This is a genomic window from Cutibacterium porci (assembly GCF_009696315.1).
Classification (GTDB): domain Bacteria; phylum Actinomycetota; class Actinomycetes; order Propionibacteriales; family Propionibacteriaceae; genus Cutibacterium; species Cutibacterium porci.
Genome location: NZ_VUMG01000003.1, coordinates 111,831 through 168,883, shown reverse-complemented (window position 1 = coordinate 168,883; position 57,053 = coordinate 111,831). Strand labels below are relative to the sequence as shown.

51 protein-coding genes, 3 pseudogenes and 1 riboswitch (1 of these 55 only partly in view) are annotated in these 57,053 nt (G+C 60.2%); of the genes and pseudogenes, 36 read left to right on the top strand and 18 right to left on the bottom strand.

The window, feature by feature from the left end; translation table 11 throughout:
• Positions 1 to 94: 94 nt before the first annotated feature.
• A complete protein-coding gene (locus FYJ43_RS08220) occupies positions 95 to 775 on the top strand; it encodes a hypothetical protein (RefSeq protein WP_229771706.1) in 681 nt (226 codons plus the stop codon).
• 29 nt (positions 776 to 804) lie between these two features.
• On the opposite strand, the gene coaA is transcribed toward FYJ43_RS08220, so the two are convergent.
• Together coaA and FYJ43_RS08210 are read right to left on the bottom strand one after the other, a co-directional pair.
• Positions 805 to 1,788, bottom strand: a complete 984-nt coding sequence (gene coaA / locus FYJ43_RS08215) for a type I pantothenate kinase (RefSeq protein ID WP_154563846.1) — start codon at positions 1,786 to 1,788, stop codon at positions 805 to 807.
• A gap of 313 nt (positions 1,789 to 2,101) precedes the next feature.
• A complete protein-coding gene (locus tag FYJ43_RS08210) occupies positions 2,102 to 3,121 on the bottom strand; it encodes an esterase/lipase family protein (RefSeq protein ID WP_154563844.1) in 1,020 nt (339 codons plus the stop codon).
• A gap of 181 nt (positions 3,122 to 3,302) precedes the next feature.
• Between FYJ43_RS08210 and glmS the strand changes: the two genes are divergently transcribed.
• The 3 genes from glmS (at position 3,303) to FYJ43_RS08195 (ending at position 7,142) form a co-directional block, all read left to right on the top strand.
• Complete coding sequence (gene glmS, locus FYJ43_RS08205; protein ID WP_154563842.1) at positions 3,303 to 5,150, top strand: glutamine--fructose-6-phosphate transaminase (isomerizing); 1,848 nt, start codon at positions 3,303 to 3,305, stop codon at positions 5,148 to 5,150.
• Positions 5,151 to 5,259: 109 nt separating this feature from the next.
• Positions 5,260 to 5,607 (top strand): holo-ACP synthase, encoded by a 348-nt coding sequence (locus tag FYJ43_RS08200; RefSeq protein WP_154564415.1) that lies wholly within the window; start codon positions 5,260 to 5,262, stop codon positions 5,605 to 5,607.
• An 89-nt stretch (positions 5,608 to 5,696) separates the two neighbouring features.
• Positions 5,697 to 7,142 (top strand): NAD(P)H-hydrate epimerase, encoded by a 1,446-nt coding sequence (locus tag FYJ43_RS08195; protein WP_154563840.1) that lies wholly within the window; start codon positions 5,697 to 5,699, stop codon positions 7,140 to 7,142.
• Between the two features lie 29 nt (positions 7,143 to 7,171).
• Here the strand turns inward: FYJ43_RS08195 and FYJ43_RS08190 are convergent, their stop codons facing one another.
• Entirely contained in the window at positions 7,172 to 8,311 is a 1,140-nt protein-coding gene (locus tag FYJ43_RS08190) for a glycosyltransferase family 4 protein (RefSeq protein ID WP_326833486.1), read from the bottom strand.
• Between the two features lie 577 nt (positions 8,312 to 8,888).
• On the opposite strand from FYJ43_RS08190, the gene FYJ43_RS08185 reads away from it, so the two are divergent.
• Positions 8,889 to 10,994, top strand: coding sequence for a DEAD/DEAH box helicase (locus tag FYJ43_RS08185; RefSeq protein WP_407643733.1), 2,106 nt, complete (start codon positions 8,889 to 8,891; stop codon positions 10,992 to 10,994).
• Positions 10,995 to 11,006: 12 nt separating this feature from the next.
• Here the strand turns inward: FYJ43_RS08185 and FYJ43_RS08180 are convergent, their stop codons facing one another.
• On the bottom strand, positions 11,007 to 11,687 hold the full coding sequence (locus tag FYJ43_RS08180; protein ID WP_326833485.1) for an HNH endonuclease family protein: 681 nt from the start codon (positions 11,685 to 11,687) through the stop codon (positions 11,007 to 11,009).
• Positions 11,688 to 11,896: 209 nt separating this feature from the next.
• Between FYJ43_RS08180 and tsaE the strand changes: the two genes are divergently transcribed.
• The 8 genes and pseudogenes from tsaE to FYJ43_RS12605 form a co-directional block, all read left to right on the top strand.
• Positions 11,897 to 12,790 carry a tRNA (adenosine(37)-N6)-threonylcarbamoyltransferase complex ATPase subunit type 1 TsaE gene (tsaE, locus tag FYJ43_RS08175; RefSeq protein WP_326833484.1) on the top strand — a complete coding sequence of 298 codons (894 nt, stop codon included), beginning with the start codon at positions 11,897 to 11,899 and terminating at the stop codon, positions 12,788 to 12,790.
• Positions 12,790 to 13,446, top strand: coding sequence for a tRNA (adenosine(37)-N6)-threonylcarbamoyltransferase complex dimerization subunit type 1 TsaB (tsaB, locus tag FYJ43_RS08170; RefSeq protein ID WP_154563836.1), 657 nt, complete (start codon positions 12,790 to 12,792; stop codon positions 13,444 to 13,446). The genes tsaE and tsaB overlap by 1 nt, the downstream gene beginning before the upstream one ends.
• Positions 13,443 to 13,910, top strand: coding sequence for a GNAT family N-acetyltransferase (locus FYJ43_RS08165; protein WP_154563834.1), 468 nt, complete (start codon positions 13,443 to 13,445; stop codon positions 13,908 to 13,910). Before tsaB ends, FYJ43_RS08165 begins: the two co-directional genes overlap by 4 nt.
• Positions 13,903 to 14,946, top strand: a complete 1,044-nt coding sequence (gene tsaD / locus FYJ43_RS08160) for a tRNA (adenosine(37)-N6)-threonylcarbamoyltransferase complex transferase subunit TsaD (RefSeq protein WP_154563832.1) — start codon at positions 13,903 to 13,905, stop codon at positions 14,944 to 14,946. The genes FYJ43_RS08165 and tsaD overlap by 8 nt, the downstream gene beginning before the upstream one ends.
• 130 nt (positions 14,947 to 15,076) lie before the next feature.
• The gene (locus tag FYJ43_RS08155) at positions 15,077 to 16,411 is read left to right on the top strand and encodes a C1 family peptidase (RefSeq protein WP_154563830.1); all 1,335 of its coding nucleotides are present in this window, start codon (positions 15,077 to 15,079) and stop codon (positions 16,409 to 16,411) included.
• A 13-nt stretch (positions 16,412 to 16,424) separates the two neighbouring features.
• A complete protein-coding gene (locus tag FYJ43_RS12060) occupies positions 16,425 to 16,580 on the top strand; it encodes a hypothetical protein (RefSeq protein WP_195839941.1) in 156 nt (51 codons plus the stop codon).
• A gap of 62 nt (positions 16,581 to 16,642) precedes the next feature.
• Entirely contained in the window at positions 16,643 to 17,011 is a 369-nt protein-coding gene (locus tag FYJ43_RS08150; RefSeq protein WP_154563828.1) for a hypothetical protein, read from the top strand.
• Between the two features lie 137 nt (positions 17,012 to 17,148).
• Positions 17,149 to 17,970: pseudogene (locus tag FYJ43_RS12605) on the top strand (DDE-type integrase/transposase/recombinase); the annotation flags it as partial.
• Here the strand turns inward: FYJ43_RS12605 and FYJ43_RS08130 are convergent.
• The 3 genes from FYJ43_RS08130 to FYJ43_RS08120 all read right to left on the bottom strand — a co-directional run bounded on the left by FYJ43_RS08130 (position 17,937) and on the right by FYJ43_RS08120 (position 19,314).
• The gene (locus FYJ43_RS08130; protein ID WP_154563824.1) at positions 17,937 to 18,110 is read right to left on the bottom strand and encodes an ATP-binding cassette domain-containing protein; all 174 of its coding nucleotides are present in this window, start codon (positions 18,108 to 18,110) and stop codon (positions 17,937 to 17,939) included. The pseudogene FYJ43_RS12605 and the gene FYJ43_RS08130 sit on opposite strands and share 34 nt — an antisense overlap.
• An 83-nt stretch (positions 18,111 to 18,193) precedes the next feature.
• Entirely contained in the window at positions 18,194 to 18,718 is a 525-nt protein-coding gene (locus FYJ43_RS08125) for an EXLDI protein (RefSeq protein WP_154564407.1), read from the bottom strand.
• Between the two features lie 413 nt (positions 18,719 to 19,131).
• Positions 19,132 to 19,314 (bottom strand): hypothetical protein, encoded by a 183-nt coding sequence (locus FYJ43_RS08120; RefSeq protein WP_154564404.1) that lies wholly within the window; start codon positions 19,312 to 19,314, stop codon positions 19,132 to 19,134.
• Positions 19,315 to 19,771: 457 nt separating this feature from the next.
• Here FYJ43_RS08120 and FYJ43_RS08115 point away from each other — a divergent pair, with 457 nt between their 5' ends.
• Positions 19,772 to 20,263 carry an NUDIX hydrolase gene (locus FYJ43_RS08115; protein WP_154563822.1) on the top strand — a complete coding sequence of 164 codons (492 nt, stop codon included), beginning with the start codon at positions 19,772 to 19,774 and terminating at the stop codon, positions 20,261 to 20,263.
• A 42-nt stretch (positions 20,264 to 20,305) separates the two neighbouring features.
• On the opposite strand, the gene FYJ43_RS08110 is transcribed toward FYJ43_RS08115, so the two are convergent.
• Positions 20,306 to 20,731: a hypothetical protein gene (locus tag FYJ43_RS08110; RefSeq protein WP_154564402.1), complete on the bottom strand. Its 426-nt coding sequence runs from the start codon at positions 20,729 to 20,731 to the stop codon at positions 20,306 to 20,308.
• Between the two features lie 250 nt (positions 20,732 to 20,981).
• On the opposite strand from FYJ43_RS08110, the gene FYJ43_RS08105 reads away from it, so the two are divergent.
• The 5 genes from FYJ43_RS08105 to groL all read left to right on the top strand — a co-directional run bounded on the left by FYJ43_RS08105 (position 20,982) and on the right by groL (position 26,136).
• Positions 20,982 to 22,199, top strand: a complete 1,218-nt coding sequence (locus tag FYJ43_RS08105; protein WP_326833483.1) for a class I SAM-dependent methyltransferase — start codon at positions 20,982 to 20,984, stop codon at positions 22,197 to 22,199.
• Positions 22,193 to 22,954: an LppM family (lipo)protein gene (locus FYJ43_RS08100; RefSeq protein WP_154563820.1), complete on the top strand. Its 762-nt coding sequence runs from the start codon at positions 22,193 to 22,195 to the stop codon at positions 22,952 to 22,954. Before FYJ43_RS08105 ends, FYJ43_RS08100 begins: the two co-directional genes overlap by 7 nt.
• A gap of 48 nt (positions 22,955 to 23,002) precedes the next feature.
• Positions 23,003 to 24,025 (top strand): LppM family (lipo)protein, encoded by a 1,023-nt coding sequence (locus tag FYJ43_RS08095; RefSeq protein ID WP_326833482.1) that lies wholly within the window; start codon positions 23,003 to 23,005, stop codon positions 24,023 to 24,025.
• A gap of 207 nt (positions 24,026 to 24,232) precedes the next feature.
• Complete coding sequence (gene groES, locus FYJ43_RS08090; protein ID WP_326833481.1) at positions 24,233 to 24,529, top strand: co-chaperone GroES; 297 nt, start codon at positions 24,233 to 24,235, stop codon at positions 24,527 to 24,529.
• Between the two features lie 11 nt (positions 24,530 to 24,540).
• The gene (gene groL / locus FYJ43_RS08085; protein ID WP_154563816.1) at positions 24,541 to 26,136 is read left to right on the top strand and encodes a chaperonin GroEL; all 1,596 of its coding nucleotides are present in this window, start codon (positions 24,541 to 24,543) and stop codon (positions 26,134 to 26,136) included.
• A gap of 91 nt (positions 26,137 to 26,227) precedes the next feature.
• Here the strand turns inward: groL and FYJ43_RS08080 are convergent, their stop codons facing one another.
• On the bottom strand, positions 26,228 to 27,913 hold the full coding sequence (locus FYJ43_RS08080; RefSeq protein WP_229771681.1) for an alanine/glycine:cation symporter family protein: 1,686 nt from the start codon (positions 27,911 to 27,913) through the stop codon (positions 26,228 to 26,230).
• On the opposite strand from FYJ43_RS08080, the pseudogene FYJ43_RS12285 reads away from it, so the two are divergent.
• From FYJ43_RS12285 to FYJ43_RS08060, 5 genes and pseudogenes are all read left to right on the top strand, one after another.
• Positions 27,905 to 28,178, top strand: a pseudogene (locus tag FYJ43_RS12285) (hypothetical protein). The gene FYJ43_RS08080 and the pseudogene FYJ43_RS12285 overlap by 9 nt on opposite strands.
• A gap of 78 nt (positions 28,179 to 28,256) precedes the next feature.
• Complete coding sequence (mptB, locus tag FYJ43_RS08075) at positions 28,257 to 29,798, top strand: polyprenol phosphomannose-dependent alpha 1,6 mannosyltransferase MptB (protein ID WP_154563812.1); 1,542 nt, start codon at positions 28,257 to 28,259, stop codon at positions 29,796 to 29,798.
• 97 nt (positions 29,799 to 29,895) lie between these two features.
• Positions 29,896 to 31,410, top strand: coding sequence for an IMP dehydrogenase (gene guaB, locus FYJ43_RS08070; RefSeq protein ID WP_154563810.1), 1,515 nt, complete (start codon positions 29,896 to 29,898; stop codon positions 31,408 to 31,410).
• 33 nt (positions 31,411 to 31,443) lie between these two features.
• Positions 31,444 to 32,547 carry a GuaB3 family IMP dehydrogenase-related protein gene (locus FYJ43_RS08065; protein ID WP_154563808.1) on the top strand — a complete coding sequence of 368 codons (1,104 nt, stop codon included), beginning with the start codon at positions 31,444 to 31,446 and terminating at the stop codon, positions 32,545 to 32,547.
• A gap of 57 nt (positions 32,548 to 32,604) precedes the next feature.
• Positions 32,605 to 32,898: a chorismate mutase gene (locus FYJ43_RS08060; protein WP_154563806.1), complete on the top strand. Its 294-nt coding sequence runs from the start codon at positions 32,605 to 32,607 to the stop codon at positions 32,896 to 32,898.
• A 32-nt stretch (positions 32,899 to 32,930) separates the two neighbouring features.
• On the opposite strand, the gene cysE is transcribed toward FYJ43_RS08060, so the two are convergent.
• Positions 32,931 to 33,503 carry a serine O-acetyltransferase gene (cysE, locus tag FYJ43_RS08055; RefSeq protein ID WP_154563804.1) on the bottom strand — a complete coding sequence of 191 codons (573 nt, stop codon included), beginning with the start codon at positions 33,501 to 33,503 and terminating at the stop codon, positions 32,931 to 32,933.
• 190 nt (positions 33,504 to 33,693) lie between these two features.
• Here cysE and guaA point away from each other — a divergent pair, with 190 nt between their 5' ends.
• A complete protein-coding gene (gene guaA / locus FYJ43_RS08050; RefSeq protein WP_154563802.1) occupies positions 33,694 to 35,247 on the top strand; it encodes a glutamine-hydrolyzing GMP synthase in 1,554 nt (517 codons plus the stop codon).
• Between the two features lie 70 nt (positions 35,248 to 35,317).
• Here the strand turns inward: guaA and FYJ43_RS08045 are convergent, their stop codons facing one another.
• From FYJ43_RS08045 to FYJ43_RS08020, 6 genes are all read right to left on the bottom strand, one after another.
• Positions 35,318 to 35,614 (bottom strand): PspC domain-containing protein, encoded by a 297-nt coding sequence (locus FYJ43_RS08045; protein WP_154563800.1) that lies wholly within the window; start codon positions 35,612 to 35,614, stop codon positions 35,318 to 35,320.
• Positions 35,615 to 35,746: 132 nt separating this feature from the next.
• A complete protein-coding gene (locus FYJ43_RS08040) occupies positions 35,747 to 36,025 on the bottom strand; it encodes a GlsB/YeaQ/YmgE family stress response membrane protein (RefSeq protein WP_195839964.1) in 279 nt (92 codons plus the stop codon).
• Between the two features lie 132 nt (positions 36,026 to 36,157).
• On the bottom strand, positions 36,158 to 37,420 hold the full coding sequence (locus FYJ43_RS08035) for a phospholipase D-like domain-containing protein (RefSeq protein ID WP_154563796.1): 1,263 nt from the start codon (positions 37,418 to 37,420) through the stop codon (positions 36,158 to 36,160).
• Between the two features lie 106 nt (positions 37,421 to 37,526).
• Positions 37,527 to 38,180, bottom strand: coding sequence for a methionine ABC transporter permease (locus FYJ43_RS08030; protein WP_154563794.1), 654 nt, complete (start codon positions 38,178 to 38,180; stop codon positions 37,527 to 37,529).
• Positions 38,177 to 39,277 carry a methionine ABC transporter ATP-binding protein gene (locus tag FYJ43_RS08025; RefSeq protein WP_154563792.1) on the bottom strand — a complete coding sequence of 367 codons (1,101 nt, stop codon included), beginning with the start codon at positions 39,275 to 39,277 and terminating at the stop codon, positions 38,177 to 38,179. The genes FYJ43_RS08030 and FYJ43_RS08025 overlap by 4 nt, the downstream gene beginning before the upstream one ends.
• 31 nt (positions 39,278 to 39,308) lie before the next feature.
• Positions 39,309 to 40,268 (bottom strand): MetQ/NlpA family ABC transporter substrate-binding protein, encoded by a 960-nt coding sequence (locus tag FYJ43_RS08020; RefSeq protein WP_154563790.1) that lies wholly within the window; start codon positions 40,266 to 40,268, stop codon positions 39,309 to 39,311.
• Positions 40,269 to 40,720: 452 nt separating this feature from the next.
• Here FYJ43_RS08020 and pcrA point away from each other — a divergent pair, with 452 nt between their 5' ends.
• From pcrA to purH, 10 genes are all read left to right on the top strand, one after another.
• Positions 40,721 to 43,153 (top strand): DNA helicase PcrA, encoded by a 2,433-nt coding sequence (gene pcrA, locus FYJ43_RS08015; protein WP_154563788.1) that lies wholly within the window; start codon positions 40,721 to 40,723, stop codon positions 43,151 to 43,153.
• 208 nt (positions 43,154 to 43,361) lie between these two features.
• Positions 43,362 to 44,537: an ADP-forming succinate--CoA ligase subunit beta gene (gene sucC / locus FYJ43_RS08010; protein ID WP_326833549.1), complete on the top strand. Its 1,176-nt coding sequence runs from the start codon at positions 43,362 to 43,364 to the stop codon at positions 44,535 to 44,537.
• Between the two features lie 3 nt (positions 44,538 to 44,540).
• Entirely contained in the window at positions 44,541 to 45,434 is an 894-nt protein-coding gene (gene sucD / locus FYJ43_RS08005; RefSeq protein WP_154563786.1) for a succinate--CoA ligase subunit alpha, read from the top strand.
• A 241-nt stretch (positions 45,435 to 45,675) separates the two neighbouring features.
• Positions 45,676 to 47,175: a cell division protein PerM gene (locus FYJ43_RS08000; RefSeq protein ID WP_154563784.1), complete on the top strand. Its 1,500-nt coding sequence runs from the start codon at positions 45,676 to 45,678 to the stop codon at positions 47,173 to 47,175.
• 61 nt (positions 47,176 to 47,236) lie between these two features.
• Positions 47,237 to 47,371: riboswitch (FMN riboswitch) on the top strand.
• 74 nt (positions 47,372 to 47,445) lie between these two features.
• Positions 47,446 to 48,441, top strand: a complete 996-nt coding sequence (ribD, locus tag FYJ43_RS07995; RefSeq protein WP_154563782.1) for a bifunctional diaminohydroxyphosphoribosylaminopyrimidine deaminase/5-amino-6-(5-phosphoribosylamino)uracil reductase RibD — start codon at positions 47,446 to 47,448, stop codon at positions 48,439 to 48,441.
• Positions 48,442 to 48,448: 7 nt separating this feature from the next.
• Positions 48,449 to 49,048, top strand: coding sequence for a riboflavin synthase (locus FYJ43_RS07990; protein WP_154563780.1), 600 nt, complete (start codon positions 48,449 to 48,451; stop codon positions 49,046 to 49,048).
• Positions 49,042 to 50,349, top strand: a complete 1,308-nt coding sequence (ribB, locus tag FYJ43_RS07985; RefSeq protein ID WP_154563778.1) for a 3,4-dihydroxy-2-butanone-4-phosphate synthase — start codon at positions 49,042 to 49,044, stop codon at positions 50,347 to 50,349. The genes FYJ43_RS07990 and ribB overlap by 7 nt, the downstream gene beginning before the upstream one ends.
• Positions 50,346 to 50,861 (top strand): 6,7-dimethyl-8-ribityllumazine synthase, encoded by a 516-nt coding sequence (ribH, locus tag FYJ43_RS07980; RefSeq protein ID WP_154563776.1) that lies wholly within the window; start codon positions 50,346 to 50,348, stop codon positions 50,859 to 50,861. The genes ribB and ribH overlap by 4 nt, the downstream gene beginning before the upstream one ends.
• A gap of 9 nt (positions 50,862 to 50,870) precedes the next feature.
• Positions 50,871 to 51,488, top strand: coding sequence for a phosphoribosylglycinamide formyltransferase (gene purN, locus FYJ43_RS07975; RefSeq protein WP_326833480.1), 618 nt, complete (start codon positions 50,871 to 50,873; stop codon positions 51,486 to 51,488).
• Positions 51,485 to 53,035, top strand: a complete 1,551-nt coding sequence (purH, locus tag FYJ43_RS07970) for a bifunctional phosphoribosylaminoimidazolecarboxamide formyltransferase/IMP cyclohydrolase (RefSeq protein ID WP_326833479.1) — start codon at positions 51,485 to 51,487, stop codon at positions 53,033 to 53,035. Before purN ends, purH begins: the two co-directional genes overlap by 4 nt.
• 103 nt (positions 53,036 to 53,138) lie before the next feature.
• Here the strand turns inward: purH and FYJ43_RS12055 are convergent, their stop codons facing one another.
• Both FYJ43_RS12055 and FYJ43_RS07960 read right to left on the bottom strand, forming a co-directional pair.
• Complete coding sequence (locus tag FYJ43_RS12055; protein ID WP_195839963.1) at positions 53,139 to 53,459, bottom strand: hypothetical protein; 321 nt, start codon at positions 53,457 to 53,459, stop codon at positions 53,139 to 53,141.
• 307 nt (positions 53,460 to 53,766) lie between these two features.
• Positions 53,767 to 56,241: an alkaline phosphatase family protein gene (locus FYJ43_RS07960; RefSeq protein ID WP_154563770.1), complete on the bottom strand. Its 2,475-nt coding sequence runs from the start codon at positions 56,239 to 56,241 to the stop codon at positions 53,767 to 53,769.
• A 100-nt stretch (positions 56,242 to 56,341) separates the two neighbouring features.
• Between FYJ43_RS07960 and FYJ43_RS07955 the strand changes: the two are divergent.
• Positions 56,342 to 57,053, top strand: a pseudogene (locus FYJ43_RS07955) (hypothetical protein); its annotated part runs 241 nt beyond the window's last position; the annotation flags it as partial.

Below are 57,053 nucleotides of genomic sequence, written 5' to 3'. Positions count from 1 at the left end.
ATTCTTTCGCCGTCGCCCCGATGACGACCTTCCCGGTCTAGATACCGGGGCGGCGGATCGTCTACGCGCGATGGTTGAGGAGTCGCTGACGGCAATGGGCATCGACGCCGACGTCTCGGGCGATCACGCTGCGACGTCTGTTGGTGATATTCCGCTGGTTCCGATCGTTGAGGAGCTCGACGGTCATCACCGCGACGACTGGCGCATGGTTGTCGATGAGCTCGTCACAAGGATGGTGCGATCTCTCTTAGATGGCGCCACTCGACTGACTGACGCAACCCTCGCTGAGCATGTCGTCGTCAAGGTGGTGGGAGATCGGGAACGTGCCGGACGCAGTTTCGACTACGCGCGGCCTCTTGTGTCGACCGTTACTGGGAAACCTGTTCCTGGACTGGTTGTTGCTTTAGCGTGGTTTGACGGTGGGGTTGAGCTTCTCAATGACGCTGCCCTGGCTGAGGTTTCAGACCTTGATGCGGCCTACCGCCGTGGCACCGAAAACTTGGCGTCTGCCCTTGTCAATGGGCTTTCCTTGTCTCGCGATGGTGACATCGTTACCGTGACTGGTTCGTCGTGGCTCGTGTCGTCATGGCTGCTGGTGCCGCAGGCTGGAGGCCCTATCGCCGACGAGCTTGGTGACAGCGTCGTTGTTGGGATTGAGACGCCGGATCGCGTTGTGGTCGCGGCACAGGGGCACGAGAAGCAGATCGACGAAGCGTTGTCGGCGTCGCGCATTGCGGATCCGTTCCCCTGGCGGTTGACCGGGCAGAACGTCTGAGGGATCAGGCACGAGGAGACGACGCCGACTCAGACCTTCCTGATCCACACATTGCGAACCTCATGGTCGGGGCCCTTGTGCAGAATCGCGGTTGCCCGCCCGCGGGTGGGCAACACGTTTTGCACGAGGTTCGGGCCATTAATGGTGTCCCATATTTCCTTAGCGATGGTGATGGCCTCGTCGTCTGGCATTCGTGCATAGTCGCCGAAAAACGAGTCGGGATCGGTGAATGCGGTTTGGCGCAGGGAGAGGAATCGGTTAATGTACCACCGGATAATGTCGGTTTCCTCGGCATCAACATATACCGAGAAATCGAAGAAATCACTCAGGGCCAGTCCCATTGTTCCACTGCTGCGCCGCCGTGGTGGTTGCAGAACGTTAAGCCCCTCAATGATGAGAATATCCGGCTGTCGCACGACGAGCTGTTGGTCTGGCACAATGTCGTAGGTGACGTGAGAGTACACGGGGGCGGTGACCTCGGGCATCCCGGATTTGACGTCGACGACGAATTTTAGCAGTGCTTTACGGTCGTAGGATTCCGGGAATCCCTTGCGTGAAAGTAGGCCGCGTTCTTCGAGTATGTGGTTGGGGTAGAGGAATCCGTCAGTCGTGACAAGATCTACGATGGGACGGCGTGGTGACCTTCCCAAGAGTTCCTGCAGTAGACGGGCGACGGTCGACTTGCCAACTGCTACCGATCCGGCGATCCCGATGACGAACGGGGTGCGTTTCATGCCGTGACGGCTGAGTTGCAGAAAGCTATTTGAGGCGTCGAAGAGGGCGCCTGTATGCATGCAGTACAGGTGTATGAGCTGGGTCAGTGGGCGGTACACCTCGACGACGTCGCGGTGGCTGGTGGGGTCCCCGAGGCCTCGGATGCGGCCCAGCGTGGCCTCGTCGATGTCGATTTCGGTCGAGTCTGAAAGTGCGGCCCATGATTCTCGTGATAGTTCGATGAACGGCCCCGGTTCGGTGTTGTCGTCGTCGACGGGGGTGGTGGGGGTCAAGTTCATCGGGCGCCTCCGAATGGTCGGTCGTAGAGACTGTACTTCACAGTGACGTTGTCAGCATGGCTAATGCGGACAAGATGGGCACGCTTTCCATATTGCGGCTTTCTACATTGCGGCAACGTCGTGGAGTGCCTATCGCGCGGATCGGGTGTGAATGGACGCATGGCGCATGTGGCGTAGTAATCCGCCGGGATGACCGGGCGTGATGTCTGCGGGCGAGCTGGCGGACGCGGTGCTCATGAGGGCGATGGTCGTTTGTGATGCGCGAGGACGTGTGGGGCTGTGAGGGCCCCACACGTCGGGCGGCATCAGGCAATCAGCCTAGGAATGGCTGGAATACGCATGTGACTGGTTTCGCGTGATCGGGATCTAGCGCGTTGACGGCCATCTGGTACACGTTCGTGTCGTAGGTGAAGTTGATGTGGCTGGCGTGGTCGTCGCGGCAGGTGTTCTGAACAAGGATGTTCTTGACGCCTGGCTCGTGCAGGAAGGCATTGGTGAACGGCATCACGGTGTCGTCGTAGCGACCTTCGATAATCGTGTATGTGACGCCGGGGCGGGTTACTGGGCCGTTGCCATAGAGCTCCTTGTTGAAGCTGGAGGAGCCGAGCTGCTGTTCGTAGGCGGCGATGTGGGCTTGAGCAAAGGCGGACTCGATTTGTTCGTGCTCAGCCTCTGACATAGTTTGGTTAATGAACTTCGAAACGGCTTGCGACCCGACCCCGTGGTTCGACGGGGCGAGGGCTATGAGCTTGCCGACCTTCTTATCTCCGCCAAGTTTGGTGATGTAGTAATTCGGGAGCGGACCGCCACCCTGGGACCATCCAATGAGGTCGACCTTCTTGGCGCCGGTAGCGTCGAGGACCCGGTCGACGAATCCGGAGACGGCTTTCGCGGAGACACGAATATCGCCGGTGTAGGCGAAGTTTGGCAGCATCTTCAGGCCGTTAAAGTTGGGGGAGAAAACGCAGTAACCCAGCTTGGTGAGTTTCGGGGAGTACATCGACCATGATGCGTAGGCGTCAGAGTTGGTGCCGGGAAGTAAGACGACTGGGTTCTGCCCCTCGCGCGGTTTGCAGTTGAAGTTGTTGGCCCCTTGCGGGTTCGTCCCGGGGTGGGCGAGGGCGTACAGAGAGGCTGTGTAGGTAAGCAACTTTGTCGGGCCGTCGCCGGCAGACGGGATACCGTCCGGGCTGCCGGGCATGGTGATCTCTGGCGGAACTGAGGTGTCACCCTCAGCAGCGTGAGCGGGCGCTGCCGAGACGGTCGCGAACGCACTAGCGACGACCGTCGTCAGGGTGGTTAGGACTGCGGCGATCTTCTTTGATCTCTTCATGCTTTTCTCCATATCTTGCGTTGGTGCAGGATGCGGATCTGACGCTATGAGATGGTGGGATCACAAGGTGTTTCCTCGTAGCGAAAGCGAACATACGTGCAGAGATTAGTGCGAGGTTGTGTTCGGATGATCAGGCGTTTCAGGTCGCGGAAACGCTCATGATTCATGTACGTTTCTTGCCATGTGTGGAATTGTTGGTTACTGCGGCCATCGACAGGCCGAACGTGTCATCATCGACGGGCTCCGACGTCTCGAGTACCGAGGATATGACTCGGCTGGGCTGGCGGTCGTGGCGGACGGAAACTTGTACCGAGCCAAGAAGTCGGGCAAGCTGACCAATCTCGAGGAGGAACTGGCAGCTCATCCGCTTCCGGAATCCAACCAAGGTATTGGTCACACCCGGTGGGCCACCCACGGTGCACCGACTGACGAAAACGCCCACCCCCACCTTTCCTTCGACGGACGAGTCGCCGTCGTCCATAACGGAATTATTGAAAACTTCGCCGCGCTGCGCACCGAGCTTGAGGGCCAGGGCATTGCCTTCTCGTCGGAGACCGACACTGAGACTGCTGCTCACCTGCTCGCTGTGGAGATGCAGCACGGGTCTTCGCTGGCAGAGGCGATGGGCGCAGTGGCGTCACGACTCGAGGGGGCCTTTACGCTGGTCGCCGTCAGTTCAGATGCCCCTGACACGGTGGTGGCTGCTCGACGCAACTCTCCGCTCGTCGTCGGGCTGGGACAGGGGGAGAACTTCCTGGCCTCTGATGTTGCTGCGTTTATTGAGCACACCCGCGAGGCTCTCGAGTTGGGGCAAGATCAGGTCGTCGTGCTCACTCCCGACGACGTTACCGTCACCGACTTCGAGGGCAATCTCAGCCAAGCTCACCCGTACCACGTCGACTGGGATCTCTCCGCCGCTGAGAAACAGGGCCATGACTGGTTCATGCGTAAGGAGATTTTTGAACAGCCGCGCGCTGTGGCCGACACTCTGCTGGGTCGCTGGTCCGACCGGGGCGACTTGGTCCTCGACGAGGTGCACATTTCGCCGGAGGAGTTGCGTCGCATTAACAAGATCGTGGTCGTCGCGTGCGGGTCGGCGTATTACGCTGGCATGGTTGCCAAGTACGCCATTGAGCACTGGACGAGGGTTGCCTGCGAGGTTGATCTGGCTAGTGAGTTCCGCTACCGCGACCCGATCATCGACCCGACGACGCTCGTCGTGACTATCTCCCAGTCCGGTGAGACCGCCGATACTCTCATGGCCATCCGTCACGCCCGTGAGCAGCATGCCAAGGTCATCGCAATCTGTAACACCAATGGCGCGACGATCCCTCGCGAGTCGGATGCCGTCATCTACACCCATGCTGGCCCCGAGATTGGAGTCGCCTCCACCAAGGGATTCCTTACGCAGGTGGTTGCCTGCTACCTGCTGGGCCTCTACCTGGCCCAGGTTCGCGGCATGAAGTATGGCGACGAAATCCGCGCCGTCATGTCTGAGCTCGATCACATGCCTGGCAAGATCCAGGAGGTTCTCGATGAGATTGAGCCGGTTTACGAGCTGGCCCGTGTCATGGCGAAGGAGGAGGAAGCGGTCTTCTTCCTGGGACGCCACGTCGGCTACCCGGTCGCACTCGAGGGTGCCCTCAAGCTTAAGGAGATCGCTTACATGCATGCCGAAGGGTTTGCTGCGGGCGAGCTTAAACACGGGCCCATCGCCGTCATCGAGGAAGGCACACCAGTATTCGTTGTAGTGCCGCCGAAGGGGCGAGACCAGCTCCATGACAAGGTGGTCTCGAACATCCAGGAGATCCGCGCTCGCGGTGCTAGGACGATCGTGCTCGCAGAGCGAGGCGATGACGACGTCAAAGCGTATGCGGATACTTTCGTCGGACTGCCGGCCTGCTCGACACTACTTCAGCCGTTGGTCGCCGCAGTGCCGCTGCAGGCTTTCGCGTGTGAGCTGGCCACAGTCAAGGGCCATGACGTTGATCAACCGCGAAATCTGGCGAAGTCCGTCACGGTGGAGTGAGTTCGTTGAAGCTGGGTGCCCCGGGGATATTCCGGGGCACCTTTTATTGATGATGTGCTGCTTGCGCTACGGCGAGCATCGACGCGACCTGGCACCTAATCTTGACCCTATGATTATCGGAATTGGGGTCGACGTCTGCGACATATCTAGGTGGGAGGCTGCTATACAACGTCGCCCCGGGATAGCTCGCAAAGTACTTACGGATGCTGAGGCTGCGCTACCGGCGCACTCCCAGGCTGCCCGGTTCGCTGCCAAAGAGGCTCTGTATAAGGCGTTGAGCGGAGTAGGTGGGCTTTCCTGGCAGGACTGCGAGGTAGTCACCGATGGCACCGCTGTTAAGTTTGAGCTTCGTGGATCGCTGGCTCGGCGGGCCAAGGAGTTGGGTGTACGCACGGTTCATCTCTCATTGACTCATGACGCTGGTGTCGCCGTGGCCATGGTGGTGTGCGAAGGTTGAGTCGCGCCTGCCCGGCTCACCTCTTCCATCGTGGTTGAATGAATACCAATCCGCAGCGAGGGCCCCGCCGGGGGCTGAAGGGGATCGTCATGGCAATTGTCTGTACCGCTGAGGCCACTCGAGCGGCCGAGCAGAGGTGGTTCGATGCCCACCCCGGACGAGACCTTATGGACGTTGCCGCTCATGCTGTTGCGCGAAAAGCTCAAGAGCTTCTGCTGGGTGGCGTCGTCGATGAGGTCGTGCCTGATTGGGCTGCGTCCCAATGCGTTCTCGTTCTCGTCGGTGGGGGAAATAATGGCGGTGACGGACTGTTCGCGGCTGCAGCTTTGGCGCAGCGCGGGTGGCGGGTCGAGCTTGCTCAGGTTATGGGTCAACCGCACGAGGCTGGCATGGCTGCTGCGCTCGATGCTGGTTGCATCCGGGTCTCGCTGGGAGAGGTCACGAGGCACTCGTATGATCTCGCGATTGATGCTGTCCTCGGTATTGGGGGCCGTCCGGGTATCCCGCAGTCTCTAGAGCGAATCGACACGTGGTTGCGTGATCGCCGGATCCCAGTGCTTGCGGTCGATCTGCCATCGGGGCTAGACGCGAATTCTGGTGAGGTAGAATCCTGTGTTCACGCTGCTCACACCATTACTTTTTCCAGCCTCAAGTGGTGTCATATTGCTCATCCGGCCGCCCGCTATTGCGGAGAGTTGGAGGTTCATGACATCGGCCTCGACCTTGTCGATGATGACGGCGAGAGTCTCGACGGTGTCGACGAGTATTGCGATCTTACCGAGATGGCGTCGCTGTGGCCGGTTCCTGGCGCACTTGATGATAAGTATTCCCGCGGGGTCGTCGGCATCGACACTGGATCCGAGAGGTTCCCTGGGGCGGCGGTGCTCGGCGTCCTGGGGGCATTGAGAACTGGTCCCGGGATGGTGCGATTCTCCGGACCCAGCGCCATCATGGCCTTTATATTGAGCCGTGCTCCGTCTGTCGTCATTGGCGAGGGACGCGTTCAAGCTTGGGTCATCGGATCGGGTTGGGGCGCTCACGATGGCAATGCTGACCGATTTATTCAGCGGGCGTCTGAAGGTGTCCCGATGGTGATCGACGCCGATGCCCTGACTCTGTTGCCAGCTGAGTTGCCCAACGGCTGTCTGCTCACGCCTCATGCCGGGGAATTGGCTCGAATGCTGCGGGTAGAGCGCGGCCAGGTCGACGATGATCCACGCGGATGGGCTGTTCGAGCGGCCCAGCGGTTCGGTGCGACCGTCCTGCTGAAAGGGTCCATCCAATGGGTTGCTCGGCCTGATGGGGTTGTTCGTGCCGCTCTTCCTGGACCTGCATGGACAGCCCAGGCTGGTTCTGGTGACGTTTTGGCCGGGATGTGCGGCACCCTTATGGCTGCAGGGCTAGCTGCTGACGATGCGGCTCTCTGCGCTGCCGGGATGCAAGCTGCTACAGCTATGTCAATGCCTGGGCCCTACGCTCCAGACCAAATCGCGGAGTTGTTGCCCGGAACTGTCACAACGGTTCTGTCGCGCTGATCTATGGGTGTCTGGTCGAGAGGTCGGGGTCAGAGGGCTGCATGAGTTTTCGTCGAGCGGCCAGCTAGCCGAATAGCCTCTTTGTAGTGCTCGACGAGTTCAGCGCACAGGTTGTCCCAGGTGCGGTTCTCGATCGACGCTCGTGCTGCTATGCCCATAGCGCGGCGCTTGTAGTCGTCACCAACGAGATCGACGACTCGGGAGCGGAAATCGGCCATGTCGCCAGGCTCATAAAGCCACCCCGTCCGTGACGGATCAATGAGGTCGATCGGGCCGCCTTTGCGCGGGCTGACGACTGGGACGCCGCAGGCCTTGGCTTCTTGAACAGCCTGGCAGAAGGTCTCAAGTTCGCCTGTCGAGCAGAACACATCCATACTGGCGACGGCACGGGGGAGGTCCTCCCCGCCGAGACCGCCGGTGAAAATAGCATGGGGAAGCTGCTTTTCCACCTCGGCGCGAGCCGGACCATCTCCGACGATGACGAGCTTGGTATTGGGAATGTCGGCGAGGTTCGCCATATCGGCAACTCGCTTTTCGGCAGCCAACCGGCCCATGTATCCGACGACGACCTCGCCATTGGGGGCCCACTCGTCGTGTAGCTGCTGGGAGCGCTTCGACGGATGGAATCGTACCTTGTCGACGCCGCGCCCCCAGATACCCACCCGGGGGACGCCATGGTTGATGAGTTGGTCGCGCGAGAAGGTCGACGGCGCGTAGGTGGCCACGGCAAGGGAGTGGATCTGACGGACGCGGTACCAGCCGTAGAACTCGAGTTTTCCGAGTCCGTAACGACCGGCATAAGAAGGGATGTCAGTTTGATATATGGCCACGATGGGTATGCCGAGGGAGGCTGCCGCCATGGCACCCTTGTAGCCAATCATGAAGGGCCCAGCAAGGTGCACGACGTCAGGCTCAAACTCTGACAGGTAACGTTCCATCGTCCATTGCGGGCTAGTGGAGACACGGACGTCCTGGTAGCCCGGCCAGTGCAGCGAGGCTAACGGGATGACGGGGAAACCGGCGTACTCGTGCGGAGTCTGCGCATCGCCAGGGGCGAGGATAAGGGCATCGTGGCCGTTATCGCGCAGATGTTCCAGAATCCGCAGCACCGAGTTCGTCACTCCGTTGACCAGGGGGAGGAATGACTCAGTGATGATCGCAACACGCACAATTTCATGGTAACCGGCACGTGCGACGCCTTGGTAGGGCCGCGGTGTCGGGGCGGTGAACGTGGGGCAACGAGACTGCCCAAGAGCTGATATCTAACGGGCCTTATTCGCAGTTGACTCCACGGGCCGAGACGCGCGACTGTCTCAGAGACGACTCACTACCTGCGGCGCCTCGGACAGACACTGCGCCGGGTAGACGGTGTGACTTTCGTCGAGGGTGCCATGACGTGCGCCAGGAAATGCGGTCGATTTCGTCGATACGACCTTTGTGGGTAGAGTACTGACGTTGGCAACGGCCCGACTCGTTCGAGCCCATGATGCGTTTCAGTTGCTCGATGTGCCCTCAGGGCATGACGGAGCTACCGGCTCTGGTTTTATTGCATTCACCTGCGCAGCAGCTATTCGCCCAGCCATCGAGACAGACAGCCATCCAGGATTCCATGACCAAGACCCTATCTTGGGTCCGGTGTGTTGCGGTTAGGTTCCGCGATCCCATGCAGCGGTGCTGCGCCTTGTGTGCGCGGTGACGCCGGTCGCCCCTGGTCGAGGAATCCGCCGACCATGAGGGAACACCCCATTGAGCAACAAGAAACACAATCCCAAATCTTTTAAGGCTGACGGCACTCCGAAGCGCCGCTGGACCGCAGCTGAGCGGGCCGCTCGCGGGCACAAGCCACGCACCAGAGGCGGAGTTCGCAACGGTCACACCGATTCGCGTGGCCGCAACTTTGAGGCGTGGACCCCGCGAGATGAGGCACGCCGCGACGATGCCGGCAGTAAAGACCGCCGCTATTCCGAAGATCGACGCGGTCGTGGCCAGTGGTCTGATGGTCGTCGTGACCGTCGATATGATCGTCGTGACCGGGATCGTCGTGACGACCGCAGGTGGTCTGACGACGGCGAGTTCCGGTCCCATAAATCGCGTCGACCGGGCCACTACGCCAATCGTGATTGGAAGCGTGACGACCGTCGCGGATCCTCGTGGTCTCGCGACGAATGGCGCGAGGACCGACTCGGTCGTGACGATCACGGGGATCGCCGTCATGGCGGTCGTGGCTACGAGCGCAGAGGTTCCTGGGATCAACGCGAGGATCATTGGCGCGAGCGTCACGACAGACACGATGATCGTCGGGATGAGCGTTGGTCGGATCGTCGGGATCACCGTCGCGACGACGGGCCCCGCGAGGATCACGATGACGCCGACACAATGGATTGGAAGGCCACCGAGCTCACCGACCTCGACGTCACCGGCATTGACCACGAGGGCGGTTTCTCGGCCCTTGGCGTGCCCGACGAGATCGTCGCCGCTCTGGCCAAGACTGGCATTACTGATCCTTTCCGCATTCAGATTGCCGCCATCCCCGACGCCATCGCTGGGCGTGACGTGCTGGGTCGTGCCTCGACGGGTTCGGGCAAGACGTTGGCCTTTGGTGTCCCGCTGCTGTCGCGCCTGTCGGCCACCCCGCGCGAGGATAAGCGTCCGCGAGCTCTCATCCTTTCTCCTACGCGTGAACTGGCCATGCAGATCGCCGACGTGCTGTCCCCGTTGGCGTCATCAATGGGCCTATCGACCATCCTCATCGCGGGTGGTATGAGCTATGGCCCGCAGACCAAGGCTTTCAAGAAGGGGGTCGACCTTGTCGTCGCCACCCCCGGGCGTTTGGTCGACCTGCTGGAGACTGGTGACGCCGACCTTTCCGGTATCGCTGTAACCGTCCTTGACGAGGCCGATCATATGGCTGAGCTTGGATTCATGGAGGCCGTCGGTTCGATCCTCGATGCTGTTCCGGCAGACGGGCAGCGTTTGTTGTTCTCTGCCACTCTCGATGGTGCCGTCAACAAGTTAGTCAAGCGGTACATGCACGATCCAGTCACCCACGAGATCGACTCCGATAAGGGGTCTGTCTCGACGATGACCCATCACGCTTTCCAGATCAAGCCTCACGAGAAGGTCGGGCTGATGTGCGAGATCGTTAACCGTAGTGGTCACACCATCGTTTTCGCTCGAACTCAACGAGGTGCGTCCCGGATGGCCGAGCAGATCCGTGAGGCTGGTGTCATGGCTGGTGCGTTGCATGGTGGTCTTACGCAGGGCGCCCGTGCCCGTGTGTTGGCGGCATTCAAGGACGGCTCCCTGCCAGTTCTGGTCGCTACTGACGTCGCGGCCCGAGGAATTGACGTCGATGATGTCACTTTGGTGCTGCAGGTCGATCCGCCGATGAACTCCAAGGATTATTTGCACCGATCCGGTCGTACTGCCCGTGCCGGACACGACGGCGCCGTCGTCTCGCTTGTGCTGCCACATCAGCGCCGCACTATGGCACGCCTGTACCGTCAAGCCGGGGTGAAGCCGGTGGAGGCCCAGGTCATGGTGGGTGACGACTACGTCGCTGACGTGGCCGGTTGCAGCCCTGTCTCGGGCACTGCCATTGACGAGAAGGATTACGAAGCCCTCGTCGCTCCCAAACAGCAGCGTGGCAAGAAGTCTCGGGACGGCAAGCCTCGTCGTGGTAAGGGCGGTCGCAATCGTGGTGGTCGTGGATTCGACGGTGGTCGCCATCGCGGCTACGACTCCCGTGACCGTCATGACCGGGGGCATGATTCGCGCGGACTCAACTCTCGGGGGCGTGATCGTCGTGACATTGAGGCCAAGTACGGTCGTTCCGGAAACGACACGTGGTGAGTGACTGCTGAGTTACCGGGCGGGCAGCGCATGGTTCGGGCATGTCGAAAGCACCCGAACCATGGCGTTGCGTTCCGCCGGGGTGACCCAGAGACGGTATTTCCGCTTGACAGCAATCTGGCGGGATACGTAGTCACAGCGGTATGACTTCTGTGGTGGCAGCCATGTCGCCGCGTCCCCAGCCCCTTTGTCCTGGTTGGCGCGCCCCTCGACGGCTAGCAGATTGAGCGGGTCGTTTGCTAACGCCTGGCGTCGGTCCATCGGCATCTGCTGAGCTCCTGTAACCCAGGCATTACCAAGGGCGACGACGTGGTCGATTTGCACCACAGCTGAGGTGTCGCGACCGCGCCGCCATGTGATCGTCCGTCCGGTGTAGGGGTCGTGCAGTTCGCCGGAGACTATCTGGCATCGACTGCCGGATTTCAGTTTTGCCTTGACGAGATCACGAGCCAAGGCATCGTCACGGGTGCCGCAACCGTTGTGGCCCCAAGGGCGAGTCAGGGCTGAGTCGGAGTTGTCGCTCCACGCCGGGCCGAATTGGTCCCGCGAGTAGCCGGTCATCGGCGCACGTCCCTTGACAGGGAGGCCACCGAGAGCCTCCGCGGCCTGGCCATAGGCCGTCGATCCTTCGCGTGGAACAGCCTTGCGGTACACCCCGACGATCACCAGCAATGCGACGATCAAGAGCAGCACCCACGCCCATCTCCGTTGCGGCGCCGACGCCATATCGTTACCCCCACAGCTTTGTTGGCCAGCGTGGCATCGCTAGCGGCATAGTCGCGGACGCTACACCACTGGTCTGGCCCGTGGGAAGGCTTGGACTGGATCAGCTGTCCCACTGCCTGCCGACGGACTCGGGACGGCGAGGCCGACGTGAGGTTCGACGACTATCCTGGGTTCTTGTGGATAAACAGACCAGCCCGCAAGAGGCGATCCCGGAGCTTGCCGTCGCAGTTCCGCAGGACGCCGCGGTTCTTGCGCGCGCCCTTGATCTCGAGGCACAGACTGTTTCGACGTGGCTGACGCAGGGTCTCGGCATTGTTGCCCGCGTCGGTTCCCAGATTGTCGGTCTAGCTCACCTCGTGGATGATGGTGGCCACGCTGACGTTACCGATCTGGCCCTGACTACCCCTGACGATACCGACGTCGTTGCAGCCCTCATCGGTGGGGCCGAACAGATCGCTACCGAGCTGGAGTCGCGCGTCCTCGTCGTCTCGGGACTCACGACTTCACCCGGCCCGGCTTATCACTACGACGGTGGCTGGGTTCGTGTACTACCCACCCGGGTCGTCGTTCCCACCGCTGAGGCTATGCATGTCTTCGGAGCAGCACTGGCGGCGCAGTTGCGCGCCGGAGATATTGTGCTGGCCTCCGGAGATCTCGGTGCCGGTAAGACCACCTTGGCGCAGGGGATAGGTAGGGGGCTCGGCGTCGACGGGCCCGTCATCTCCCCGACCTTCGTGCTGGCGCGCCGCCATGCCGGATCCGGGGGGCGGCCCGGGTTAGTCCACGTCGACGCGTACCGTCTCGGATCGGCCGCCGAACTTATCGACCTCGACCTCGACGAGACCATGGACCAAGCCGTCACTGTCATTGAGTGGGGAGCTGGCATTGCCGAGGATCTCGGCGGTTCCCACCTCGACGTCGACATCCGGCGCAGTGAGGATCCCACTGATGAGACTCGCGTGGTCTACGTAGAAGGTTTTGGCCCGCGCTGGCAGGGGGTCGATTTGTCACCGCTGTCAGAACTTCCCTTTGACACTATTTCTCCCGACCAGACCGGAGACAACAACTGATGAACACCATCGTCTTGGGAATCGACACATCGACTGCTGTCAGCGTTGGACTGGCGTGTGGATCTGAGGTGCTCGTCAGTCTGCGCCACGACGATCCTCGCGCCCACGCCGAGCAGCTCATGCCCCTCATCCATCGCGGCTGTGAGGAGGCCGGGATCGCATTAACCGACATCGCAGAGGTCGCTATTGGGGTCGGCCCTGGCCCCTACACCGGCCTGCGGGTTGGGGTGGCAACAGGAAGGGTACTGGCACACCTGGCCGGTCTTACCCCACACCCGGTATGTTCCCTCGACATTCTGGCCCGACAATGGGCTGGGGTCGATGGAGAGTTCGTGGTATGTACTGACGCTCGTCGCCATGAGCTGTATTGGGCTCGCTACGACGCTTCAGCGAATCGTCTTGACGGCCCCAATGTCACTCGCCCTGAGGACGTGCCGAAGGATCTGCCGATCGGCGGTCCGGGATGTCTGGTTCGCGGCCTGACGCCGACTCCGGGATCGCCGGAGTTTTTAGATGCCGGGGTGCTTGCGGCGTCGTGGCAAACCATGCCCGACGTCGGGCTGGAGCCGCTCTACTTGCGCGATCCTGATGCCACTGTTCCGACGACCCGCAAGGCCACCTTGACCCCGACCCGACTCACCCTGCCCGGCCGATGACCAGACCTGCCCGTATGAGCGACCTCGACGCCATTATGGCTATTGAGCAGGCCAGCTTTGACCCGCCGTGGTCTCGTACGTCGTGGGCAGAGGAGATCGCCCCGGCCGACTACCGCCTGACTCTGGTCGCTGGAGGTGACGACGTCGCTGCCGCTGCGACATTCCACGGCTTTGACGTCGCTGATCTCGACCGGATCATGGTGGTACCTGCGGCGCGAGGGCGTGGCTTGGCCATCGAACTGCTCATCCATGGCCTGAACTGGGCAACAAGTCGAGGATGCCGCGCCATGATGCTTGAGGTCCGCCCAGATAACAGTCCGGCAATCGGCCTTTATCGACGCTTCGGCTTCAAGACGGTTTCGCAGCGTCCCAACTACTACGGCGGCGGGGTCGACGCCCTCATGATGTCGGTCGACCTGCCCCACATCGAGACCACAACCCCACCCGAGGAGAACCATGTCTGAACCGCTCATCTTGGGCATCGAATCGTCCTGTGACGAGACCGGAGTCGGCATCGTCCGTGGCAATGACCTGCTTGCCAATGAGGTCGCCTCGTCGATGGAACAGCACGTGCGATTCGGCGGGGTCGTCCCCGAGGTCGCCTCGCGCGCTCATCTGGAGGCCATCGTCCCTGTCCTAGAAAAAGCCACCGCGACTGCGGAGGTGGACCTATCCGACCTCGATGGCATCGCCGTGACAGCCGGTCCAGGCCTGGCTGGGGCACTCGTCGTCGGACTGTCGGCGGCCAAGGCGCTGGCAAGTTGGCTCAACAAGCCTCTGTACGGCGTCAACCACCTGGCCGGACACGTTGCCGTCGACCTGCTCGAGCATGGCGATTTACCGACGCCATGCGGCGCTCTGCTTGTTTCAGGCGGCCATACGAGCTTGCTGCGGGTAAACGATATCGCCACCAACATTGTTGAGGTCGGCTCGACGATTGACGACGCCGCCGGTGAGGCGTACGACAAAGTGGCGCGTGTGCTTGGTTTGCCGTACCCGGGCGGGCCCGTCATTGATAAGGCTGCCGCTGATGGTGATCCGGCTGCGATCCGTTTTCCGCGCGGCCTTACTGCCCGTCACGATATGGCGAAACATCGCTTTGATTATTCTTTTTCTGGTCTCAAGACGGCGGTGAGTAGGTGGGTTGAGACCCAACAGCGCGACGGAGTCACGTTTCGTATTGCTGACGTCGCCGCCAGTTTTCAGGAGGCAGTTGCCGACGTCCTCACCGCGAAAGCCGTGGACATGTGCCAGGAGTATGGCCTCACTCACTTCCTCATCGGCGGCGGAGTCGCGGCGAACTCTCGACTGCGGACGCTACTTGCTGAGCGGATGGCGGACGCCGGCGTTGAGTTGCGACGGCCGCGTCCGGGCCTATGCACAGACAATGGGGCCATGATCGCGGCCTTAGGTGTGCAGGTTGTTAAGGCGGGACTGCCGGCGTCGGCCATGGATATTTCGGCTGATTCAGGATTGCCCGTTGAGACGGTTCTTGTCTGAATTTCGGGGTGGTAGGGATCGTCGAAGATGCGAATATGTAGCCTTAAGCTGTTGGCCCTAACGTCGCTCGTAACAGGGCTCTACTGTGCGATTCTGTGAAACATTATTGAGAGATAGGAGTGGATGAGAAATGAGTGAACCTTTCGTTCTTGACGCCAGTTTTAGTACGCTTCGCGCGGAGTCCTTCACCAATGACGCCGTTGGACGGTTGGTACAGAATGCTGTGACTGGTACCGGTGCTGATACTGTCAGTCTGGACCGCACCCTCGTCAATAGTGTTGACGAAACGACCTCTCAGCGGCTCGATTCCTGGAAGGTAACCGACCAGAAGCATTCCGGACGGTGCTGGGAATTCGCTGGGCTTAATGTGCTGCGCGCCAAAGTCATTGATGAGCTTAAAGTTGATGACTTCCAGTTTTCGCAGAACTACATCGCGTTTTTCGACAAGCTCGAAAAGGCCAACCACACCCTGTCGCGTGCTATCGCTACTGCCTCCCGTGATGCCAGCGAGGAGGAGGTGCGCTCCATCATGGACTACCCGAGTGAGGACGGCGGCTGGTGGTTCCAGTTCACTGACATCGTCGCGAAATATGGGTTGGTGCCGTCATGGGCGATGCCTGACACAGAGTCTGCAGGAAATACTGCTCAGATGAATCAGGCACTTGCGACGGTACTGCGTCGGGCCATCGGACGCATTCGGGAGGCGGCCACGAACTCTGACCCGGCTGAAGGGTCGGCCCACATGGAGGCAGTGCGCAACGAGGCCCTGAACGCGGTGTGGCGGATTTTGGCGATCCACCTGGGGACTCCGCCTACCAGCTTCATGTGGCAGTACCGCGACAAGGATAAGAACTTCCACCGCAAGGGCACCTACACCCCGCTGAAGTTTGCCCATGAGATCGTGCCACAAGCCTTCGACCCGTGGGTGGCCCTCGCCCATGACCCGCGCGAAGAACACCCGGTGGTCCGCACCTACGTCCACGAGCACACCCCGTACATGGAGGGTGGCACCCCATATTGGCATCTATCGGTGGGCCTTGATCTCCTTAAGAAGACCATTGTCGAGTCAATTGCTGACGGTGAGCCGGTGTGGTTCTCCTGCGATGTCAAGAAGCAATTCGACAAGGACCTGGGCATCTGGGATGCGAAGCTGCATGACTACGAGGCCCTCTACGGCATCGACATGGACATGTCGAAGGCTGAAAGGTTGCGGTTGCGTGAATCCGGTGGCACTCACGCCATGACCTTCGTCGGGGTCGATCTGGTTGACGATGTCCCGGTGCGCTGGAGGGTTGAGAATTCCTGGGGTGACGAGGTGGGCCGCAAAGGATTCTTCACGATGAACGACTCGTGGTTCGATGAATACGTCTACGAGGTCATCGTGCCCCGTTCCCGGGTGTCCGATGACATTGCCAAAGCCTGCGACCAGGAGCCCATCGTGTTGCCTGAGTGGGACATGATCTGAGTTCCCTGCCGACATGGATTTGCCCGCCCGCAGCGTGGTGGCGCATGCGATGGATGTCCAGACCGGAGAAATCTTCAGAGCTAGACGTTGCCCCGACCTGACTGAAGTGACGGCGTGGATCACGACCCTGCCGGGCCCGGCTGCGGTCATCTACAGTGACGGCCCCTGATGAGCTTACTTAAGCCGCCCGTGACCTGGTGAGGGCCTGCGAGGAACTGCTGCAGTGACCTGATGCCGGCTCGTCACCGCCTGTCGAATTGGTTGTTGAGGCATGAGATTGTCTACTCGGACGGGCAGGCTTGGGCCGGTGCCCACGATGCCTGGGCGCGGCGGCAGCGCTTCGGCTCGCCACTGGTCCAAGCCACGTTCGACGAGGGCTACGATTCCGTTGTCACGATCGCGGCCATGGATGCCGACAGTCCCTGGACCGGCACCGTTCACCGGCTGGGCTGCTTGCGCGGGATCTCCACGTTGACCGGGTTCGCTCTGGTGGTCGAGATCGGTGGCTGGAGCCGATTCACCGGCAACTCCATCGGAGCGATCCGCGAAACACCTATGGGCAGCCACCATGACCGGCGGCGTCTCGTCCTGCTCGCGTGACAGAAGCCGCACCGATATCAGGTGTACTGACCGTACAGGTTGGTTGAAGGATTGCGATTCGAGTGTGTGGGTAGGGGAGAGCCTTACTGGTTGGGTGGGACTTGCGACAGAACCCGTTTAACCAGGAAGGCCCTCTGATGTCTCACGCTAACGCAGTACTGATCCCGAGGCATCGTTTGATCGTTGCCAAGCTTGTCGCCGACGGTGGCGTGCCTATCGCTGAGGTTGCAGGGTGGGCCGAGCATTACCATGCAGGACCGGTCCTCACAGCCCCATCGCAGGCCCAACGCCACCCCATCACCGGTGGACCGATGCTGCGTCAGTCTGCGGCTGCGGTGGCGAGAATGGCCCATCCAGCTGGCCGCTCGACTCGGTATCGCTTCTTCGATCGTGGTGCGGATCTTGGCCGCCTGTCGTCTGAACTGATTGTCGGCGTATGATCGGGCCACTGGTGAACAGATCCGACGCTATGGGCATGGCTACCGCGGGTCGCTAGTCCATGTCGGAGTGAAGAAGTTGGGCAATATCCCCGGTGGTGGCTGACGGTTCGTGGGCCGCGCCCAAGGCGACAAAAATCGCATCGCAATACTGAGCAAGCTAAGATCGGTAGGCAACTTCAAGATGGGGTACGCGTTCGTGGATTCGATCATCGATGACCACTCTCGACTTGTCTATTGCGAGGTTCATGATGACGAGTGCGCGCTAACCGCCACCGGGGGTGTTGGTACGAGCTGTTGATTGGTCTGCCGCCCGCGGGGCGAGCGTTGAGCAGGTACTGTCCGACGACGGGCCGACCTACCTCTCCAAGCTCCGGGCTACAGTTTGTGATCAGTTCCAATTCACACCGAAACGAACCCGTCCACGTCGTCCACAAAACCAACGGCAAGATCGAACGCTTCCACCGAACCATGGCCGATGGGCGGGCCTACGCCCACTGCTGCACCAGCGAGCAGGAACGCCCCTCAGATTCCCACACCACGTCACCGGAGTCAGCGGAGAGAAGACCGGCAATGATTCTGACGAGAGTAGTTTTCCCAGCCTCGTTGGGTCCGAAAAGGCCTATCGTTTCACCGGGGTAGAGATCTAGAGAAACCCGCATAGCGCCGGGATTTCATACCTGCCATGAACGGCGTACTTCTTCGTGAGCTTGAGGACGTACGGTTTGCTATGGGTGAACGCATGTCAGATATCCAAAACTTCGAGAGGGGGGATGGAGAGGGCTGATTCGACGCGTTCAGCCAAAACAGCGTCTGCCTGACGCAAGTGTTCGGTATCAGGGTATACGACCAGCGTCTTGTCCCCAGTGGTCCAGAAGTCGCGGTCCCAGGTCTCGGGGTGTGACCAGATGTTCTCCTGGCCTGCGGCCCAGTCTGGCAGCTTCCTATGAATCTTGGTGGCGACAGCCAGCTGGCTCTTGGCCGTCTGATAGACGGTGTCAATGCGGGTCCCTTCTGGGACTGGTTGCCTGACGCGAACCAGACGCCGTCCCATGAAGGTGACCCTGTGGTCGACCTCGTCAGTGCGCAGCGCGAGCTCGATTTGCTCGTAGCCCTCATTCGCTCGCTGATGCTTCTTCACGTAGTCGCGGAGCGCCTCCGCGACGGCCGCAGACAGACCGCCAGCGATCTCACTGGCTTCGGAGAACAGATTCACGTCGTCTTCTGCGACGTACACGTTTCTACTAGGCATGTACATAACTATGCGCATATACGTAGCGCTCGTCAACCCTCTATCCGCATAGGGATCGCTGAACACCGAGCACCTTCGGGCTGCTAGTGTCGCAGGTGTTCGGGAGACGTCAGGGGAGATGGAACATGGCATCTACATCTAGCGGGTTACGTAAGGCCAGCTCGGCCGTGACCTCGTATCGAGCACAGAGTCCGGGGGTGGAGGGGGATTAAGGACCCATCAGTTCCGCTGCGACAACACGGACGGACAGGGTCTATCCAGCGCGCTGACTGACTTCCTTCTGGCTTCCCGGATCGGTCGGGGCGACATGGAATTCAATGTCTCGGTCGGCGATTACTTCGTTGATCCGAAGCTCACGCTTGCTGTCCAACAAGTGGGGGAGATGGCGCAGCACGCGCCACCTCCCCCATGGGTCGAAGAACCCAGTCTAGTCAGTTGCCCGGTTGCGCCACGACGGCACAGGTCGAGCAGGAGCAGCACGAGCCGGAGCTAGAGCTGGTGGACCCGCCGGGAGCGAGCATGTCCACCTGGGAACCGATTCCCAAGGTGTTGCTCATGGCGGTCTGTACGGTGCGAACCCGATGGTCGGTGACGGTCGTGACGGTGATCTGCATGAACGCAATCCCTTCTCTCGTTGAAAATGCCGTCAATGACAACGTAGCAGCCGAGAGCTTCAGCTCCCAGAGCTTCATTCATTTCACATGACCCGTAGCACCTGCTGATGAGGTAGCAGGACTTGTCAAATGGGGAACTAGAGAAATCACGTACTAATTAAGCGGCGAGGGTCATTGCGGTGGTTCTGGGATGCGCGTTCCTGAACAGGGCGGCGATGGATCCCCGTCGACCCGTTGTGCGACATGAGCATGGACAAAGGCTCCAGATTATCCCGCCAGCGTCCGGCAGTCAGACGCGCAGCATCAGGATAACGCGTGGCCCACGAATTGCTGGACCGGTACAAGGACGCGCAGCCATGTAGACATCAAGCGCCAAGGGCCCCAGATAAGCTGTCGTGACTGGTCGAGGCTGCCCGTCTCTTGCCACTCGTCTCCGTCGCCCTGAGAGGATGTCCTCATGATGACCCCGATCCTCACCACCCTTGGTTTCGTCATGCACCCTGACGGAGAGTGCGTCCTCATGGTGCATCGCATCGCACGTCCTGGCGACGAGCAGCTCGGCAAGTACAACGGGCTGGGAGGCAAGGTGGAACCGGGGGAGGATGTCGTCGCTGGCATGAAGCGCGAGCTGCACGAGGAGGCTGCGATCGAGGTTGACGCCATGCGCCTACGTGGCACCGTCTCGTGGCCGGGGTTCGGGCGGCACGGAGAAGACCATTTTGGCTTCATCTTCGTCGTCGACGCATGGCATCCCATTGCCGACGCCATCCCTGACGCTAATGAAGAAGGTCCGCTGACGTGGGAGCGCATCGACTCACTCGATGAGTTACCGATGTGGGAGGGGGACCGATATTTCCTGCCGCTGGTGTTTGATCCTACTGTCCCGCAGTTCCACGGCTGTCTGCCCTATCACGATGGCCGACCGACCGGCTGGTCATACTCCATATAGACCATGATGCTGTGTCCCGTGTGTGACCGTTGCCGTCCTGGACTAGCTGGTTATTCCAACGACCCACAGGATGAGGCACACCACTGGAGCCACCCAGCGAGAACTCCATGCCCCGTAGTGGGTCTCGGCGAACATGCTGTCTGCCCGTGGATTTCCCCCTGGCAGGCTGTATGGTGCGATAGCAGTAAGCGCGAGGCTGACAGGCGTCAGGATCGAGAACGGTACTGGCGTCATCACGATGGGGGTACCCGCGAGAACTCCCACCATCATGATGCCCCCCAGGGCCAGCATGATGGAGACGGCAGTGACCATGTCCTGCCCAGAGCCGTCCGGCTCAACAAACGATTCCACGAAGGTCAGCAGCCCAGGAATCACAATGACCACGATAAACAGCAGTGCCCAACTGATGTGAGCGTGGGCGTCCCAGCTGAGGGGTTCAGTGCGTGACGCGTAATAGGTCGTCGCCATAGCACCCAACTGGAATGCCGAGCCGATGAAGTGATGGACGTACCACCCTGCTGAACGGCGCGACGGGTCGCTCCCGGAGGCTGCCTTCTCTGACCCCCGGGACTGTAGGCGTTGGGTAAATCTCAATCGACTCTCAAGAGTGGTGATGGCCACGACGTTACTGGTTGCTCCTCGTGCAGAAACGGTCTATCGCAATCTCTCGACCGAGGATTGTACCCCCACTTTCAGAAAGTACCTCTAAGGTGGCAGGGTGAATCACACCGTGGCATGTCGTTTGGCTAGTAGCGAGGGACGTCGAGCTCTTGAGCTAGCCAGTACTGAAGCCGACCCCGATTCGTTGTCGGCTGCTAGCAGGATGCGTCGTCACATGGATGCCGATCTCGCTGCGGCTGTCCTCGATCAAATCAGTCTGCGGCGCCGGGCTGTTGCGAAAATTGGACCGGTAGGAGCTTCCATGTTGTGGACGCGCGACGCTCTGGAACAAGCTACCCGTGCCGATGTGTCGCGATGGCGGGCACGTCGCATTAAAGAGGCCGGGTTCAGCCATGTTCTCGATCTCGGATGCGGGTGTGGCGCAGACGCGCGGGCTTGCCTCGATGCTGGTCTTGAGGTGACGGCCGTCGAGATTGATCCGGCAACAGCTGAGCTCGCGCGCCACAATCTGCCCGAGGCGCAGGTGATATGTGGCGACGCGACGGCGGTTTTGCCGCGCCTGCGTGACCAGACTGGTGCCACCACGGTCGTCATGCTTGATCCGGCTCGGCGTACGGGACGGGGACGAACCTGGCGGCTAGAGGATGTGCGACCGTCATGGTCATTCGTTGAGAAAGTGCTCGAATCAATGCCTGCAGTTGCCAAGCTAGGGCCTGGCGTTGACCGCTCTCAGCTGCCGAATCTTCCCGTCACCTACGTCGGACACCGCGCAGACCTGGTTGAGGCGACGGTGTGGTCCGGGTTTGACACCCAGCGGTCGGGCGATCGGGCAGTACTCATTGAGCCTGCCGGGATTCACGAGCTACCCGGCGGGTCTGCGGCTCCTGCAGCTGGTGAACTTGGCTGCTACCTGGCTGAACCTCACCCCGCTGCAATCCGTGCTGGCAGCCTTTCGACGATCAATGGATCGCTGCGAGCAGTGTCGGAGGGCATCGCCTATCTCACCGCAGACGAGCTCGTTGCCTCGCCGTGGCTGACGTGGTTTGCCGTCAAGGAAGTCCTACCCCTCGATGTGAGATCGTTGCGTTCCTGGCTGCGTCAACACCACGTCGGAACGGTCGAGATTAAGAAGCGAGGTGTTGACGTCGACCCTGTCACGTGGCGACGCAAACTGAAGCCGTCAGGGCCACATTGCGTCACCGTGATCTGTACCCCAACGACTGGCAGCGCCAAGGCACTGATATGTGATCGGGTGAGGCTGCCGCGGGGGCGTACACGAAGCGGGGCCGGATGTGATGTCATGAGGCCATGGTGACGACTCGGCGCTCAGCGAGATACCTCCTTGCCCTGCTGGTAGTTCCGCTCGTTGTGCTGTCGGGGTGCGGAAAGATCAATGCTGGCTTTGTTATTAAGGACGAGGACCATATTGACGTCGCCGTTACTGTCGGGGTTCCCACATCGGGAGTCAATGAGGAAGAAAACGATCGCTATGACGGCTTCGCGACGCGAATTCGCGATTGCTCAACGATAATCTCACCGGGCAGCAGCCTTGCCGGTAACGTGAGGGTCACATCATTTAGTGACGGTACATATGTTGGTTGCACGATTACTGGCACGATGACATCGGCGGACCTCAACACGCATATACCGTGGCCTCAGTGTGGGGCGACTCCGTCTTCGGGTCCAGCGAATAGGGGAGCGAACCCGATAGATATTGCGTTCGACGACAGGACGATTCATTTCCACGTGGACGGATCAGCATTTTCTGATTGTGTGCCAGGCATTGACTCTCGTGATATCGGTGGCGGGGCCGACGTGGTCAATTTCAGGGTGTCAGTGGCCTTTCCGGGTACGGTTTTGAGTCACTCTGGATCAAGCACGGTTGATGGGAATACTGTGACGTGGACCGACGTCAACGATCTCGTCTCGGCGCAAGGGCTGACGGCGGCGGGTAAGGATGAGAGCGGCCTTCCCAGCTGGGTGTGGGGTATTGGCGCATTGGTGGCGCTAGCCATTGGTGGCGCTGTGGCTGCGGTGGTCGTAAGCGCGACGCGTCCGAAGAGGCGTTAGGTTTGTCTGATAAAGGCCTATCATTACCCACCCCATTCGTGGTTTCATGTGTCTATGCTGAGTGTTTCGCGCCGTTTGAGATGCTGTCTCGTTGTGCTTCTCGCGCCTGCGCTGCTTGCCGGGTGCGCAAAATTTGATACTGCCTTGGACCTCAAGGACGAAGATCATATCCACGTCACGATGACGGTCGGTATATCTAAGTCACTGGCAGACGCGTCGGGTGAGGACCTCACCTCTGAGTTCGCCGACTGCAACGATTCCATGGGGTCTAGTGGCGCCGGCTCGGGCGGTAAAGCCGAGAGGTTCGAGGATAAGAACTACATCGGGTGCACTGTGACTGGTGACACCACCGCTGCTGAGCTCAATAAGGGGGACAGTGGCATAAAGGTCAATTTTGATCAAAACGAGGTGTCTTTCAAGATGACCTCGGACTTGTTCCGAAATAGCGGGCAGCCCGATGGATCCATAAGCGCGAGCATGTTCAGTGATTTCAAGGTTTCTGTGACCTTCCCCGGAAAGGTTGTCAGCCATTCTGGATCGAGCACGATCAACGGGAACACCGTCACCTGGACCGATCCGAAAGATATGTTCTCTAGTTCGGGGCTGACTGCGACGGGTAAACGTTCTCATAGCGTACCCACCTGGATCTGGATTATTGTTGCCGTCTTCGTTGTGGCAGTTATCGGCGCTGTTGTGGTGATCGTTAATAAGAAGAAGAAAGGCTCGACACCGGCCCAGCCGAACACTGATGATGCTCCGTGGGGCACGCAGTACTCAGATGCCGTGCAACCGCAGGGTTCGGGTCAGCCCTATCAAGGCAACGGTCAGGACCGACCGGCCTATCCGGGGCCGCAGCAGCAGTCTTGGGGTCAGCAGTCTTGGGGTTCACAGGGGCCGGGTCAGCCGTGGGGTAGCCCATCGGGTCAAGCTGCGGATAGCTCGACACGTGTGCCCCAGCCTGGTGAGAGCTCGCCCTCCCATCAAGATCCACTGTCGGGTCAGCAGTCTCCTTCGGCACCCGATACTCCTTCGGCACCCGATACTTTCTGGAGGGGGCCCGGGTCCCAGTGACGGTCGCTGGCCTGTGGAGGATCATTTCTGGCACTCCCATTGCCTGAGTGCCAACCTCGGGTGTACTTTCGGGGTTGGCACTCTCGTGGTGAGTGTGCCAACGGACCTGAAGCACCCGCGACGCCGACGGTCCGTCGCGCTCGGGGCTCGCAACCCCTGGCGAGAGACAACGACATAATCCGTCTTCAGTTAGAAAGGGGTCTTGACGTGGCAACCACGATCAAGCCGCTCGAGGACCGCGTCCTCGTCCAGCCTCTCGAGGCCGAGCAGACCACCGCTTCCGGACTCGTCATCCCGGACACCGCCAAGGAAAAGCCGCAGGAGGGCAAGGTCATTTCTGCCGGCCCCGGTCGCGTCGATGACAAGGGCGCTCGCGTTCCCATGGATGTTAAAGAGGGTGACGTCGTCATCTTCTCCAAGTATGGCGGCACCGAGGTTAAGTACGACGGCCAGGAGTACCTGCTCCTCAACGCTCGTGACATCCTCGCTGTCGTTGAGAAGTGAGGCGCTGATACATGGCAGCCAAGCAACTTCAGTTTGACGAGGAGGCTCGTCGCTCCCTTGAGCGCGGCGTCGACATCCTCGCTGACACCGTTAAGGTGACCCTCGGCCCCAAGGGCCGCTACGTCGTTCTCGACAAGAAGTGGGGAGCCCCGACTATCACTAACGACGGTGTAACCGTCGCCAAGGAGGTCGACCTCACTGACCCATACGAGAACCTCGGCGCTCAGCTCGCCAAAGAGGTCGCCACCAAGACTAACGATGTGGCCGGTGATGGAACCACTACCGCTACCGTGCTCGCCCAGGCTCTCGTTCACGAGGGGCTGCGCGCCGTGGCTTCCGGGGCGAACCCGGTCGGCCTCAAGCGCGGTATCGAGAAGGCCGTCGACGCCGTCGTGACTGAGCTTCGCTCTATCTCGCGCGCTATCGACACCACCTCGGACATGGCTAGTGTCGCCACCATCTCCAGCCGTGACGAGACCATCGGCTCTCTTATCGCCGAGGCCTTCGACAAGGTTGGTAAGGACGGGGTTATTACCGTCGACGAGTCGCAGACCTTCGGCACGGAGCTTGACTTCACTGAGGGCATGCAGTTCGACAAGGGATACCTGTCGCCGTACATGGTTACCGACCAGGATCGCATGGAGGCCGTGATCGAGGATCCATACATCCTCATTCACTCCGGCAAGATCTCGTCGATGAACGACCTGCTCCCCCTGCTGGAGAAGGTTATTGCCGCCCACGGCAGCCTGTTTATCGTGGCCGAGGACGTCGATGGGGAGGCCCTGAGCACCCTCGTCGTCAACAAGATCCGCGGCACCTTCAACTCGGTGGCCGTCAAGGCTCCGGCCTTCGGTGACCGTCGCAAGGCAATGCTGCAGGACATCGCCACCCTTACCGGTGGCCAGGTCGTCGCTCCTGAGGTTGGGCTCAAGCTTGACCAGGTGGGCCTCGAAGTATTGGGTCGCGCTAAGAAGGTTGTTGTCACCAAGGACAACACCACCATTGTCGACGGGGCCGGTGCCAAGGCTGACGTCGAGGGACGCGTCGCCCAGCTGCGTGCTGAGTACGATAACTCTGACTCTGAGTGGGATCGTGAGAAGCTCCAGGAGCGTATCGCCAAGCTCGCCGGAGGGGTGTGTGTCATTCGCGTGGGTGCGGCCACTGAGGTTGAGCTCAACGAGAAGAAGCATCGCATCGAGGACGCTGTCTCCGCGACCCGTGCAGCGATCGAAGAGGGCATCGTCGCCGGTGGCGGCTCCGCTCTCATCCACGCTGCCCATGTGCTCGAGGGGGATCTTCACCTTGAGGGTGACGAGAAGGCCGGTGTGCAGATCGTCGCTAAGGCTGTTCGCGAGCCGCTGCGCTGGATTGCCGAGAACGGTGGCGAGCCCGGTTACGTGATCGTCTCGAAGGTCGCCGAAATGGAGCCCGGACACGGCTACAACGGCAAGACCGGGCAGTACGTGGACCTCATCGCTGACGGCGTCATCGACCCCGTCAAGGTGACCCGTTCCGCGCTGGCCAACGCCGCATCTATCGCCGCTCTGCTGCTCACCACCGAAACCCTCGTGGTGGACAAGCCGGAGGACGAGGACGACGACAAGTGAGACTGACTCACTGATTCCTCAACGGCCCTAGAACCATATGGTTCTAGGGCCGTTACTGTCAGCACTCCCATGACAATTCTGGGCCGGGACGTCACTCCTCGCGACTGGTGTCCTTGAGCGGATTGCCGTCACGATCCATGATGGTGAAAATCTCATGATCGTCTGGCAAGTGTTGCAGATAGTCGCGTTCGGTATCGGGGGCGGTGTGCCCCAGCTCAAGTTCTTTACTGCGGGCGTCCTGTGCTGCAGCACGTAGGGCGTACTCTGCGTCGGCAGTCTCTAGCTGTTCGGCAGTGGCCTCGTTGGCTACCATCATGCCGGCCTGGGCCTCCTCAGGCACCTGTGGAATAACTCCAGCGTCGACGCGTTCACGGTGGCCCTTAATCTCGCGAGCGATGACGTGGGCTAGGAAATACATTCCCAACACATTCGGCACTGCCATGAGGAAGAGCATGGCGTCAGCAAGACCAAGAATTGAGGTCATATTTGTTGCAGCCCCAATGATCAGGAGGATGAGGAAAAGCGCGTTGTAGATGTGCTCGGCGGTGGTCGAATTGCCGAATAGGTAGCCCACGGCTTTCTTGCCGTAGAACGAGTAGGACAGCATCGTCGAGAAGGCGAACAACACCACGGCCAGTGTCAGGAGAGAGCTGAACCAGGGGGCAACAGTCTTCAGCGCCTGGGCAGTCATTTGTACGCCGTCAGCGTCACCATTGCGGTAAACGCCGGTGATAATGATGGTGATGGCTGTCATGGTGCAAATGACGACTGAGTCAATGAACGGCTCCCACATGGCAACGAAGCCTTCCTGGGCAGGACGGCGCGTCTTCACTGCAGAATGAGCGATGCCAGCGGTGCCAACACCGGCTGCGTTCGAAAATGCAGCACGCTGGACGCCGACGATCAGCACTCCAAGGACTCCACCGGCGACACCGTGGCCGGTGAAAGCACCGGACCAGATAGCCTCGAACGCGCTGCCAACCTGGGAGACGTTGGCGGCAATGACGGCCACGCACATGATGACGTAAAGAAGGCCCATGAACGGTACGATCTTGGAGGTAGCGGCACCAATCTTGGATGCGCCTCCGACGATGACGAGCCCGACAAGGATCGCGAAAATCAAACCGACTACCCACATGTGGGTACCGATCCAGGAGTCTGGACCTCCTGCGAACATTGCGAGCTGGTAGGCAGCTTGATTGGACTGGAACATATTGCCTGCGCCAATGACACCGAAAGCGGTGCAAATAGCGAACATCGTGGCAAGGACGCGGCCTAGCTTGGGTTTTCCGATTGATGCAAGACCGTCACGCAGGTAGTACATCGGGCCACCAGAAGTGGTTCCGTCCTCGTTGATGACGCGGAATTTCACTCCAAGGGTGGCCTCGGACATCTTGACGCTCATGCCAACCAGCCCGGCTACCGCAATCCAGAAGGAGGCGCCCGGCCCGCCCGTTGCGATCGCGATGGCGACACCGGCAATATTTCCCAGGCCGACGGTGCCTGACAATTCGGTTGCCAAGGCCTGGAAGCTGGTGACGTCACCGGGGTCGGTGCGGCGGGAGAAGTGGCCCCGCATCACGTGGCTGGAGTGGCGAATCGACGCTGGACGCAGCTGCTGAAAGCCAAGAAAAATCGTGAAGAAGATGCCGGCCCCGAGCAACCACGCCAGGATGAGCGGGAATTCATTTCCTCCGGGCAGTGGAATAGCCCAAAACACCGCGTCAGAAATGGCGGTAGCAATGGGGGAGATGAAGTTGTCGATAGCTTGATCCAAGCTCAGTGGAGCCAGGACAAGAGTATCGAGACTTCCGGAAACGGGCGATGACATGATGCCAGGTGGCACGAATGGTCCTAACCGTTGACGACATGGGACACCAAGCCTGGGTGCCACTACTGTGCGGTACCAGCCATCTGTCATGGCCGATCTCAGTGCACACAGGCACCAATGACTCGGTGGGCACGACCACCCAGCCATCGCCATGACCGCGGGCGGGGCCGTGCCTGCGGCGGAGAACCGCCTTGGACACTGTAGCGGGTGAGTGTGTCACATGGTCTAAACCCCGACACTGACACGTCTTCGTAACGTTTGACGCTGTTATTCCCCTACGCTGAGTGTGATGACCGCGACCGCCCCCTTCGATGAACCTCAGCCTGTCCTGACGCATAACCATTCGGACCGGCGACGCTTGGTTGAGGTGTTGACGATGGGGTTCGTCGGTTCAGTGATGGTGACATTGTGGGGCTGGGGATCCCCACATGGCGGGATGCCCGCGCACGTGCGGCCCATTGGCGTGGCAGTGGCTGCCAGTGGTATCGCAGGTCTGGCTGCCATGATCGTCGCGTGGCTGCGGTCCCGTAAGCTCGTGGGTCGGCGTGTGCTGACTCTGGTCGTGTGGTCGCTGCCGCTGCTCTTTGGACCTCCGTTACTGAGCCACGATGGCTGGGCCTACGCGGCGCAAGGTTGGATTCTCGCTCAGGGGATGGACCCGTACCGCGTCCCGCAAGGCTTGGCTGAAGTCCTCGGCAACGCCGTCGATGCGCCGTGGCAAGAGACAACGGCGGTATATCCTCCCGGATCGTTGTGGATCCAGGCGGCCATGGTGACGCTTGCTCATGCGGATCCCATATGGTCGGTGATGCTCATGCGAGTGCCCGCCGTCATCGGCGTTGCACTCATGATGTGGGCGGTCCCTCGGCTAGCGCGATATGCCGGAATTGACCCAGATTACGCCGTCTGGCTTGCAGTGTGTTGCCCATTAACGACGCTGAGTGTGATTGGGGGTATGCACAATGACGGACTTCAGGTGGGGTTGTCCCTTATGGCCCTCGTCGTGGGCGCGCATCTGGCTTTGATGGACCGAGGATGGTTTGGGCTTGTACTTGGCGGGGCACTCGTCGGGTTGGCTGGCGCTGTCAAGCAGCCCGGTGTGTTGAGCGGGGTGGGCCTCGTCGCCCTGGTCCACGTCAATGCGGTGCGTCGCGGCGGCGATCAATGGTCAACGCGCAACTGTTGGTCGGCGCTATTCGCTCGCATCGCAGTAGGTGCCATACCAGCAGTGGCTGTGTTTGGGGGGATTTCGGCTATCCGTGGGCTAGGTCTGGGTTGGCTCAACAGCACGGCCGGTAGCCCGGCATCAGTGACTAGCGATTCACCGATCGCGCTCGTCGTCCAGATTCTGCGGGGCAGCGGCGGTATCCCGTTGGACAAGCTCGTTGGGCCAGCGACTGGCGTCAGTCTGATCCTCACCGTTGCTGCCATGATCTGGTGCTGGGCACGATGGGGCCCTATTCCCCCTTGCCGCATCCACGTAACCTGGGTTTCATCGCGTCGTCGTGACGCGAATCATGACGTTGTAGAGCGCGCGACAGGACGCGTTGGCAGCCCGCTCCGGCTGCAGGCCGGTGTGATGATCGTCTTTGCCGCTCTTGGGGCGTCGCTGCAGCCCTGGTATCTCATCGGCCCGCTGACCGTATGCGCCTCCGTCCCACTGCGGCGTACTCACCGCGACGCCCTCATCGCCGGTGTCGTTGCCACCACCGCTCTTACCATGATGCAGTGGTATTGGTCGCCCTTCGTGAGCTTGCCGCTGGTCACCGTCGGGTATCTCATCATCTGGCGGATTCCGAAAGCTTGGGCTTTCGTGACAGCGGCGAACTGACGGGGTCACCTCGCTTAAGGCCGGAGACCAGGCTACGAGTGAAGACCGTCGACGTGAGCGGCGATAGGATAGCGAGCATCCCGGCGAAAGGTGGCTCATGACCTCGGATTCCCGCCCGACCACGATTGAGGAGCTGGCACCGCTGGCCCTCACCTTCGATGACGTTCTGCTTCAGCCAGTTGAAAGCAACGTCATTCCCTCCCAGGTGAAGACGACGACGAAGGTTTCTCGCAATATCTCGATCGCGATTCCGCTTGTCAGCGCGGCGATGGATACTGTCACGGAGACCCGAATGGCGGTCGCCATGGCGCGTGAAGGTGGCCTTGGCATTCTGCACCGTAACCTGTCCATTGAGGATCAGGCGGCCATGGTCGATCAGGTGAAACGCTCTGAAGCAGGCATGGTTGACGAGCCGATCACGATCTCCCCGAACGCCACCTTGGCTGACGCCGAGGAGCTCTGCCACACATACCGAATTTCCGGTGTACCCGTTGTCGACGATAACGAAAACCTGGTCGGCATCATCACCAACCGTGACATGCGTTTTGAGGATAATCCACAGCGCCCCATCCGCGAGGTGATGACGGCAGCCCCGCTCGTCACCGCTCCAGTGGGCACTAGCCCGTCTGACGCTCTCTCCCTGTTGGCTGCTCACAAAATTGAGAAGCTGCCGCTCGTTGACGCTGACGGGAAATTACGCGGCCTGTTCACCCTAAAAGACTTCGTTAAAGCCGATAAGTATCCCAATGCCACTAAGGACCCGCAGGGGCGTCTACGTGTGGGTGCCGCAATCGGGTTCTTCGGTAACTCGTGGGATCGCGCCATGGCTCTCGTTGAAGAGGGAGTTGACCTCATCGTCGTCGATACCGCCCACGGTCACACCCAGGGCGTCCTTGACATGATTGCCCGACTCAAAGCCGAACCGGCAGCCAAGGGAGTTGACGTTGTTGGCGGCAATATCGCCACCTACGAGGCCGCCAAGGCCTTATGCGAGGCAGGCGCTGATGGCATCAAGGTCGGCATCGGACCAGGATCAATTTGTACAACCCGCGTCGTTGCCGGGGTCGGCGTCCCGCAGGTCACCGCGATTTTTAACGCTTCTAAGGCTGCTCGTCAGTATGGCGTGCCGGTCATCGGTGACGGTGGCTTGCAGTACTCCGGCGATATTGCCAAGGCCCTCGTTGCCGGAGCCGATTCGGTCATGCTCGGATCTCTGCTGGCTGGTTGTGAAGAATCCCCAGGTGAGCTCGCCTTTATCAACGGCAAACAGTTCAAGACCTACCGCGGTATGGGATCGATGGGAGCCATGTCAGCGCGCGGGGAGAAACTGTCCTACTCCAAGGATCGCTATTTCCAGGGTGATGTCACGGCCAACGACAAGATCATTCCTGAAGGCATAGAAGGCCAGGTTGCGTATCGCGGACCGCTTGGCGCGGTGGCCTACCAGTTGGTTGGCGGGCTGCGGCAGTCAATGTTCTACACCGGTGCTTGCACTATCGACGAGTTGCACGAGCGGGGCCGCTTCGTGCGCATCACCTCGGCGGGTCTGCGCGAGTCTCACCCGCACGATATTCAGATGACAGTCGAAGCTCCCAATTACTCGGCCCGCTGACGGGCACACCGGACATCCGGTAGGAAAGGAATTATGTACGACATCGGACGCAGCAAGCGTGCCACCCGGGCCTACAGCCTGGATGACATCGCCCTCATTCCCTCTCGGCGCACTCGTGGTACCGAGATGGTGAACCTGGAGTGGCGCATCGACGCGCTCACCTTTGACTTTCCGATCATGGCAGCCCCGATGGATTCGGTTATGAGTCCTGCGACGGCTATTGAGTTCGGGCGTTTGGGTGGCTTAGGTGTGCTCAACCTCGAAGGTCTGTGGACCCGTTACGAGGATCCCACTCCATACCTCGATGAGCTGGCTGAGATGGGTGACGATGTTGCCACCACCCGTCGGATGCAGGAAATCTATGCTGAGCCGATCAAGGCTGAGCTCATTACCGAGCGGATGGCTGAGATTCGGGCCGCTGGGGTGCCCGTGGCGGGGTCGTTGTCACCGAAGAATGCCTCGCACTTCTCAGAGACAGTGGTCAATACCGGGGCTGACTTCTTCGTCATCCGTGGTACGACGGTCTCGGCGGAGCACGTCGCCAACGGTGACGACGTCTTGGACTTACGCAAGTTCATTTACGAGCTCGACGTACCCGTCATCGTCGGAGGCTGTGCCACGTACCAGGCGGCGCTGCACCTCATGCGTACTGGTGCTGCTGGCGTCCTAGTGGGGTTCGGCGGGGGAGCGGCTCACACCACTCGTCAGGTGCTGGGGATCCAGGTGTCGATGGCGTCTGCGATTGCCGACGTCGCGGAAGCGCGTCGTGATTACATGGACGAGTCGGGCGGACGTTACGTCCATGTCATCGCTGATGGTTCAGTGGGCCGTTCTGGCGACATCGCCAAGGCCATCGCCTGCGGTGCTGACGCCGTCATGGTCGGTTCGCCACTGGCTCGGGCTACCGAGGCCCCCGGAAAGGGATGGCATTGGGGGGCCGAGGCGTGGCACCGTGACCTGCCTCGTGGCGCTCGAGTCCACTTTGAGCCGGTGGGAACCCTTGCCGAGGTTCTCAATGGCCCGTCGCGCGTTCCAGACGGCACCATGAACTTGGTTGGCGGGTTGCGACAGGCGATGGCAACTACTGGATACTCTGAGGTCAAGGAGTTTCAGCGCATCGAGTTGACGATCCGCTAATCGTCCCACAAGGCAGAACGCTTTTCCGGCGAGCGGATGAATCGCTAATCTTCGGCCATGAGTGAAGTGCCCGAAGAATTGGTCGTGTTGCGCGGCGCGATTGACAACATGGACGCCGCCCTCATCCATCTGCTCGCCGAAAGGTTCCGAATTACCCGAGAGGTAGGTCGCCTCAAAGCCGAGCGTGGCCTACCACCGGCTGACCCCGTCCGCGAGGCCGAGCAGATCTCACGGTTACGGCAGTTAGCCGTCGAGTCCAATCTCGATCCTGAATTCGCGCAAAAAGTTATCACGTTCATCGTCGCTGAGGTGGTGCGTCACCATGAGGCGATTGCTGACGGCGACGGCTGAGGCAGACCCCAAGCTCAGAGCTGATTGTTATATCAGGCAATGACGTCGCCCTGGTGCACCTTTGACGGTATTCCGACGACGACCGTGCCGGGGGCGACGTCTTTAATGACCAAGGCGTTGGCACCGATCTTGCAATCGTCGCCAACGGTAATGTCACCAATGATCTTGGCTCCGGCACCGATAAGGACACGATTGCCAATCGTGGGGTGACGTTTGAACTGTCCACGCGCGCGGCCACCAAGGGTTACCTGGTGGTACATAAGGACGTCATCGCCAACGACGGCTGTCTCACCAATAACGACGCCCATGCCGTGGTCGATGAAGAAACGGCGTCCAATTGTTGCCCCCGGATGGATCTCGATACCGGTGACGTGACGCGACAGTTGCGACAACAACCGTGCAAGTGGCCGCAGCCCAGGGCTCTTGACCCATAGAGCATGGGCGAGGCGATGCGCCCAGATGGCGTGAACGCCTTGGTATGCGATGGCGACCATGATCCTTGAGGTTGCAGCGGGGTCTTCGCGCATGGCGGCGTCGAGGTCCTCCATAGCGCGTTCCTTGCATCGCTTGAGGGTCCGGAGCAGGGCCTTCGTCTCAGTGCTCATAAGTCCACCTCGGTTCTGCCGGTGAATAATGCCGGTGAATGAACCATATCGAGCTGTGGTCCTTCGGCCAACGGGGGAGGTTGGATTGACGCCTTCGCCCGCCATGAGGAGCGTAGTCGACGAGGTATCCGTGGCAATACGGGGACTGCGAGTGGCGCCCGATGGGGTCAGGGGCCATAGACTCGCCTTCATGGAACAACTCCACGACGTCGTTCTGGTGGTCGATTTCGGTGCGCAGTACGCCCAGCTCATTGCTCGCCGGGTGCGAGAGGCAAATGTTTACTCCGAGATAGTCCCGCACACCATGCCGGTGCGCGACATGCTCGCTAAGGAACCCGCCGCCATCATTCTTTCGGGTGGTCCGGCCTCGGTGTACGCAGAGGGCGCACCGAGCGTTGACCCAGCCCTGTTTAACGCTGGTGTGCCGGTGATGGGCATTTGTTACGGATTTCAGGCGATGGCCCAGGCCTTAGGTGGCCAGGTGGCTCACACCGGGGCGTCGGAGTATGGGCGCACCAGTCTGTGTATTACGTCATCGGGCCAGCTCCTGTCTCGCATTCCCCATACCATCAGCGTGTGGATGAGTCATGGCGATTCCGTTTCTCGTGCCCCGGAAGGGTTCTCGACACTAGCCCGCACCGCAGGTGCCCCGGTGGCGGCGTTTGAGGACGTGGAGCGCAAGCTCGTTGGCGTGCAATGGCATCCAGAGGTCCATCACACCGAGTCCGGACAGACGGTGATCGAGCACTTCCTGTTTGACGTTGCTGGATGTCGTCCCGATTGGAATGCCAGCTCGATCGTCGGTGACCAGATTGCGCAGATTCGCGGTCAGGTGGGTGACCGTCGCGTCATCTGTGGGCTGTCGGGCGGTGTTGATTCCGCTGTCGCTGCGGCTCTGGTGCAGCGTGCGGTAGGCGATCAGCTCACCTGCGTTTTCGTCGATCACGGACTGTTGCGTAAAGGCGAGGCTGAGCAGGTCAAGAATGACTTCGTCGCAGCCACGGGTGCAGATTTGGTGGTGGCAGACGAGTCCCAGCGCTTCCTGGATGCTCTTGCTGGAGTCACCGACCCTGAGACTAAACGCAAGATCATTGGACGCGAGTTCATTCGCACTTTTGAGGATGTTGCCACGCGCCTTAACGCTGATCAGCCGATTGACTTCTTAGTGCAGGGTACTTTGTATCCCGATGTTGTTGAGTCTGGTGGTGGAGAGGGCGCTGCCAATATTAAGAGTCACCACAACGTCGGTGGCCTCCCCGATGACTTACAGTTCAGTCTCGTTGAGCCGTTGCGCACCCTCTTCAAGGACGAGGTCCGAGCCGTTGGTCTGGAACTCGGCCTTCCTGAGGACATTGTCTGGCGTCAGCCGTTCCCCGGTCCGGGGCTGGCCATCCGCATCATTGGCGAGGTCACTGCGCAGCGTCTAGAGGTGCTGCGTACCGCTGATGCGATCACGCGTGAGGAGATGGCAGCCGCAGGCCTGGACCGCAAGGTGTGGCAGTGCCCGGTCGTCCTTCTTGGCGACGTTCATTCGGTGGGCGTGCAGGGAGACGGGCGTACCTACGGTTCGCCGATTGTGCTTCGTCCGGTGACGAGCGAGGATGCCATGACCGCTGATTGGGCGCGTATCCCTTATGACGTGCTAGAAAAGATCTCGACGCGCATTACGAATGTCTGCCCGCAGATCAACCGGGTGGTACTCGATATCACCTCTAAGCCGCCGGCCACGATCGAATGGGAGTGAGCCCCGGTTTGCTGTGAACAGAACATGGCCCGCACCATCGTTGGTGCGGGCCATCATGTAGCCGGGGAGATCAGTCTCCTCGGTAAGGGTTAAATGTGTCGTCTGGTCGGGTCGTGGTTCGGCCCGACGCCTGCGTGTTGCTGCGGGCCTTGTCGACGAAGGTGCTAGCCGCACTCGTGCCGCTGGCCTCGTCGGGGATGATCGCCCACAGGAGTAGGTAAATCAGTGGACCAGAACCCGCAGCGAGGATTAAGACTCCCGCGATGATTCGAACGATGGTGGGATCCCAATCGAAAGCGTTGGCGATGCCTTGACAGACGCCGCCGACGAGGCGGCCCTCCTTTGGCCGAGTAATCTTGGTGGGCATAGCTCGCTCCTCCTGGCTAGTCGCTTATGTCCATGGTGCCATGGCTGTGCAAGAAGCAAGACCTGAGGGGCGAGTATGCAGCGAGGCCCCGTCAGTGACGGGGCCTCGCCAGGGTGGGGGTAGGTCAGGTAGTTACTGTGCCTTCTTCTTGGTGATGATGCCCCAAATCCACAGGACGATGAGAGCACCAACGATTGAGATGAGCCAGGTCCAGGGGCTCCAGAAGCTGCCGAGCGGCTTGTGGAAGATAGCGGAACCGAGCCAGCCGCCGAGGACCGCGCCGACAACGCCGAGAAGGAGGGTGACGAGGAAGCCGCCTCCCTGCTTGCCCGGCATGATGGCTTTAGCGATGGCGCCTGCGATGAGGCCAAGGACAATCCATGCAATGAATCCCATACACTTATCATCCAATATGGAGGGGTGGCGCGTCCAGTAATCACCACTGAATCTGATAAAAATTGTGGATAAGTTATCGAATTCGATTCTCACCAATTGTACGTTGACAAGGTGTTATATATTTTAGTTACGCTACTGACGGAATTTTTAGAAAAATGGCCGCCAAGGAGACAGTAGGGTTTCAGTGAACTTTGCTACGTGAGAGCGCGACTGCCATTCGTCTAAGGTCAGTTCAACACAGTTGGCCAGGTCGATCTCGAAAATCTCGGCCATCCGTTGGGCGACGGTGGAGTCGGTGATAGCCACGTTAACCTCATAGTTGCCTTGAAGGGACAACCGGTCGAGATTGGCCGTGCCAATCGTCGACCAGATGCCGTCAATAGTGCATGTCTTTGCATGGACCATGGCCCCCTGATAAAGAAACAGGCGTACGCCCTGGTGGAGGAGGCGGTCGTAGTAACCCCGACTTAGCCAGTCGGCGATGACATGGTTCGATTCAGCGGGAATGACGATCCTGACGTCAACTCCGCGGGATGCAGCTTGGTGGAGGGCCGCGACGACGTCGTCATCAGGAATGAGGTACCCCTGTGTCATCCAGATCCGCTCGCTGGCACGGTCGATGGCTTCTAGGTACATGTTTCGAATGGGATAGACCGCCATCCGAGGCGAGTTACGGTGTACGGCAAAGGGAGTGTCCCAATAACGGACGTCGGGAGACGGCAATACAGGTTGGCTGCGTCGAGAGGTCAAGGCCCCTTTGGGGCGCTGATTCCACATGTCGACGAAGACGTTTTCGAGTTCCCCAACGGCAGGGCCCGTAATACGAGCGTGGGTGTCGCGCCAGCGGTCAGCATAGAGAGCGCCGATGTTGTATCCGCCGATGTAGGCGATCTCGGAATCAACGATGAGGAGCTTGCGGTGGTCTCGCCCCAGATTGCGCAGTGTCGGTAGCCACGAAGGGGTGACCAGCGGTTGGGCCCGTACGTGGACTCCGTCGAGCTGCCGAAAAAATCGCGGATCCACCACAAGGTTGGCAAACGTGTCCCACATCGCATAGACCTCAACCCCGCGAGCAGCTGCGTCCACGAGCGCCTGCCGAAAGCGACGTCCAACATCATCGTTTTTCCAGATGAACGTCTCAAGGTAGACCGTGTGGTGAGCTGACTCGATGTCAGAGATCATCGCGGCATACAGATCGCGTCCGAACGTAAAAATCTCGACCTCATGACCAGATACCTCGATGGATTCCACAGGTGCAGTGGGGAAACGGTATGGACGACGGCTTCGTCGTTTGGCGCCGTTGAAGGCAACTAATCCTGCCATCGTGGCTATCTGTGCGGTAACCACCCCACCTGCTGCCCAATGTAGTGCACGACGAACAGTGAATTTCTGGCGAGGGGCCCGGGTCATGAGCACAGAGTACCGGGCTCACAAGCACTCGCCGTAAAACGGTCAGTGCCGGAGCCCGGAGATGTGCCGCAGCGATTGAGGTTGTGCGGTGGATGCGCGGCGCGTATCACCGCCGGAGTGCGCGGCGGGCCAGCCAATTGCCCAAGAACTGCGCCAACTGCACGACGATGATGATCGTCACTACTGCGACAGCCGTCACGGTCCAGTTATAACGCTGGTAACCGTACGTGATGGCGAATTGACCGAGACCGCCGCCTCCCAAGGCCCCGGCGATAGCCGTCATATCGACAATCGCGATGAGAATGTAGGTGTAACCGAGAATCAGCGGTCCGAGCGCTTCGCGAGCAACAACGTCGAAAAGAATTCGCCACGGCCCAGCCCCCATGGCACGGGCAGCCTCGATAACTCCAGGATCGACGGTGACAAGATTCTGCTCAACAATCCGAGAGATGGCGAAGGTCGCCGCGATGCACAGCGGGAAGGTGGCCGCCCGCACTCCGATCGTGGTGCCAATGACCTTAAGGGTGAGGGGGGCGATAGCCGTCATGAAGATGATGAACGGAATAGGCCTAATGATGTTGACAATGATGTTGAGGATGGTGTGAACAATCGTGTTGGCTAACAGGCCGCCCCGACGGGTGGCATACAACAACACGCCCAGCACCAGCCCACAGATCCCCCCAATAACCAGGGTGATAAGAGCCATGAAGAGGGTTTCCCAAATCGATTGAAGATAGATGGGACGCAAAAATTCGTTCATGAACGGGCCTCCTCAAGGATCGCTGGGGTGGTTGCGGGCGCAGCTGGTGCGGCTGAGTGTGATACGTCGTTGAGGATGTGAGCCGCCTGCTCGACGGCCTGATCGGGACCAGATAAGGCCACCGTGTAGTTGCCCAGCGAGCCGTCATGGACCTCAATAACGCCGCCGTGAACGATCTGGAAGGTCACCCCAGTGCTGCCGATGCGGGCGAGCGCCTCTCCGAATGCGTCGCTGGCTACCGAGCTGACGTCGACGAGGCGCGCGCCTGGATTCTCTGCCTGCAACCGGGCCTGTTCCTCACCGCTCGGGTGCTGGCCGATAATCGTTGCGAGGAAGTGTTGGGTGGTTTCGGATTTCGGGTGAGCGAAGACCTGCCGTGCGCTCCCAGATTCGACGAGATGACCAGCCTCTAGCACCGAGACTTGCTGCGCAATGGAGCGGACTACCTCCATTTCGTGGGTGATGACGACAACCGTGACCCCAAGCTCCGAATTGACTCGCTCGAGCAGTGATAAGACGTCGGCCGTCGTTTCTGGGTCGAGGGCTGATGTTGATTCATCAGCCAACAGAATTGATGGCCTCGTTGCGAGCGCTCGGGCGATACCAACTCGCTGCTTCTGTCCGCCGGAAAGCTGATCCGGGTGGTCCCAGGCCTTGCTCGTCAATCCGACGAAGCTCAACAAATCAGTGACGCGCTTTTTTTCGTCTGCCTTCTTCCAACGAGCTAGCTTGAGCGGATAGGCAACGTTGTCGTAGATAGTCCTTGAACCAAACAGATTGAACTGCTGGAAGATCATCCCTATGTCTGCGCGCAGCGGTCGCATTGCCTTATCCGAGAGCTGAGCGACGTCGGTTCCGTCTACCAGGATGCGGCCCTTTGTGGGTGTCTCCAGTCCGTTAATGAGGCGCACCAGGGTGGATTTGCCAGCACCGGAGTGCCCGATAACGGCTGATATGGAGCCTCTCTTAATAGTCAGGGTCACATCGTCAAGGGCCCGTACTATACCGGAGCGGGTATGAAACTCCTTAGTGACGTGGTCGAAAACGATGTGGTCAAGACACTGGGGTGGCGCGGACTGCGTGATATCTGTTGCCATGTGAAAGGCCTCGCTGGAAATCGGACGTGGATCAGGAATTTGACTTCTTAATAGTGGCAGTAAGCCCGTTGAGGATCTTTTCCAGATCAGCCTGAGAGCGGCCGGAGACGGTCTTGGCGGTGCCACCAGACTGCTTGACGATGGCCTCCTTGACCTCGGGGTCGGACCACAGCTTCGCGACCTTCTGATAGGTCGGATTGTTCTTGTCAGCGGACTTGACTGCGATGACGTTGATGTAAGGATCGGCTGATGCGCCAGTGGCGTCGTCATTGTAGATAGCCTTGTTGCGGTCCAACCCAGCGTCTGCGGCGAAGTTGTTATTGACGACAGCGGCATCGACGCCGTCGAGAGAAGCGGCAGTCTGGGCTGCGTCAATCGCCTTAACCTTCACCTTGGACTGGTTCGCGACGACGTCTGCAGGGGTCGACAGCGCTGAACCGTCACCTCGTAGCTTGAGCAGGCCAGCCTTCTGCAACACCAGGAGCGCGCGCCCCTGATTAGTGGCATCGTTCGGGATGGCGATCGTGGCCCCGGCTGGCAGCTGGGAGAGCTTCTGGTACTTCTTCGAATAGACGTTCAGCGGAACGATATACGTCGCAGCTAACGGTGTGATGGTGTCGTGATTTTTGACGTCGTAGTCGGCCAAGAAGAGTAGGTGTTGAAAGACGTTAAGGTCGGTCTGTCCTTGAGATAGCGCGACGTTGGGCTGGGTGTAGTCATTGAAGCTGACAAGGTCGATAGTGATGCCCTCTGCTGCAGCCTTGCTCTTGACGACATTCCAGTAATCGTTGGCGGCCTCCGTCGTGCCGATCTTGACGGTTGTTGTGCCGCTTGCGGAGTCGTCTCCCTTGGTCCTGGTGACTGCGATAATAATGCCCGCGATGATCGCGAGTATGACGATAACTGCTGCGATGATGAGGCCGGTGTGGCGTCCTCCGGGCTTCTCGGGGAGTGCCTGGGGGGTGGACGCTGAGGATGCAGATGTGCTCATGGTAGGTCTCCTAGAAGTGTCACTGGTAGGTGTGCCAACTGGCCGATCGTGGGATCGGTTTGTGGTGGCATGCCGGTATGCGTCACGACGATGGGCATAAATCGACCACTGGTTCACACCAGTGGGAGAGGGGCGGAAGTCCTGCCGGGGGAAAATATCCCGCCGTCAGCAGGTGCCGAGCATTCGCAGGCAGCACGGGCGGCACATCATCATCGAGGCCGCACGAAGGTCGGCGTCGACGGTGTGGCTGAAGGCCGCAGTCATGGTAGTGCTCCTGGAATCGATGAAGACCGTATTCGATGGTCCGCCAGAAAAGGTAGGGCGGAGTCGGGGAATATGTCAACTTTGACGCTCGCAGTGGCCCCGCTGCCTCGACCTCAGCTAAGGGCGGGCCGCGTCGACGTACTGCCGGGGCGCGTGTCGGTCTGGGGGTCGGTAGGCTGTGAATCGCCATGACGACACCGGATCTGTTTTCGTTTTTTGAATCGGCCAAGCAGTGGCGCGGCCCCGTTGAACCGGGGGTTTTGCCGGCCGTTGCCTCAGAGATGGCTGGTGAGGCCTCTGCTGCTGACCTGCTAGCCGACCTCAATGAGCCTCAGCGCGAGGCTGTGCTGCATGCCGGTTCGCCGGTTCTCGTTGTCGCGGGAGCAGGGTCGGGAAAGACGCGAGTACTCACGCGGCGCATTGCGTATTTGGTGGGGGATCGAGGTGTTCATCCTGGCTCAATTCTGGCGATTACCTTTACCAATAAAGCGGCAGCTGAGATGAAGGCGCGTGTCGCCGATCTCGTGGGGAATCGCGCCAAGCCGATGTGGGTGTCAACCTTCCATTCTGCTGCGGTAAGAATGCTACGCAGTGACATTGACCGGCTTGGTATCTCTCGTAATTTTTCAATTTATGACGACACCGACGCTAAAAGGCTCATAACTCTGGTTATTCGTGACCAGAACTTGGATCCTAAAAAGTTTCAGCCTCGCGCTATTATGAACTGGATCTCAAATCAAAAGAACGAGCTTATTGATCCGGATAAGGCCCTGGCGGGGGCTAGTACAGGGAATGATCGCATCAATAGTGACGTCTACGCCGAGTATCAGCGCAGGCTCCGTGCCGCCAATGCACTGGACTTTGACGATCTCATTATGTGTACCGTCGTCCTACTGAGGACATTCCCTGAGGTTCGCGAGCAGTATCGACGTCGTTTTCGACACGTTCTCGTCGATGAGTATCAAGATACTAATACTGCCCAATATCAATTTATTCGTGAGTTGTGTGGGGATGATCCTGTTGAATTAGATGACGGTGCTCGCAGTGTCGATCCTCCGGAGCTTATGGTGGTTGGCGACTCGGATCAGTCGATTTATGCATTCCGAGGTGCGACAATCCGGAACATTCTTGACTTCGAGAAGGATTTTCCCGGAGCTAGGACGATTTTATTGGAACAGAATTATCGCTCCACGCAGACGATTCTTTCCGCGGCGAATAATCTCATCAAGATGAACCCGAGTCGGCCCGTCAAGAACCTGTGGACCGATCAAGGCGATGGCGACAAGATCGTCGGATACGTCGCGGATACTGAACATGACGAGGCCGCTTGGGTGGCCCGACGAATTGACGAGCTTGTCGATGACGGGCGTACCAGATACGGCCAGGTTGCCGTCTTTTACCGCACCAACGCTCAGTCGAGGGCCTTTGAAGATGTCTTCATACGCACCGGTTTGCCATACCGTGTCGTTGGCGGTGTGAAGTTTTATGAACGCAAAGAAGTTAGGGACGCGGTTAGCTATCTACGCGCCATCGCGAATCCTTCTGACGACGTTTCGCTGCGGCGCATCCTCAATACCCCGCGTCGCGGCATTGGGGCGCGAGCCGAAGCGGCTGTCGAGATGTTTGCTACCGCCCGCAGAATTAGCTTCTGGCAGGCCCTGAAGCGGATCGACGAGATCGACGGTCTTGCAACCAGATCGCTGAATCAGATTCGCGCCTTCGTGGGTCTCATGGCTGACCACATTGCGATGGTGGATCAGGGGAAACGCGCTGATGAAATTGCCAGCTCCATTCTTAAAGAATCCGGGTACATCGCTGAGTTGGAAAACTCCAAGGATCCGCAGGATGAGACGAGACTGGAAAATCTCGTTGAACTGGTGTCGGTGGCTCAGGAATTTGTCGCCAGGGTTCATGCTGTCGACATCGACGAGGCTGAACAGGGTGCCGTCGAAGACCTCGAATTGTCTGCTGACGATTCGTTGCCAGCATTTCTTGAGCAGATCGCTTTAGTGGCCGATTCTGACCAGGTGCCAGCTGATTCTGACGGTGTCGTCACTCTCATGACCCTGCATACCGCAAAAGGTCTGGAATTCGACACGGTTTTCATCACAGGGTTTGAGGACGGTGTATTCCCTCACATGCGGTCACTTGCCGATGCCACGGAACTGTCCGAGGAGAGGCGATTGGCTTACGTCGGTATCACACGTGCTCGCAGGCAGTTGTTTTTGTCGCGAGCTAGTGTGCGCACGATGTGGGGCCAGGCCCAATACAACCCGCCGAGCCGATTCATCGACGAGATTCCCGAGCGTCTCATCGAGTGGGAAAGGCTGGGCCAAGCCTCAGTGGGGTGGTCAACGTCGGCGAGCGGTCGCTCGCAATCGGCACGCGGATCACTGCGCGACGACACTCCAACGTTCGGATCTGGACGAGGCCCAGCAAACGCGCCCAAGGGCCGCACTCTGTCGCTGTCGGTAGGGGACAAAGTGCTTCACTCCTCCTTCGGGTTGGGAACCGTCAAGGCCACGTCTGGTCAGGGTGACAACGCGAAGGCTGACGTTGACTTCGGTTCAGCGGGTCTTAAGAGGTTGGCACTGCGGTTCGCGCCGTTAGAGAAGTTGTAAGGCGATGTCGGTCGCTACGAGAGCTCGGATCCCTCGACGTCGTGACACCGGTTGGGCAGTAAACCGCCGAGGTTGTTAACCTGTTCCCGGTGGGCAAACGACCAGCCACTGTCGCTTCAACATGAACATTCTTGTTCGAGGTGGCGGGTTGGCCTCAGTTCCGTCCCCGGCCCGTCTACGGCCGGTTGACTCGCAGAGTGGAGAGATTGTGGACCTGTACGAATACCAAGCCCGCGACCTGTTCGAGAAGCACGGCGTCCCCGTGCTCCGGGGCATCGTCGCGGAGACTCCCGAGCAGGCGTCCGAGGCCGCAGCGAAGTTAGGTACCCCTGTCGTCGCCGTCAAGGCGCAGGTCAAGGTGGGTGGCCGTGGCAAGGCTGGCGGCGTGAAGATCGCCAAGTCGCCTCAGGAAGCGGCTGAGCATGCCAAAGCCATCCTGGGCATGGACATCAAGGGTCACACCGTTCACAAGGTGATGATCGCTGAAGGTGCTGATATCGCCGAGGAGTATTACTTCTCGATCCTGCTCGACCGCGGGGAGCGCCGCTACCTAGCGATGTGCTCGCGTGAGGGTGGCATGGACATTGAGACCCTTGCCAAGGAGCGCCCCGAGGCCCTCGCGAAGGTGGCGGTTGATCCGATTGATGGTATTGACGATGCCAAGGCTCGCGAGATCTTGACCCAAGCCGGATTCCCGGCAGGAGAGCAGGACGCCATCGTCCCGGTCGTTATTAAGCTGTGGGAGACCTACCGCGATGAGGATGCCACCCTCGTCGAGGTCAACCCGATGGTCAAGACCGGTGACGGACGCATCCTCGCTATCGACGGCAAGATGACTGTCGATAACAATGCTGCGTTCCGTCAGCCCGATCACGCGGCACTGGTGGACCGTGCCACCACCGACCCGCTCGAGTTGCGTGCTGGTGAGCTTGGTCTTAACTACGTCAAGCTCGACGGCAGCGTTGGCGTCATTGGAAACGGTGCCGGTCTCGTTATGAGCACCCTCGACTGCGTGGCTTACGCCGGTGAGGAGTTCCCAGGTTCTCCAGCTCCCGCTAACTTCCTGGACATTGGCGGTGGCGCATCGGCAGAGATTATGGCTAACGGTCTCGATCTCATCATGAGTGACGAGCAGGTGCGTTCCGTGTTCGTCAACGTTTTCGGCGGTATCACCGCGTGTGACCAGGTGGCGCTTGGTATTAAGGGCGCTCTCGAGAAGCTGGGCGACAAGGCTAGCAAGCCGCTCGTCGTCCGTTTGGACGGCAATGCCGTGGCTGAAGGCCGCAAGATTCTCGAGGAATTTAACCATCCGCTCGTGACCATGGTGCCGACCATGGATGAGGCCGCCAGCAAGGCCGCCGAGCTCGCATCCAAGGAGGCCTGATTCATGGCGATCATTCTCGACCAGAACTCCAAGATCATCGTCCAGGGCATGACCGGTTCGGAGGGCATGAAGCACACTCAGCGCATGCTCGATTCCGGTAGCATCGTCGTCGGGGGTGTCAATCCGCGCAAGGCTGGCACGACAGTGTCTTTTAACGGTGGCACCCCCGTCCCGGTTTTCGGTACCGTCAAGGAGGCCGTTGAGGCCACTGGCGCTAATGTGTCGGTGATTTTCGTCCCGGCCAAGTTCACGAAGTCGGCCGTCATGGAGGCCATCGAGGCTGAGGTCCCGCTGGTTGTCTGCATTACCGAGGGCGTCGCTGTCAAGGACACCGCGGAGTTCTTCACCGCTGCCCAGCGCTCCGGCAAGACCCGCATCATTGGCCCGAACTGCCCGGGCATTATCAGCCCTGGCAAGTCCAACGCCGGTATCATCCCGGCCGATATCACTGGTCCCGGTCGTGTCGGTCTCGTGTCGAAGTCGGGCACCCTGACCTACCAGCTCATGTACGAGGTGCGTGACCTGGGTATCTCGACTGCAATTGGCATCGGTGGTGATCCGATCATCGGCACCACGCACATTGATGCTCTCCAGGCCTTCCAGGATGACCCGGAGACCGACATCATCGTCATGATTGGCGAGATCGGTGGTGACGCTGAGGAGCGCGCCGCCAGGTACATCTCCGAGCACATCACGAAGCCAGTTGTCGCTTACGTTGCCGGATTCACGGCCCCCGAGGGCAAGACGATGGGTCACGCTGGTGCCATCGTGTCTGGTTCCTCGGGCACCGCAGCTGCCAAGAAGGAGGCTCTCGAGGCCGTCGGCGTCCGCGTCGGCAAGACCCCGACCGAGACTGCCCGGCTGGCTCACGAGGCGATGGACTCTCTCAAGAAGTGACGCTGTAATCGACTCGTTCCACGTACCCGGCTCTCCAGGGGGCCGGGTACGCCGTTGATGAGGGCTGGTTCTTCCTTCTTGCGCGGTGAAACAGGGACGGGTCGGTGACGGTATCACGCTCGTCACGGTGAAAGGCCGGGCTCTTGCGTTGCACAACCCCGGGTGTGGTTATCTGAATTAGTCAGTGGTGGACGGTAGGGTTCCCCATGACCTTCTTCCCCGAACTGAACAGGATTCCCACATGGTCAGATCAGGCTCGACATCGACCTCGTCGAGGTTCGTCATCGAGTCCTCCGAGGTAGACGAGTCTCGCGAGCCGCGCGTTCCATGGCCGTGGCCAGTTGTCGTCGTCGTAGCTGCGGCAGTCGCGATTCTGGTGCAATGGCTCGCCTTCGCCGGAATCATCGTTCCGGAATGGCTGGCCAGTGATGGGCGCTCGTTCCCGAATATCTTGGCGACCGCGTCGAGTCTGTGGCTGAGTGGCCATGGAGTTCCCATTGACATCATTGGGGTGCACATCGGCCTCATTCCGCTCGGACTCACGTGTGTGAGCGTGCTGCTCGGTGAAGAAGCCTGCCGATACGGTGCCCGCGTGCTATGGCACCGGCACCACAAAAAACCGTCAGGGCGCCGTGTCGGCGAAGTGGTAGCCCTTCACACGACGGTTGAGGTGGTAGCGGCTATCATCATGGCGGCAGGCGCAGCGACGTCCCATTGGGTGATCGCTGTCGTTGGGGCATTGCTCATCGGACTAGGTTCAGGGTTTGTCGGGGCGTGTCGCGGCGCTCACATCAGTCCTTTTTCCCGATTGCCTCGTTGGGCCCGCGGATTGCCGAGCGCCGTCGGGTCAACCGTCGCCGTATGCGTGGCTGGTGGATCAGCGGCGTTGGCGGTGGCGCTGTTGATTCATGGTGATCGAGTTATTCAGCTGCATCATCAGATGGGTGCCACCGGTTGGGGCGGATTCTGCCTCATTCTTGTGCAATTGGCGTGGCTACCGACTATGGCGCTATGGGGTACCGCTTGGATGATGGGCCCAGGTTTTGCCTTCGGCACTGGCACCTTCGTGTCGCCGTTGGGAACCCACCTCGGAATTGTCCCGGCACTGCCAGTGCTTGGCGCGCTACCGTCTAACGGTCCATTGAACCCAGCCGCCTGCGCCTGGTTTGCTGTACCGGTTATTGCGGCGATTATTGGCGGAGTTCTCATCATGAAATCGCTACCGGAGGCTGGATTTGAAATAGGGGCTGGACTTGGTGCCCTATCCGGTCTGATATCAGGGGTTGTCGTTGGTGTCTTAGGGCTACTTAGTAGGGGAAGCCTGGGAGATGGACGACTCAGCGAGGTTGGCACGATCATGCCGGCTACTGCCGGTTGCGCGGTCGGAATTTTGACCCTTGTGACAATGCTGTGCGGTTTCGCTATCGGTTTGACGCGGCGGTTGAGGTCTGAAGAGTCGCGTCAGGTACGCGCGGAGCGTCGTCAAGAGCGCCAGAAGAAACGCGCCATCAAGGCCGAGGAAAAGGCCCGCAATCGCGCTGCCAAGAAACAACAAGACAAACGTCAGCAGAGCGTCGAGAAAAAACCCGATGCTGGGCAAGAATCTGAACCTATTCAGGACGAAGCGTCCTCCGATACGGCAAATTCGACGGACGATGAGGCGCTCGGTCACGACATCTACGACTCTATTCAGAGCGCCCAGGACGCCCCCGACGATGAGGACACCATTCGCCGGCCTTGAGCTGGATCGTCCGCGTTTGTGTGGTGGTCCCAGGCATGCGGGTGCATACTTGTCTGCAAGCACACGTGCTCCGGGGTCGGTGAAAGTCCGAACCGGCGGTGATAGTCCGCGACCCGAGCCGCCTCTGTGGTGGTGAGGTTGAACCGGTGAAATTCCGGTACCGACGGTTACAGTCCGGATGGGAGGTAGCACGACACGTGGTTGACGTCCCCGTCAGCCGCTGTGCGTCGTCCTTGCGCACCCCGGAGCCGCAACGGCTCTGGAGGACATATGGATCAGCGATGGGACGACGCCATGACGCTCGCTTTGACCATGGCGGCACATTCACCGTGGCCGGATCCGAACCCGCGCGTCGGTTGCGTCATCATCGCCGAGGGGCGAGTCGTCGGTCAGGGATGGCATCGCGGAGCAGGAACACCACACGCTGAAGTGGAAGCACTGCACCAGGCTGGCAGTGAGGCCAGGGGCGCCACCGCTGTCGTCACGTTGGAACCCTGCAACCACACCGGGCGCACCGGACCTTGCAGCCATGCCCTACTGGACGCCGGGATCGCGCGTGTCGTCATAGCCCAATCAGATCCGAACCCTGTGGCATCTGGGGGAGAACAGTGGTTGCGTGCCCACGGGGTTGAGGTAGTTACCGGGGTTCTTCGCACGAAAGCCACGGCGCTCAATGCCGACTGGACCTTCAGCCAAATTCACCGGCGCCCCCGGGTGTGCTGGAAGTATGCGGCAAGCCTGGACGGACGTAGCGCCGCGTCTGACGGAACCAGCCAGTGGATTACCGGGGAACAAGCCCGACACCAGGTGCAGCTTGGTCGTTCTCAATGCGGGGCAATCGTCGTCGGCACCGGAACCGCGCTGGCCGACAACCCGCGACTCACTGTCCGCCTTCCCGGACTAACCCGCCAGCCACTGCGAGTCGTCGTGGGGCTGCGAGACCTCCCTGCCGATTACCACCTGCGCGACGGCTCGGCTCCAACGCTGTGCATTCGCAGCCATGACCCCATGGAAGTGCTTGACCAGCTGTGGCATCGCGGTATCCATCGGGTGTGGCTCGAGGGCGGCGCACACCTGGCCGGGGCTTTTCTTGCTGCTGGCATGGTCGATGAGGTCCTCGCCTACATAGCACCCATGGTGTTGGGAGATGGCGCGGCGGCCGCCATGGACCCCACCGTTACCACCTTGTCTCAAGCGCACCACTTCGTCATCGACGACGTGGCCCAGCTAGGTCCCGACATCCAGATTCACGCGCACCACGAGTGAGGAAACTATGTTCACTGGAATTATTGAGGAAATTGGCGAGGTTCTCGCCATTGAGCAGGAACAGGACTCGGCCCGACTCACTATTCGGGGGCCACTGGCCTGCTCGGACGCTCAGCTTGGGTCGTCCATCGCCGTCAATGGCACCTGCCTGACAGTTACCGACCTCGATGAGGGCTCCTTCGGCTGTGACGTCATGGCCGAAACCCTTCATCGGACCGCACTGGGACGCTTAGTTGCGGGAAGCCGAGTCAATTTGGAGCGCCCGGTTTCCGTTGGGGATCGACTTGGCGGGCACATTGTTCAAGGCCATGTCGACGGTGTTGCCACGCTCATCTCCCGCACACCTGGGGATCATTGGGAGGTATTCCGATTCGCCATCCCCACCTCGATGTCGCGCTACGTCGTTGAGAAAGGGTCCATTGCGCTCAACGGCACATCACTGACGGTCTGCGCGGTAGGGCCCGAGTGGTTTGAGGTGAGCCTCATCCCGGCAACCCTCACTGGAACCGTGCTGGGAGCGCTGGCCCCTCGTGATGAGGTCAACGTCGAGGTCGACGTCATCGCAAAGTATGTGGAAATGCTGGTATGCAAGGAGAGCTCATGCTGAACACTATCGAGGAAGCGTTGGACCAGTTGCGTGCCGGACGACCTGTGCTCGTGACCGACGACGCTGACCGTGAGAATGAGGGCGACGCCATTGTGGCCGCAGAACGGGCTGATGCGCACTGGGTTGGTTGGATGGTGCGCCATACGTCCGGCTATTTGTGCGCACCGATGACCGAGGATAGGGCCGACCAGCTCGGCCTGCCCCTCATGTGGCCGGCTAGCCAAGATCCGCTACGTACCCGCTACACCGTCGCCGTTGACGCGGCCCAGGGCATCACGACGGGCATTGATGCTGCCCAGCGTGCCCGAACAGCTCGGGTACTTGCTGACCCCTCCTCAACACCGGCAGATCTCGTTCGTCCGGGCCACGTGCTGCCTTTGCGCGCTAGAGGAGGGGGAGTGCTAGAAAGGCGCGGTCATACCGAAGCCGCTGTTGATTTGGCGCGATTGGCGGGGCTCGAGCCGGTTGGTCTTATCGGGGAACTTGTCGGAGATGACGGCATGTGCCTGCGAGCCGACGCCATCGCTGACCTGGCTCGCGCCGACGGCTTAGCCTTCATCACCATTGACCAGCTTGCCCAGTGGCGTCGAGCCCATGACCCCGCTCCGACCACCGCGCCGCAGCGAGTAACCGCTCTAGCCAGTGCCCATTTACCGACTCAGTATGGCCAATTTACCATAACCGGTTACCGTGACAACCTCACCGGAGCCGAGCATGTGCTGCTGATAGGCGAACATGGTATCGACGCTGACGACGGCGGTCCCGCGTGGGTCAGAGTGCACTCAGAATGCCTTACCGGAGACGCTTTGGGATCGCTGCGCTGCGACTGCGGCGATCAGTTGGCCGCCGCCCAGCAGCACGTCTGCCGCCATGGTGGGGCAATCATCTTGTTGCGTGGCCATGAGGGGCGCGCGACTGGTCTGCTCAACAAAATTGCGGCTTATCGTGCCCAAGATGGCGGTTTGGATACCGTCGACGCCCAAACCCACCTTGGCTTGCCTGTCGATGCTCGCGAGTACGGGGCAGCCGTGGCAATCCTGGCAGATGTTGGCATTACCAATATCCGGCTCCTGACTAATAACCCGGCCAAGATCGAGGCCCTGCGTCAGGGAGGCCTTGAGGTGACGATGACCCCGCTGGAAACTCGTGCTCGCCCTGAGGACGAGCGGTACCTTCGCACCAAACGCGACCGAATGGGACATGTGTTGGCATTGCGAGACAGTCCTCACGAATTTTCCACACAGCCTCTCAGCCATGACGGTGTGACCCCCGCCTTCAGCACTCAAGGAGACCAATCATGAGTTCACGGACCACCCTCGGCCCCGCTGCCCCTGCCCTCACCGGCCTCGATGGCAGCGGCTTCACGGTTGCCGTTATCGCGTCACAGTGGCACGAGGCAGTCATGACTGGACTGCTCGACGGTGCTTTGCGCGGCCTGGCTGATTGCGCAGTGAACGACCCCGTCGTCGTCCGAGTGCCAGGCTCCTTCGAACTTCCGGTGGCCTGTTCGATCCTGGCCGACCACTTTGACGCCCTCGTGGCCCTTGGCGTGGTTATTCGGGGAGGAACCCCGCACTTCGATTACGTGTGTGACGCCGCTACCCGCGGTATCACCGACGTCGCGGTACGCACCAAAACGCCTATCGGTTTCGGTGTTCTGACCTGTGACGACGACGCCCAAGCCCTCGACCGTGCTGGGCTCAAGGGTTCCCACGAAGACAAGGGCTACGAGGCTGCTCAAGCAGCTATCGCGACGCTCACCGCCATGTCCACCGTGCTTGCGTCGTCCCCACAGCAGACTCAGAGGGCCTAAGGTAGGGCCGTGACCTTTCGCGTCGTCGTTCTTGTCTCGGGCACCGGAACCCTGTTGCAGTCTCTCATCGACAACCTGCCCGAGCAGGTGGATATCGTCGCCGTCGGTTCCGACCAGCCCAGCGCTACTGCCTTGCAACGGGCCCAATCAGCAGGTATCGATACGTTCGTTGAGCCGCTGCCGCGCAGCGATGCAAAAACCACCGTGCGCGCGGCGTGGGATGCCCGTCTTGCTGACGACGTCGCCCGTTATGATCCTGACTTGGTCGTCTGCGCCGGATTCATGAAGTTGCTTGGGCAATCCTTCCTGGACCGCTTCGGAGGCTGCACCATCAACTCCCACCCAGCCTTGCTGCCGTCATTCCCCGGAATCCACGGTCCCCGAGATGCGTTGGAATACGGGGTCAAAATTACCGGGGCTACTGTTTTTATGGTCGACGCTGGAGTCGACACCGGGCGAATCCTTGCCCAGCGGGCCGTGCCCGTCTTGACAGACGACACCGTCGAGTCCCTTCACGAACGCATCAAGGCGGAGGAACGCGAGATGCTCGTCGAGGTTGTTACAGAGCTTGCCGGGACTCGCCCGGCATGGAAAGGCATCGAATCGTCCCGGAAGGATCCCCAGTGAGCGAACGTCAACCCATCCGTCGCGCCCTCGTCTCCGTCTACGACAAGTCTGGTCTCGACCAGCTAGCCAAGGCCCTCATCGACGCTCAGGTCGAGGTGGTCTCGACGGGGTCAACAGCCAAAGAGCTGGCTTCTCACGGGGTGACGGTGACAGAGGTGAGTGAGGTCACGGGGTTCCCGGAGTGCCTCGACGGGCGCGTCAAGACCCTGCACCCGAAGGTGCATGCCGGGATTCTTGCCGATCGCCGGCTGGAATCCCATCGCGATCAGCTGGCCGAGTTAGGGGTGGAACCCTTCGACCTCGTCGTGTGCAATCTGTACCCCTTCTCTGAGATGGTGGCCGATGGGGGAGATTTCGATGAATGCATTGAGAAGATCGACATCGGCGGCCCCTCCATGGTGCGAGCGGCTGCTAAAAACCACGCCAGCGTCGCTGTTGTGACCAATCCGGCTCAATACGACGACCTTGTCCGGGCGCTGTCTGAGGGCGGATATACCGCCCAGGAGCGTCGGGTGCTAGCCGCCCATGCCTTCGCCCACACCGCGTCCTACGACGTCGCGGTGGCCACGTGGTTCGCCACCCGCGACGGCGTTTGCGCTGACGGAGTGCCGAGCTTCGTCGGGATGACTGGCGAGCTCATCCACCCGTTGCGTTACGGCGAGAACTCTCACCAAGCCGCTGCCGTGTACCGCAGCCCTGGGGAGCCGGGCCTCGCCGGTGCTCGTCAGCTCCACGGCAAGGCTATGAGCTACAACAACTACGTCGACACCAACTCGGCTCGTCGTGCCGCTTTTGACTTCGCTGAGCCGTGCGTCGCCGTCATCAAGCATTCCAATCCCTGCGGAATTGCCACCGGTTGTGACATCGCTGAAGCCCATCGCAAGGCTCACGCCTGTGACTCCCTTAGCGCTTTTGGCGGAGTCATCGCCACTAACCGACCGGTCAGCGTCGCAATGGCTGAACAAGTGGCCGAAATCTTCACGGAGGTTGTCGTCGCTCCCGGTTACGAGGACGGCGCCGTCGATATCCTGTCTCGCAAGAAGAACATCCGCTTGCTGGAGGCTCCGGCGCCGAAGGTGGCCGGTTGGGAGCTGCGCCAAATTGATGGTGGTGTGCTGGCTATGGAGGCCGACGTCTTTCAGGCCGAGGGCGATGACCCAGCCCAATGGACTCTGGCCGCAGGTGAGCCCGTTGATGAAGCCACCTTGGCCGATCTTCTCTTTGCGTGGAAAGCCTGCCGTTCGGTGAAGTCGAACGCCATTCTATTGGCCCACAATGGTGCTTCGGTCGGCGTCGGTATGGGGCAGGTTAACCGCGTCGATTCCTGTCGGCTGGCCGTGGAGCGGGCTGGAGACCGAGCTGCCGGATCAGTGGCTGCCTCTGACGCTTTCTTCCCCTTCGCTGACGGTCCTCAGGTGCTCCTCGACGCCAACGTCAAGGCGATCGTTGAGCCAGGCGGTTCGATCCGTGACGACGAGACCATTGAAGCGTGTCGCAAGGCTGGCGTCGCCCTTTACCTCACCGGTACCAGGCACTTCTTCCACTGAACGAACCGTTTCCACAGACCCCACTGTCAGCGGCAGAGGATGACGGGATGAAGCGCATTGCAGGGCCCCAGCCTTTCACAGCTGGGGCCCTGCAATATGTACGTCAGTCGAGTTCAGCGATGTAGTCCCACAAGCCGATGACATGGGTGCCGTCAGGGGCCCATCGAACCATGCCCTCGCCGGCAGAGGCGACGGTATGGATCTTGAAAGCCACCGTTTGACCCTTGCTGATCGTGGCTGGGATTGGGGATCCCTTCACCGGCTGAGCCCAGTGATACTCACCGGCTTCGTCTTGGACGTTGAACTGCTTGACCGATAACGGGATCGTCCCAGTCGCCTCAGAGATTGTCACCGTCCAGGTGAGATCTGCTTCTTTTGCGCCGACCTTGGTCCCGGCAGGAGCCGTCGGACCGGTAACGGTCATCATCACAGAATTGCCGCGATCAAGGTTCATCTTGACGTTGACCCCTTGGTAGGACAATGCCGGCTTCTGGAGGGTTCCGACGGCGACACCCGGCGCGCTCTGTGAGGGCAACCAGGAGGGCATCGGTTGGGCAGCCAGTTGCTCAGCTGGGTTGCCACCGCTGGCCGAGGACGATGGCGTGGCTGAGGCGGCGCCTTGGGAGGATGCCGAGCATCCTGAGACAAGGGCAATCCCAGCGCACAGGCCGACGACGGCAACCCTGCGAATACCCGAGGCGGGTGCGAGACGAATAGTCATTGCCTACCTCTCAGCAGCGGTTGCGACGGATGGCCCAGGTTGCCACAGCGCCTCCGACGAGGATAAGACCAGCAGCGCCTGACTCCGTGGCAGCAGGGTCGGACACCCCGTCACTGCCAGTACGCGGCAGGTTCGGGTGCGATCCGCCGTGACCAGGGGCAGAGCTCGTGGTGGTCGTGGCGGGTGCAGTAGCGCTGCTGGAGGGAGTCTTGTGCGGAGTCGGTGTGGTCGCGGGTGGCGTCGCGGATGGGGCCGACGACGCTGGTGTGCTTGGGGCGGTCGAGGGAGCCGAGTCAGCCGGAAGGTTGTTAAGCACATCGGTTCCGAAGGTCCCTAGACCTGCCTGGGCTGCGAAGCCAAGGTGTCCTTGTCCATCGAGCCCGGTAGATACCGTGCCAGCTTCAAGCTGACGGGTGTCCTTACCCTTGGAGACCTCGAAGAGGTCCTCCATGGTGCGTAGCCACGAGAAGTGGTTGTAGTAGGTGTTTGAGACGGTTCCCGGCTTGATATACGGGGAGATGAGAACCGAACCGGTGGCTCCGCCTCCTGGGGTGGCGTCGTGAGCGTTGAAGGTAGCCAACGGGGATTGATCACTGGCTAGGTGACCGGGCACTCCAGTCGCCGACAAGGTCACTGAGGTGACGTCAGCGGTGGTGTTGAGGGGCTTGTCATTGGCATCGACGATGACAAAGGAGGAATTCGTCGCCGAATCCTTCGGATCAGCGACCATGTTCGGCCCGTGATTAGCAACTTTACCGACGTAGGCGCCCTGGGGGATGCCGTCTCCGGTGACTTTGCGGCCGAGATCGGTGACGGTGACCTTGCCGGTCAGCGTTGAGGTGCCAGCGGTGTTGGTGACGTCGATGGTCTTGGCCTTGGAGTATCCCCATTCGGCACCGGTGTTCTTAGCACCATGCACGCAGTTGGATTTGTCGGCGTTGACCAGATCGGTGTCCTGCTCGCACGAAGGCGGGCGGGTAATGAAGCTATTATTGCCCGGCCCAGGGAATAGCTGGTTGCCATGCTCGTCGGTATCTAGGGTTGAGTTCGGGCCAGTTGGCTCCCAGTCGACGTTCTGGCCGTTAATGTTTTGGCCAGCGAGATCAGCGTTAATGTAATTCTTCGACATTTTCGACGGCTTCGGGAAGGTATTAGCCGCGTACTTCTTGTACCCCTCGTCGAGATCCTTAATGGTCTGCGGAGAGTAGGTGTACAGCTCGTCCTTGCGAGCGTCGTTCGACACATCGGAGTCGTCGGTCGCATTATTGAACGACATGTCGGCGAATGGTGGGTTGGCCTCGTCAAAGGTGATGTCGATGAGTCCGCCATCCTTGAAAGCTGCCGATTTTTCAATGAGCGGGATGTAGTAGCGCAACCACAGGTCAGCGGCATAGAGACCACCGGTGTGGTTCTTCGGCGGGGTGGTTAATGGCTTGGAGTAGTCGGGCTTGCCGTCGGCGTCGAACAGGCCGGACAGATTATTGCCCTTACACGTGGCGTCATGGGCGTCGGAGCAGTTGTTTGGTGTGATCCAGTTGAATGCCGGCACCTGATTGGCGGGCTTAGCTAAATCAGCGAGAAGTCCGTGCGACGGGTCGTCGGCGTTCGCGATGTGCTTAGAGTCTGACGGGGTGCCACCGTCAGCTGGTGTGGTCAAGGAGTCCTTGCCAGTACCGTCGTTACCGATAATTGAGTGGAACCAGGGGAAGGGGAAATGCTTGGCGACGTATTGGTCATCAGGCTGAGCCCCAGTGAAGGAGGTGATGCCCTTCGCCTTGTCCTGCTCGGTCGGCTTCATAGCTTTGGGGTTGTTGTCCGGGGTGTTGTCCAAAGTGCCCGGCGAACCGGCCAGACCATCCTCACGCCCGGGATGGTTGCGCAAGTCCTGGGCGTATCCCTTCCACGTCACGCCAGCGGCATCGAGCTGGTTAAACAGGGTGGGAACGTCCTTGGGGTAGGTGCAACCGTTCTTGCCGTCTTGAGCATTCGGGCCGGCGAGGGAGAGTACCTGGCCGTAGTTGTCGTCACGACCGAACTGCGTGCCACTGTGGCGGTCGATGATAGACGAGTTCGAGCCGAAGTTGGTGTTGGCGACGTCACAGTCAGATTGGAGGTCCATCTCAGCGGACTGACCAGAGACCATAGAGGTGTAATTGTCCTGGGAGTAGTGCCCGGTGCCGAAGTAGTGGGGGAGCAGAGCGCCCTGCTGTGGCAGTTCCTTCCACAGGTAAGAGTTCTGGTTGAGTCCGGAGAACGTCGCGTCGTAGGACTTGTTTTCCAAAATGATGAGCCAGACGTGCTTGATCTTGCCGCTGGCTACGGAGCTGATGGTGGTGTGCTTCTGCGCGGTCTGAGAGGTGCCGGGGGTGGGCTTGCTGTTGGGCTGAGCATGGCTTGCGATGGGTGCGGCGAACCCAAAAGCAGCCATGCCTGCGGCAACGGACGCGCTCACCAAACGGGTAAGGCGAGGATGCGATATGTGCATGGCACCGGTCTACCGATGGCAGTCGGAGGCTGGGGGAGTAGCTGGTAAACAGTATGCGAATTGCTGGTGAATGTGTGGTGATGGTGTGACAGTAACGACGATGACAGCGCTGGGGCGGCAGGCTTTGGCGGTGACCGCGAGATGGCTTCGAGACGACGGTATTAGCGGTAATCGATCGAATAGTTTGTTGGTGCCCTGGTTTTCGTGCCAGACAATGATAACCCCCTGGCAGTTAGAGGGATATCGGGTACATAGGCTGTCGGTTGGCGATGACTTCCAGCTTGACGCGAGCACTGTCGCTGATGCCTTGGCGGTGTGTCGGCGTCGAGGTGAGCGTCCGGCAGTGTTGGCCTGCGAGACATTCGGAATTCAACCAGGCGCAGAACTCGTTGAGGTACTTCAGCAGGCCCGTCACGACGCAGTGCCAGTCGTCGTCGATCGCACTCATTCTTTTCTAGGACCCTCGCGGACCCCTGCTGATATAGAGGTCACCAGCACTCGCAAGCTCCTGCCATTAGCTGAGGTGGCGTGGGTGCGTGCAGACGAGGACCTTTCATACCTTGTAGGCAACCGAAGCGACACAGACGTGCGCGTTACGGCGGCTCGTCGACGTTTTTTGAAGCGTCGTGGCCTCGACACCTTCGAAGTAGTCGAGGATTTGGCCGACGACTGCTGGGCTCCCGTTCCGCCCGACGACGACGCGTGCGCTGAGTTTGCCACTTTTGACCGTGCTGAGTTTGCACGCCGGGTGCAACACACCCGCGATGCCCTCCTGGAGGGCTTGGGAACCATGACGGTCGTCAATCCGACGG

Excerpts from the sequence above, each read along its gene's own strand:
- FYJ43_RS08220 (WP_229771706.1), top strand. The coding sequence starts at position 95 with ATGGGCATCGACGCCGACGTCTCGGGCGATCACGCTGCGACGTCTGTT.
- coaA (WP_154563846.1), bottom strand. The coding sequence starts at position 1,788 with ATGAACTTGACCCCCACCACCCCCGTCGACGACGACAACACCGAACCG.
- FYJ43_RS08210 (WP_154563844.1), bottom strand. The coding sequence starts at position 3,121 with ATGAAGAGATCAAAGAAGATCGCCGCAGTCCTAACCACCCTGACGACG.
- glmS (WP_154563842.1), top strand. The coding sequence starts at position 3,303 with ATGTGTGGAATTGTTGGTTACTGCGGCCATCGACAGGCCGAACGTGTC.
- FYJ43_RS08200 (WP_154564415.1), top strand. The coding sequence starts at position 5,260 with ATGATTATCGGAATTGGGGTCGACGTCTGCGACATATCTAGGTGGGAG.
- FYJ43_RS08195 (WP_154563840.1), top strand. The coding sequence starts at position 5,697 with ATGGCAATTGTCTGTACCGCTGAGGCCACTCGAGCGGCCGAGCAGAGG.
- tsaB (WP_154563836.1), top strand. The coding sequence starts at position 12,790 with ATGAACACCATCGTCTTGGGAATCGACACATCGACTGCTGTCAGCGTT.
- FYJ43_RS08165 (WP_154563834.1), top strand. The coding sequence starts at position 13,443 with ATGACCAGACCTGCCCGTATGAGCGACCTCGACGCCATTATGGCTATT.
- tsaD (WP_154563832.1), top strand. The coding sequence starts at position 13,903 with ATGTCTGAACCGCTCATCTTGGGCATCGAATCGTCCTGTGACGAGACC.
- FYJ43_RS08155 (WP_154563830.1), top strand. The coding sequence starts at position 15,077 with ATGAGTGAACCTTTCGTTCTTGACGCCAGTTTTAGTACGCTTCGCGCG.
- FYJ43_RS12060 (WP_195839941.1), top strand. The coding sequence starts at position 16,425 with ATGGATTTGCCCGCCCGCAGCGTGGTGGCGCATGCGATGGATGTCCAG.
- FYJ43_RS08150 (WP_154563828.1), top strand. The coding sequence starts at position 16,643 with ATGCCGGCTCGTCACCGCCTGTCGAATTGGTTGTTGAGGCATGAGATT.
- FYJ43_RS08130 (WP_154563824.1), bottom strand. The coding sequence starts at position 18,110 with ATGCGGGTTTCTCTAGATCTCTACCCCGGTGAAACGATAGGCCTTTTC.
- FYJ43_RS08125 (WP_154564407.1), bottom strand. The coding sequence starts at position 18,718 with ATGCGCATAGTTATGTACATGCCTAGTAGAAACGTGTACGTCGCAGAA.
- FYJ43_RS08120 (WP_154564404.1), bottom strand. The coding sequence starts at position 19,314 with ATGCAGATCACCGTCACGACCGTCACCGACCATCGGGTTCGCACCGTA.
- FYJ43_RS08115 (WP_154563822.1), top strand. The coding sequence starts at position 19,772 with ATGATGACCCCGATCCTCACCACCCTTGGTTTCGTCATGCACCCTGAC.
- FYJ43_RS08110 (WP_154564402.1), bottom strand. The coding sequence starts at position 20,731 with ATGGCGACGACCTATTACGCGTCACGCACTGAACCCCTCAGCTGGGAC.
- FYJ43_RS08100 (WP_154563820.1), top strand. The coding sequence starts at position 22,193 with ATGGTGACGACTCGGCGCTCAGCGAGATACCTCCTTGCCCTGCTGGTA.
- groL (WP_154563816.1), top strand. The coding sequence starts at position 24,541 with ATGGCAGCCAAGCAACTTCAGTTTGACGAGGAGGCTCGTCGCTCCCTT.
- mptB (WP_154563812.1), top strand. The coding sequence starts at position 28,257 with ATGACCGCGACCGCCCCCTTCGATGAACCTCAGCCTGTCCTGACGCAT.
- guaB (WP_154563810.1), top strand. The coding sequence starts at position 29,896 with ATGACCTCGGATTCCCGCCCGACCACGATTGAGGAGCTGGCACCGCTG.
- FYJ43_RS08065 (WP_154563808.1), top strand. The coding sequence starts at position 31,444 with ATGTACGACATCGGACGCAGCAAGCGTGCCACCCGGGCCTACAGCCTG.
- FYJ43_RS08060 (WP_154563806.1), top strand. The coding sequence starts at position 32,605 with ATGAGTGAAGTGCCCGAAGAATTGGTCGTGTTGCGCGGCGCGATTGAC.
- cysE (WP_154563804.1), bottom strand. The coding sequence starts at position 33,503 with ATGAGCACTGAGACGAAGGCCCTGCTCCGGACCCTCAAGCGATGCAAG.
- guaA (WP_154563802.1), top strand. The coding sequence starts at position 33,694 with ATGGAACAACTCCACGACGTCGTTCTGGTGGTCGATTTCGGTGCGCAG.
- FYJ43_RS08045 (WP_154563800.1), bottom strand. The coding sequence starts at position 35,614 with ATGCCCACCAAGATTACTCGGCCAAAGGAGGGCCGCCTCGTCGGCGGC.
- FYJ43_RS08035 (WP_154563796.1), bottom strand. The coding sequence starts at position 37,420 with ATGACCCGGGCCCCTCGCCAGAAATTCACTGTTCGTCGTGCACTACAT.
- FYJ43_RS08030 (WP_154563794.1), bottom strand. The coding sequence starts at position 38,180 with ATGAACGAATTTTTGCGTCCCATCTATCTTCAATCGATTTGGGAAACC.
- FYJ43_RS08025 (WP_154563792.1), bottom strand. The coding sequence starts at position 39,277 with ATGGCAACAGATATCACGCAGTCCGCGCCACCCCAGTGTCTTGACCAC.
- FYJ43_RS08020 (WP_154563790.1), bottom strand. The coding sequence starts at position 40,268 with ATGAGCACATCTGCATCCTCAGCGTCCACCCCCCAGGCACTCCCCGAG.
- pcrA (WP_154563788.1), top strand. The coding sequence starts at position 40,721 with ATGACGACACCGGATCTGTTTTCGTTTTTTGAATCGGCCAAGCAGTGG.
- sucD (WP_154563786.1), top strand. The coding sequence starts at position 44,541 with ATGGCGATCATTCTCGACCAGAACTCCAAGATCATCGTCCAGGGCATG.
- FYJ43_RS08000 (WP_154563784.1), top strand. The coding sequence starts at position 45,676 with ATGGTCAGATCAGGCTCGACATCGACCTCGTCGAGGTTCGTCATCGAG.
- ribD (WP_154563782.1), top strand. The coding sequence starts at position 47,446 with ATGGATCAGCGATGGGACGACGCCATGACGCTCGCTTTGACCATGGCG.
- FYJ43_RS07990 (WP_154563780.1), top strand. The coding sequence starts at position 48,449 with ATGTTCACTGGAATTATTGAGGAAATTGGCGAGGTTCTCGCCATTGAG.
- ribB (WP_154563778.1), top strand. The coding sequence starts at position 49,042 with ATGCTGAACACTATCGAGGAAGCGTTGGACCAGTTGCGTGCCGGACGA.
- ribH (WP_154563776.1), top strand. The coding sequence starts at position 50,346 with ATGAGTTCACGGACCACCCTCGGCCCCGCTGCCCCTGCCCTCACCGGC.
- FYJ43_RS12055 (WP_195839963.1), bottom strand. The coding sequence starts at position 53,459 with ATGACCGTTACCGGTCCGACGGCTCCTGCCGGGACCAAGGTCGGCGCA.
- FYJ43_RS07960 (WP_154563770.1), bottom strand. The coding sequence starts at position 56,241 with ATGCACATATCGCATCCTCGCCTTACCCGTTTGGTGAGCGCGTCCGTT.